We start from the raw sequence: 57,671 nt of genomic DNA on the forward strand, positions 1-57,671 counted from the left end.
CCTCGTTTGGAGAATTATCCCCTTTAGAGGTGTCCATAGTCATTGGACCACTACAGTGCCGCCCCGCACAGGGGCAACGCTAATAGACCACTAACAAATCAAGGAAAGGCCAAAGCCCCAAGAACACTGAAAAAAGCGCCGCAAAGGCAAAAAACCCCAAGTCACATTAACCCACAAACCACAGCGGCAACCACCGAGCCGCCAACCAACAAAACCCCGACAATCCGCCGCTTATTCAACTCAGTCCACAACAAGACCCCGGTCAGGGACAGCAAAATCATCCCACCAGCAATCGTATCGATCAACAAAACCCACCCAACACTCAACCCCACACCACGATGCAAATTATTCATCGTAGTAAGAAACGAATTCTGCGTGCGTTTCACCGCCACAAACCCATTCCCAACCCAATACTCGGCCTGCACATTCTGACCAGGCCCAAAAATCCCGACTTGCCAGAACTCCGGCTGCATCGTGCTGCGATCACCCCATGCCACCGCATGCGCCGGTTCGCGTTTCACCTTCCCCGGCTTGCCGTCGATCTTTAATTCGCCCTTGAGCCACTTCGCCATCTCCATCGGCGAACCCAGCTTCTTCTGCGGCACAGGAATCTGCATCTCCTCGACCTGCGGCTCACCCGACGACACCTTCAACGGTCCGCCGCGATGATTCAGCAAAAACCCCGTCGCGCCAAACATCAGCCCCAACACCGCGCCCCACAGCCCAACCCAGCCGTGTACCTTGCGCAACCACTTGATGAAATTCGCCCGCCGCGAACGCTGGCGCCGCGCCGCCTGCTCGGCGTCGCCCATCAGATGATGACCGCGCTCCGGCCTATGGGCCGTGTATTGCGTGCTGGCACCAGCAGCAGGTTTCATATCGATCGATTCAGGCGCGTTCACATCCATGCTCCAGGCACAGCAAGTTAACCTCCCGCCGTCAGGCAGCGCCAAAGCGCTCGCTCTCACCAGCGGTAAAGGAAAGTTCGAAAGGAAGGGCCGGACAGACCCGGCTTGCGGTCCAGGCCGTCCGGCTGAGAGGCTGGCTGGCAGTCACAGAGGAGGAGAAATGTGACAGAAAGCTGGCGATGCCTTTCAATTGAGAATGGCTATCATTACACAATTGGAGCATTTGCTCAATTGCAATGCTCGGTATCCGCTTGACATCCGGGCGGCGCAAACCGACTCTAACTGGCGATCCCGTCAACGTTGCCGTTCCGGATACCTGCCCGCCATGCGCCTCACCTCTTTGGTCTGTCTTGCCTCTCTCGGCTGGCTTGCCGGTGTCCATAGCGCGAGCGCGAGCATTGCGGCCAAGCTGGACGATCCCTATACCAACGAAGGTGAAACGCAGACTTTCACCGTCAATGCCGACGGCTCCTTCTCCAAGCTCGATTCGATGACGCTGCACGTGAACAACGAAGCAGGCGTCGCGCGAGTGGCGCAGCAATACGTGTGGTTCAACCGCAATATGGCGGACGTGCAGATCATCGAGGCCTACACGACCACCGCCGACGGCGTGCGTCACGACGTGCAGCCCGATCAGATCCGCGACGTGCAGGAAGCCCGTTCGTTCGACGCGCCGATGTTCCAGGACATCCAGGAAAAGGTGATCGTGTTCCCCGCCGTCGAACCCGGCTCGCGCGTGCATCTCACCTATCGCAAGACGCAAAAGCAGCCGATCGAGTTGGGCGAATTCAGCGACTTCACTCCGCCCGATCTCGCGCCGACCCACAACTTTCACCTCATCTACGATCTGCCCGCCGGCAAGCCGCTTTATGCCGATGCACGCGGCTTCACCGCGCTTCAACCGGTCACGCGCGACGGCCGCACTCGCTACGAATACCGTTACGACAAGGCGCATTTCAGCCGTCTGGAGCGCGGCTCGATCGCGTATGTGTCGTACGGCGACCGGCTCATGGTCTCGACCTTTCCGGACTACGCCGCTTTCGCAGCCAGTTACAGGGCGTCCGCCGCCGACCCGAGCGCGCGCGACACCGCCGTCACACGTCTCGCGCAAAACCTCACCGCACGCGACCACACCCCGCACGACAAAGCCAAAACGCTGTACGACTGGGTACGCCGCAACGTCCGCTATGTGGCGATCTATGTTGGGCGCGGTTCGGTGGTGCCGCACAGTGCAAGCGCGATCCTCGCGAACCGCTATGGCGACTGCAAGGATCACGTGGCGTTGTACGGCGCAATGCTCGACGCCGTCGGCGTTCGCAATGAGCCGGCCTTGATCAGCAGCGGCTCGATTTACACGTTGCCCAGCGTGCCGGGCTACGGCGTCATTAATCACGTGATCACCTGGCTGCCGGATTTGCAGCAATATGCGGACTCGACCGCATCGAATGTCGAATTCGGTTTTTTGCCGTCGTCCGATATGAACCGCCCTACCGTCCTCGTCAATCAGGGGGTGGTCGCGCAAACGCCGGCCACCGCGTTGATGACGCGCAGCACCGACCTGTCGATCAAGGTCGAACCGGACGGCTCGGCGAGCTTCACCTATCGTCTGGAAGCATCGGGCGCCACGGCCGAACAGGCGCGCGCGATGTTGCGCACGCAAACGCCCGCGCAACGTGAGGAGTCGATCCAGGCGGAACTGCGCAGCGCCAACCTGCGCGGCACCGCCACGCTGACCACCAGCGACCTCACCGTTGCAGACGGCCCGCTGACCATTACGATGAAAGGCACGCTCGAAAGTCTGGTGGTACCGGGCGCCGCGGCATCGATTCCGGCGCTGACGAGTATGGCCGGCGGCTTCGAGGCGGACACCCGCTACTGGCTCGGCGAACGGCAGCGCACGCAGCCATTCGTCTGCCACAACCTGACGTTGCATGAACGCGCGCGCATTGAATTGCCCGCGAATTTTCACGTGCTGGAAATGCCGGAAGCGAAGCGAACTCAAGACCGCTTCGTCGATTTCCAGTCGCAGTACACGTTCGATCCGCTCAGCAACGTGGTGACGATGACGCGCGACGGCACCACCCATTTCGATAGCGAGGTCTGCACGCCCGACGACTTCGCGAAAATGCGTCCCGCGATCGAAGCGATCGGGCGCGACGTGCGCGCCGAAGTGATCGTCAAATCGACGCTGGTGGAATCGTCGAGCGTGGCGTCGCAGGCGCCGTAGAACCGCGACCGCTCAAACCGGCCAGAGCGGTCCTTCCTCCATCGCGCCGAGCTGCTCGCGCAGTTCGAGGATGCGGTCTTCCCAGTAGCGCTGCGTGTTGAACCACGGAAACGCCGCCGGAAACGCCGGGTCGTCCCAACGGCGCGCGAGCCACGCCTGGTAGTGAATCAGCCGCAGCGTGCGCAACGCCTCGACGAGATACAGTTCGCGCGGCTCGAAGTCGCAGAAGTCTTCGTAGCCGGCGAGCAGATCCGCCAGCGCACGCGAAGCCTCGACGCGATCGCCGGGCAGCAGCAGCCATAAATCCTGCACGGCCGGACCCATGCGGCTATCGTCGAAGTCGACGAAATGCGGACCCGCGTCGGTCCACAACACATTGCTCGGATGACAATCGCCGTGCATTCGCAACATGCGAATATCGCCGGCCCGCTCGAAGGCGCGCTCGACGGCTTCCAGTGCGAGATTCACCACGGTCTGCCAGGCGGTGCGCACATCGTCGGGCACGAAGTTGTGCGCCAGCAAGAAATCCCGCGGCTCGTAGCCGAACGTGTTGATGTCGAGCGTCGGGCGTTCGGTGTAGTTCTGCGTCTGTCCAACTGCATGGATGCGGCCGATGAAACGCCCCAGCCATTCGAGCGTATCGCGCCGGTCCAGATCGGGCGCACGGCCCCCGCGGCGTTCGAAGATCGAGAAACGGAAACCGTCGAAGGTATGCAGCGTGCGGCCTTCGAAAACACGCGCGGGCACGGCCGGAATCTCACGCGCGGCGAGATCGGCGACAAAGGCGTGTTCTTCGAGAATGGCGGCGTCGGTCCAACGCTCGGGACGATAGAACTTGGCGACCACGGGCGGACCGTCTTCCACGCCCACCTGGTACACGCGGTTCTCGTAGCTGTTGAGCGGCAGCATGCGGCCGTCGGTGTACACACCGACGCTGCTGAGCACGCTGTCGAGCGCGTCGAGCACGATTTCCGGCTTGAGCCGGGCGAAAGGTACGGCGCTATCGGCGCCGTCCTGTGGGTCGAAATTGTCGTCGTTCATGTCCGCATTGTGCGCCGCGCCGCCGTCAAAGACGAGGGCGTCGGCTCACCGTGCGGCTAACAGCCACCTGCAACCACCACGAATCGGACTCAAACCAGCTTCAATGCACCTGTGCGCTCGACGGGCGAACCTGCTCGCCCGTATCGATCAGATCTTCAAGGAAAAAGGGTTCAGTATTGAGATGCTCCGATGTGCCGGGTTCGCCGGCATACCAGGCCACCATAGCCATGTCGCCGAGAATGCGCATGACAATCCCGCGTGCGCCCTGCGGCACCGCGATATGCACCGATCGGACAATGGAACCGATTTGCATGATGTTTCCCCGTTTCTCCCATAGCCGGCTTTATGGTTTCCGCGCCGGTCAAGGTGATGATAAAAGCGCCGCTTCGCCGATAACGTTGCGTACGCACCCAATCTGCTGCGCGTAAGACGCGTGAGAGGTTCGAGTCATTGTTCCCGTTTTGCGGGGCCATGGAAAGCGCGAACTCAGGGCTCTTCACCCGTCGTTTCGCCCTATTCCCATTACAGCGCGCCGGGCCGATGATCTGGGCGTAAAGCGTCGTAACGAGACCATCATAAACCCAGCCGGGGCGATATATCAAAATCATGCACCGCCAGAACGATCCGCTTAATCCGCCCGTTGCGACCGCCGGCCGCCGTCGCGGCATGCCTCATGGCCGCTGTGTGCGCCACACTGGCGCCGCCGCCTTTCATCCCCTTAACTAGCCATGTGGATCGTTCGCCTGGCGCTGCGGCGCCCCTATACCTTCGTCGTGCTGGCCCTGCTTTTGCTGATCGTCGGCCCGCTGACGATCCTGCGCACGCCGACCGACATTTTCCCAAATATCGACATTCCGGTGCTGTCGGTGATCTGGTCGTACAACGGCCTGCCCGCCGATGAAATGGAAAAACGCATCGTGCTCAACTACGAGCGCGGGCTCTCGACCGCGGTCAACGACATCGAGCATACGGAGTCGACGTCGCTGAACGGGATTGCGGTGGTGAAGATCTTTTTCCAGCCGCACGCGAATATCGATGAAGCGCTCGCCGAAGTCACGGCGCTGTCACAGACGCAACTGCGTTCGCTGCCGCCGGGCATCACGCCGCCGAATATCCTGCGCTACAACGCCTCGACGGTGCCGATCCTGCGCCTCGCGCTGTCGTCCCCTTCACTCACCGAGCAGGAGCTGTTCGACTTCGGCAATAACTTCCTGAAGACGCAGCTCGCCACCGTGCCGGGCGCTTCGGCTCCATTGCCGTATGGCGGCAAGCAGCGACAGATCATGGTCGATATCGATTCGCGCAAGCTGCAGGAGCGCAATCTGTCGCCGATGGACGTGGTCAACGCCGTCACCGCGCAGAATCTGATCCTGCCCTCGGGCACTGCGAAAATCGGCTCGACGGAATATTCGGTGGAGATGAACGGCAGTCCGGATTCGCTCGCCGGCCTCAATAACATTCCGATCAAATCCACGGCTAACGGCACCGTCTATATCCGCGACGTCGCTCATGTGCGCGACGGCTTCCAGCCGCAAACCAACATCGTGCGCGTGAACGGCCAGCGCGCCGCCTTGCTGACCATCAACAAAAGCGGCAATACGTCCACGCTCGAAATCGTCGACCGTATCAAGAAGATGATGCCGACGCTACGCAACCTCGTGCCGGCTTCGTTGAACATCGATCCGGTCGCCGATCAGTCGCTGTTCGTGCGCGCCTCGGTGCAGGGCGTGCTGCGTGAAGCGCTGATCGCCGCGTGCCTCACCGGTCTGATGATTCTGCTATTCCTCGGCAACTGGCGCGCGACGCTGATCATCGCGGTATCGATTCCGCTGTCGATGATCACCTCGATCATCGCGCTGTCGATGCTCGGCGAAACCATCAACATCATGACGTTAGGCGGGCTCGCGCTCGCGGTCGGTATTCTGGTCGACGACGCGACAGTGGCGATCGAAAACATCAGCCATCAACTCGAGCAAGGCAAAACGCTGGAGCAGGCGATTCTCGACGGCGCGCATCAGATCGCGATTCCGACGCTGGTCTCAACCTTATCGATCTGCATCGTGTTCGTGCCGATGTTTCTGCTAACGGGCGTCGCGCACTACCTGTTCATTCCGCTCGCCGAAGCGGTGGTGTTCGCGATGCTCGCCTCGTACTTCTTCTCGCGTACGCTCGTGCCGACCATGGCGAAGTACCTGCTGCGCCATCACCACAAGCCGGTGGACCTGCATCACGTGCCAGAGCAAACGCGCAATCCGTTCATGCGCGTGCACTACGCATTCGAGCGCGGCTTCGCACGTTTTCGCGATCGCTATCGCGTGTTTCTCGAGGCGCGGGTTGCACGACCGGGTCTGTTCGTGACGCTGTTTCTCGTTTGCTGTGGCGCGTCGATGTTGCTGATGCCGTTTCTCGGCCGCGACTTTTTCCCGCAAGTCGATGCGGGCACCATCGCGCTGCATCTGCGCGCGAAAACCGGCATGCGGGTCGAGGAAACCGCAGTGGTGACCGATCGGGTCGATACGCGGATTCGTCAGTTGATACCGCCCAGCGAGTTGCATTCACTCATCGACAATATCGGCTTGCCGGTCTCAGGCATCAACCTCTCATACAGCAACACCGGCACGATCGGCACCTCGGATTCGGACATACTCATCACGCTGAATCCCGATCATCATCCGAGCGCCGACTATGTGCGCACGCTACGCCGCACGCTCACCGACGAATTTCCCGGCGTGCAGTTCGCCTTCCTGCCCGCAGATATCGTCAGTCAGACACTCAACTTCGGCATGCCTTCGCCGATCGACATTCAGATCGTCGGGCGCGACGTCGCCGGTAATCGCGTGTTCGCCGCGCAGTTGCTGAACCGGCTGCGCACCGTGCCGGGTCTCGCCGATGCGCGCATCCAGCAGCCCGCCGATTTGCCGCGCATCTTTATCGACGTGGACCGTACACGCGCACAGCAAGCCGGTTTCTCGCAACGCGACATCGCAAGCGATCTGCTGATTACACTGTCCGGTAGCCAGCAGACCACGCCGACGTTCTGGCTCAATCCGCGCAACGGCGTCAGCTACAACGTGATCACGGAAGCGCCGCAATACACGATCGATTCGTTGCAATCGCTCGCGAACATTCCGCTGAATGCCAACGGCCGCAGCAATATTCTCGGCTCGCTCGCCACGATGAAACGCGAAGCGGGCAACGCAGTGCTCACGCACTACAACGCGCAGACCACCATCGACATTTTCGGCACCGCCGACGGCCGCGATCTCGGCGGCGTCTCCGACGACATCAGCAAGATCATCGACAGCGCCAAAGCCGATCTCCCCAAAACCTCGAGCATCGAAGTACGCGGCCAGGTGCAGACCATGAACGATTCGTTCTCGGGCCTGTTCGCCGGTTTGGTATTTGCGATCCTGCTGGTGTATCTGCTGATCGTGGTGAATTTCCAGTCGTGGCTCGATCCCTTCATCATCATTACGGCGCTGCCGGGCGCGCTCGCGGGCATCGTGTGGATGCTGTTTCTCACGCACACCACGCTGTCGATTCCGGCGCTGACGGGCGCGATCATGTGTATTGGCATCGCCACCGCGAACTCAATTCTTGTGATCAGCTTTGCACGCGAACAACTGCTCGAACACGGCGACGCGACGCGTGCAGCGATCGAGGCGGGCTTCACGCGTTTCCGTCCGGTGCTGATGACGGCGCTCGCAATGGTGATCGGCATGGTGCCGATGGCGACCGGTCTTGGCGAAGGCGGCGAGCAGAATGCGCCGCTCGGGCGCGCGGTGATCGGCGGTTTGACGGTCGGCACTTTAGCTACGCTGATCTTCGTGCCCGTTGTCTTTTCGATGATTTACCGACGGCTCGCGGCACGGCGTCAGCGTGCGGCCGAGCATGTGGTGCAAAAACCATGACGACTCGCACGACACACGCAACGCGAAGCACAAGAGGCAGCTTCGACTGCCCATGCATTCTGATAGGGGAAGCTTGATGGAAGGAAAACGTCCAGGCGAATCCAACGCCGCGCCCGATCCAGCGAAAGGGAAACGCGCGCGCTGGGTAATCGTGGCGGTGGTCGTGGTGATCGTTCTGCTCGCGGCGCAAGGTATCTGGTCGCGCCATGACGCGCATGCGGCACTCGAGCGCGATGCCGAGCACGCCAGCCAGACGAGCGTCGAAGTCGTGCGTCCGCAGAAGTCGAACGCGGGACTCGACCTCGTGCTGCCCGGCAACGTGCAGGCGTTTCTCGACACGCCGATTTACGCACGCACTAACGGCTACCTGAAGAAGTGGTACGCGGACATCGGCGCGCACGTCAAGAACGGCCAGTTGCTCGCGGAAATCGACACACCGGAAGTGGACGATCAACTGCGCGCCGCCCGCGCCGACCTCGCGAATGCCAACGCCAACTACGCGCTCGCGAAAAGCACCGCCGACCGCTGGACCGACATGTTGAAAAGCAAATCGGTTTCGAAGCAGGAAACCGACGAGAAGGTCGGCGACATGCTCGCGAAGAAAGGCACGCTGACGCCGCGCGCTTCAACGTGGCGCGCCTTGAAAAAACGCAGTCGTTCCAGAAGGTCTACGCGCCCTTCGACGGCATCGTGACGGCACGCAATGTCGATGTCGGCGCATTGATCGACGCGGGCAGTTCCGGTGGCCCGGCGAAGGAACTGTTCCATGTCGCGCAGGCGGACAGATTGCGTGTGTATGTGAACGTGCCGCAGGCCTATGCACAACAGGTCCGCGCGCAACAGACGGCGTTTCTGACGCTGACCGAGACGCCGTCCAAACATTATCCGGGGACCGTGGCGCGCACCTCGGGCGCCGTCGATCCGCAACAGCGAACCATGCTCGTCGAAGTCGATGTCGACAATCGCAATGGCGATCTGCTGCAGGGCGCATACGCGCAGGTGCATTTCGCTTTGGGCGCTGGCGCCGCGCCGTTTACGTTGCCTGGCAACGCGCTGCTGTTTCGCCCGGACGGCGTGAAAGTGGCCACTGTGGATACACAGCACAAAGTGAAGCTGCTGCCGGTTTCGCTCGGGACGGACTTCGGCACGCGCGTGGCAATCGCATCCGGTTTGCAAGGCGATGAACAGGTGATTCTGAATCCGCAAGATTCGATCATCGATGGGGCGCCGGTGCGGATCGTGCCGGCAAAAGCGGGGGCTGGTGCGGGTAGCGCAGCGGGTGCTTCGGGTGCGGAGGGCGCGAGTGCCTCTGGCGCAGCAGCCGCAAGCGCGCCCATTGCGCACGTCGCCAGCCTGCAATCAGCGAGGATGTCCTTGTGAGCGCGCCAGTATCACGTCGCCATGTCGGGCCATCGCTTGCACACGGCTCGCTGCTTGCCGTAGCGTCCGTCTTTGTCTTCACGCTCACCGCCTGCACCGTGGGTCCCGACTACGTCAAACCATCGGCCACCACCGCCGCCACCTACAAGGAACTCGAAGGCACCGGCTGGAAGCCTGCGCAACCCGCCGACACCGTCACACGAGGTGCATGGTGGAGTGTCTACGCAGACCCATCGCTCGATGCGCTCGAGCAGCAGGTGGCGAGCGCGAACCAGAACGTGCAGGCTGCCGAGGCGCGTTTTCGCGCCGCTCGTGCGACAGTTGCGCAATACCGCTCGAACTTCTTCCCTGTCGTCAGCGCGAATGGCGACTATTCACGCGCGCGGAGCTCCGCGAATGTGCTGCACAAATCGACTGCCGGTCTCACGCTGAACGATTACCTCGTGCAAGCCGACGCGTCGTGGGAACCGGACTTATGGGGCCGCGTGTCGCGTAGCGTCGAAGGCGCGAAAGCGGAAGCGCAGGCGAGCGCCGCCGATGCGCAAGCGGCGCTCCTCTCGATGCAGGCCGAACTGGCAACGGACTACTTCGAACTCCGTGGTCTCGATCAGGAGCGCAAACTTCTCGACGACACGATCAAGGCCTACAAGGAAGCACTCGATCTGACACAACACCGCTACGCAGGCGGCATCGCCACCGATGCCGACGTCGCGCAGGCGCAGACGCAGTTGCAAACCACTCAGGCGCAAGCGCTCGACCTCGGCGTGCAACGCGCGCAACTCGAACATGCGATCGCGATCCTGATCGGGCAGACGCCCTCGACCTTTTCCCTGCCGGTTGCACCGCTCACTGCCGTGCCGGTGGTCGCGGCGGCCGGCGTGCCATCCGCGTTGCTCGAACGACGGCCCGACATCGCGTCGGCAGAACGGCACGTCGCCGATATGAACGCGCAGATCGGCGTGGCGACGGCGGCATTTTTTCCGAACCTGATTTTGTCGGTGACAGGCGGGCTCGAAGCGACCAACTACAGCCAATGGCTGATGGCGCCGAGCCGTCTGTGGTCGCTCGGGCCGACACTGGCCGGTACGCTGCTCGACTTCGGCGGACGTGCATCGGTAAAAGAGCAGGCTCGTGCGCACTACGACGAAAGCGTCGCGCAGTACCGCCAAACGGTGCTGACGGCGTTCGGCCAGGTCGAAGACAACCTCGCCGCCTTACGCGTGCTGGAACAGGAAGCCGCCGCACAGGACGACGCCGTGGCCGCCGCGCAGCGTTCGCTGGCGGTCGTGTCGAATCGCTATAAAAACGGCGCGATCACGTATCTCGACGTCGTGGTCGCGCAAACCACGGCGCTCACTAATGAGCGGACGGCGGTGTCGATCGCGCGCCGCCGCATGGCCGCGAGCGTCGCGTTGATCAAGGCGCTAGGCGGCGGTTGGGACACGTCCGCCTTGCCGACCGACGAACAGATCGTGCATCCCGCAGCACCCGCGAGCGATGCTGCGGCGCACGGTTAAGTTTTTCAGCGTATCCTTAACTTCTTTGAGTACTCTGCGCTGCCCAAGGAGATTTTTTCGTGACCGCATCGCCGGATTCCCACCGGACTGCTGCTTCGGCTGTTCCCCTTTCGTCTGCTTCTCTCACCTCCGCTTCTGTGTCTGGCGTCTCTGACCTTCCCTATCTCGAACGTGGCACGCGCGCCTATTGGCGCGCCAGCATGGCACTGCTGTTCGCGGGTTACGCCACCTTCTCATTGCTGTATTGCGTACAGCCATTGCTGCCTGCGTTCTCTACGGCGTTCAACGTGACGCCGGCACAAAGCAGCTTGTCGCTCTCACTGACAACCGCCGCGCTCGCGCTCGCCATCTTCATAGCCGGTTTCGTATCGGAAGGCTGGAGTCGTCACAAGCTGATGACGGCATCGCTCACGCTGTCGGCGCTGCTGACGATCGGCGTGTCGATCGCACCGCACTGGCATCAACTGCTCGTGTTGCGCACGCTCGAAGGGCTCGCCCTCGGTGGCGTGCCCGCCGTCGCGATGGCGTACCTCGCGGAAGAGGTCCACCCGGATGGACTCGGTCTGGCGATGGGGCTGTATGTCGGCGGCACGGCGATCGGCGGGATGGCCGGGCGTGTGATCACCGGCGTGGTCGCGGATCTGTTTTCGTGGCGCGTGGCAATCGGAACGATCGGCGTGCTCGGCATTCTCTCGATGCTCGCGTTTCGCGCCTTGCTGCCGCCGTCGCGCCATTTCGTACCGCGTCGCGGGCTCGGCTTTTCCCATCACCGCACTGCGCTGCTCAAGCAATTCACGCGGCCCGGTTTGCCTTTGTTGTTTCTGCTCGGCTTCGTGCTGATGGGCAGCTTCGTTACGCTGTACAACTACATCGGCTACCGGCTACTCGCGCCGCCGTACCTGCTGAGCCAGACGGAGATCGGCGCGATTTTCGTCGTCTATCTGACGGGCGTGGTTGCCTCGCCGTGGTCGGGCCGCATGGCCGACACCTTCGGCCGGGCGCGCGTGCTGACCGCCAGCTTGCTGCTGATGGCATTTGGACTCGCACTCACGATGCTGCATCCGCTGGCAACCATTGCAACCGGCATTGCTTTCGTGACGTTCGGCTTTTTCGCCGGACACTCGGTGGCAAGCGGCTGGGTTGGACGCCTCGCCAAAGAAGCCAAAGGCTAGGCGGCCGCTCTGTATCTGCTCGCGTATTACATCGGTTCGAGCGTGATCGGTTCTTATGGTGGGCGCGTATGGGCGGGTTATGGCTGGAACGGTGTCGCCGGCCTGGTCGGCGTGCTGCTTGTCGCAGGCCTCGTTGCGGCCATGCGTTTGCGGCAGCGCGAACGGATCACGGCTTGAGGGAACACTGCTGATCGGCTTTGAGGAAACCTGGCCTCGACTCAGCGTGAATCAGGGCCTGCGTGTAGTGCGCCCCGATTACGCAAGAACCATCCGCCGCGCATCAAACAAGCTCTAGAAGTAAGGCCTGTGTAAGCAAACACTTCATTTTTTACGGGCTTTTTGCTGCATCGCGCCAATCGCGGCTGCCCTTGCGGTATTGGGTTCAGCAGCCTGCGAAGACGCGCTGCAGCGCCGCAATACGTTGTTATGTTGATCTAAGCGTCGCCTATACTCGAATCGACCGCTGGCAGTGCATGACTCCAGAAATCGAGCCGCTGCCCGCGTTGGTATTACATAAGGAGACGGGTATGACGACCTACTTTACGATCGGCGATTTCATCCTGGTCATTCCGATGGCACTGGCCGGCGCCCTGTTTGTCGGCGCGCTACCCTGCAAGACGGAATTTCGGCACAACGCGTTACGCGTGCTTGGCGCGCTCATCGGCGTAGTGTTCGCGGTCGTGCTGGTCGAGGGCTTGCCTGCGCTAGTGTAGCGGGGTCCGGCGAAGGCAGTCTGTGCGCTTCGCCGATGGTTCGGTCGACTGAACGCAGTCGCTTCGGCCATTGCGCGGGAAGCGTGTGTGCTTGAACTGAGTTGAAAAAAAGCCGCCTCACGGGCGGCTTTCTTCGTTTCTACGGCGTGTCTCTACGACATGAAACTCTACGGGATCAGATCGCCTGATCCGTCGACGGTTTTTCCCACAGGTTGATGCCGCCTTCGGTCGCGTAGTGATCGATCTCCGCCAGCTCTTCCTTCGAGAACGCGAGATTTTTCAGCGCACCGACGTTCTCACGCACCTGTTCCGCGCGGCTTGCGCCGATCAATACCGACGTGACACGCGGATCGCGCAGCGCCCAGGCGAGCGCCATCTGCGCGAGGCTTTGTCCGCGACGCTGTGCGATGTCGTTGAGCTTGCGCACGTGCTCGATGTTTTGCGGGCTCAGATGCTCCTGCTTCAACGAACCGCCGCCCGGCTTGTTGACGCGCGCGTCTTCCGGCACGCCGTTCAGATACTTGCCGGTGAGCAAACCCTGCGCGAGCGGCGTGAACGCGATGGCGCCCGCGCCGACTTTCTCGAGCGTGTCCAGCAATTCCTGTTCGATCCAGCGGTTGAGCATGTTGTACGCCGGCTGATGGATCAGCAGCGGCACCTTGTACTCGGCGAGCAGCTTCGCCATTTCGAGCGTCTTGGTGGCCGAGTACGACGAAATACCGATATACAGCGCCTTGCCCTGTTGCACAGCGGTCGCCAATGCACCGGCGGTTTCTTCGAGCGGCGTATCGGCATCGAAACGATGCGAATAGAAGATATCGACGTAGTCGAGGCCCATACGCTGCAGGCTCTGATCGAGACTCGCGAGTACGTATTTACGCGAGCCGCCGCCCTGACCGTACGGACCCGGCCACATGTCCCAACCCGCCTTCGACGAAATCAGCAGTTCGTCGCGATACGGCTTGAAGTCGTCCTTGAAGAGCCGGCCGAAATTGGTTTCGGCGCTGCCGTACGGAGGGCCGTAGTTGTTGGCGAGGTCGAAGTGCGTGATGCCCAGATCGAAGGCCGTGCGCAGAATATCGCGCTGCGTGGAGATCGGCGTGGTGTCGCCGAAGTTGTGCCACAGGCCCAGCGACAGCGCCGGCAGTTTGAGACCCGACTTGCCGCAGACGCGGTACTTCATGTCCGAATAGCGTTCTGAAGCTGCTTCGTAAGCCATTGCTAGTGTCCTTGATGTTGAAGTCGCCCGGCGATCACGGGCGTGAGGAAATCACATGCTGCGGGAGGCGTGCAGGTTTTATATTCAGGTATGGGTGAGGCCAGACCGCTATGGTAGCCAATCGCCGTGATGTGTGCAGGCGCCCAGTATGCGGGATGGACGACAGCTTGCGGCTCCCCTACACTTTGGCCGATCAAAGCTTAGCGGAGGGATGGGTTCATGACGAAGGCGATTTCAATCGCGCTGATTGTCGGCGGTATCGTGCTGTTGTATTTCGGCGGGCAGGCGTTCAACTCGGTCAGCAGCGAGGTGTCCCGCGTGTTCACCGGATCTCCGACCAACAAGGCGATCATGCTGATTGTGGGCGGCGTTATCGCGACGATTGCAGGCCTGACCGGGATGGCTGTTTCCGGGCGCAAGCGATAGAGCGTGAATTGCCTGTGCGGCGCGGAACCGAAGGGCCTCCGCGCCGCGCAAGGCAAAAAACTAAAAGGCAATTTCGGGCTTGGCCGCCGAGCGGGATCCCGGCAGGGGCACATTGCTCGCCCCGTGATAAGTGAACACCAGAGAAAATTTCACCTGATCGCTGAGATTCTTGCCGGCCGAATGCAGCGTGTTGCAATGAAAGAACACCACGTCGCCGGCCTCGAGTTCGGGCGAAACCGCAGTGCGAATCAACGCCTGATTCTCTTCCAGATCGGAGCGGAAAAACTTGGCCTCGTCGAAGCGGTCGGACGTGAAGGCTGCGCTATGAGACTTCGGCACCAGCCACAACGCACCGTTATCAATCGTTTCCGACCCGACCGCGAGCCACACCGACACCAGGTCGTCGCGCTCGAACGACCAATACCTCACGTCACGATGCCAGCCGGTCAAACTGCCGTAGGCAGGGTGCTTGGTCATCATGCAATTGTGATGCGCCCGCGATAAGCGCGGCTCCTCGCCGAAGTACAACTCCATCCAGCCGCGAATTTCCGGCGCGGTGGCCCATTGCGCGAAATGCGGATGGCGCCCGTACGCATCCAGCAGGCGGCGAACCGTATGCCCACCCGGCGCGTGTTTGGATTCCGGTGCGCCCGGATACCGCAGATCCGCTTCGAATTCGATTGGTGCGGCCGCTTCCTGCAGCTGGCGCTCCGCAATCTGCTTCAGTTCAGCGCAACGCTCGGGCGAAACCAGTCCCGGCACGACGACAAATCCCTGCTCCCGCAACGTTTGAATCTGCTCTTTCTTCGAGTGAAGTGACATGGTGTTCCGTTACTTTCGACTGACTGATGCTCGATTGTAAAACGGGCGCGATCGGACTGCGCGCTGTTTCACCTGCCGGGGAGCCGGGCCTTACGCACTACTTTCACGCGAATGGGCGGTATGCATGGCACGCTGTCTGGGCACGCGCGCACGAAAATCGACCGCAAAGGGCGCGACCCCGCAAACTCGCGCAGCGCGTTTACCCCGTAAAAACCCGTATTCGCAGGGTAAAAACCGACTTTCTGACGTCATGAATCGCGTGTAGCCTGCACACATGTTGATTGTTCTTCCCGCACTTTTACGGCACGCACAGGCCGCCATGGCCGACTCCGCCGTCCTCCGTGTCCTTTCCAGTCGAATTCCGGGCTTTCGCGCCGTCCATCGCGACACCGCCGTTGGCACATTTGGTGCTCCTTCTGGCGCACACTCCGTCGCGCGACACGTTGCCTACTTGTGAAGCCATGCATACTCTCCTGAGCACCCGTCTTACCCGCGCCGCATTGAAGGCGGCGCGTCCGGCACGCCGCCATATCGTGCGTGCACTGCGTCACCATGCCACCCGCACACGCGCATTAGGCGAGCAATGGCGTGAAGCCAAAGCGGTCGACGGCATTCGCACGTGGTTCCACACCTTCTTCTCCGCACTGCGCCTGCAAGGCAGCTCACGCCGTTTTTCGCTGCGTACGCTGCTGCGCAAACCGACGCCGCTGCGCCTCACCGCGACGCGCAATGCACCGGTCGTCGCTCCGCAAAGTACGAGCCGCCGCCCGCGCCGGATGTCGACGAGTGGTAGCAGCGGCTGGTTTGCGTTCGCGTTTGCGAGCCGCTGAGTGCGCGGCTAAGCGAGTGGCTGAATAGGCGGCTAAGTGAGCCGCCGAACGCGTCGCGGTGCACTGCAAAGGCAATAAAAAACCCCGCTCGGCTTACGCCGGCGGGGTTTTTTGCTGAAACGGACTGTGTGCGCTTATTCGGCGAGCGCGACAACCGGTTCGGTGCCTGCAGCTTCGGCGAGCACCAGGGCCTTGTCCGTGGCTTCCCACGTGAATTCCGGCTCTTCGCGGCCGAAGTGACCGTAGGCCGCGCTCTTCTCGTAGATCGGACGCAGCAGGTCAAGCATCTGGATGATGCCCTTCGGACGCAGATCGAAATGCTCCAGCACCAGCTTCGTGATGACTGCATCCGACACGCGGCCCGTGCCGAACGTGTTGACCATGACCGACGTCGGCTGGGCAACGCCGATCGCGTACGACACCTGAATCAGGCAGCGCGACGCCAAACCAGCCGCCACGATATTCTTCGCGACATAACGGCCGGCATAAGCCGCCGAACGGTCGACCTTCGACGGATCCTTGCCCGAGAACGCGCCGCCGCCGTGCGGCGCCGCGCCGCCGTACGTATCGACGATGATCTTGCGGCCCGTCAGACCGCAATCGCCTTGCGGACCGCCGATCACGAATCGGCCGGTCGGGTTCACCAGGAACTTGATGTCGCCCTTGATCAGGTCAGCCGGCAGCGTCGGCTTGATGACTTCTTCGATCACGGCTTCGCGCAGCGTGGCCAGATCGATGTCCGGCGAATGCTGCGTGGACAGCACGACCGTGTCGATTGCATGCGGCTTGCCGTCGACATAACGCACGGTGACCTGCGACTTCGCATCCGGACGCAGCCAGGGCAGGCGGCCGTCGCGGCGCAGATTCGCCTGACGTTCCACCAGACGGTGCGACAGGTGGATCGGCAGCGGCATCAGTTCCGGCGTTTCTTCGCACGCATAACCGAACATCAGGCCCTGATCGCCGGCACCTTGATCGAGGTTATTGTCGTGCGCACGGTCCACGCCCTGGGCGATGTCCGGCGATTGCTTGTCGTACGCCACCAGCACCGCGCAGCCGCGGTAGTCGATACCGTAATCGGTGTTGTCGTAGCCGATGCGCTTGATCGTGTTGCGCGCGACCTGGATGTAATCGACGTTCGCGGTGGTGGTGATTTCACCGGCCAGCACGACGAGACCCGTGTTGCACAGCGTTTCGGCTGCGACACGCGAGTACTTGTCCTGGGTCAGGATGGCGTCGAGGATGGCGTCCGAGATCTGATCCGCGACTTTGTCGGGATGGCCTTCGGACACGGATTCGGAGGTGAAGAGATAATCGTTTGCCACGTTGCAGACTCCTGTTTTGTGGTTACGGTTGAGTTTCACGTAGCCAGCTTCGGGAGCCTTGAAGCGGCGACGCTTTAGCGGATTACCTTACCGGCAGGGGCCTATCCCATGGATAGCACCCGCCAGCTTCGCCCCGCAAGTTGTCTATTAACTCGGCGAAGCCCTTATTATAGCGACTTCCTTTGATTGTCACAGAGTGATCACCCGTGCTGTATTTCGACCCGTCTTCAGGTTTCTTGAGCAAAGCGTCGCTCGACGCCCTAAACGGAGGGGCGGCATGCTGAGTCGTCTTGGCGCCCACCTGGCCATTGGACTGCTGAAATTTCTGGCGTTGCTGCCATACGGTTTCGTTGCGCGACTGGGCGACGGGCTGGGCTGGCTGCTCTACCAGATACCCAGCAACCGTAAACGCATCGTCCACATCAATCTGAGCCTGTGCTTCCCGGAGTGGAGCGCTGAGCATCGCGAAGAGATCGCGCAGAAACACTTCCGCCACGCGATCCGCAGCTATGTCGAGCGCAGCGTCCAGTGGTTCGGGTCCGCAAAGAAGCTGGAAAAGCTCGTGCAGGTGGACAGCGAGATCGATCTACTGGATCCCGACATGCCGCCCACCCTGTTGCTCGGCGCGCATTTCGTCGGTATTGAGGCGGGCTCCGTGTTCATCAATCACGCGCTGCGCCGGCAGTGCGGCGCGCTCTACCAGCCGATGTCCAACAAGGTGCTCGACGACGTGGCGATCGCCGCGCGCGGCCGCTTCGGCGCGGACATGGCAAGCCGCGCCGACAGTGCTCGCATCGTGCTGCGCTGGTTGCGCGACCGCAAGCCGGTCATGCTCGGCGCCGATATGGACTACGGCATGCGCAACTCGACGTTCGTGCCGTTCTTCGGCGTACAAACGTGCACACTGACGGCGGTCGGGCGGCTCGCCGGGGTCGGCCACGCGCAAGTGGTGCCGTTCATCGGCGAGGTGCTGCCGAACTATAAGGGCTACCGGCTGAAGGTCTTCAAGCCGTGGGACAACTACCCCACCGGCGACGACGAAGCCGACGCACGCCGCATGAACGCCTTCCTCGAAGAGCAGATTCCGTTGATCCCCGAGCAGTACTACTGGGTGCACAAGCGCTTCAAGACCCGGCCGCCGGGCGAGCCGAGCGTCTATGACCGGCCTTCGAAAAAAGGCGCCTGAACGCTTAAATAAAACGGCGTTCGGCGCACCTGCGAGCGCGTCACTTACAATAGCGTGATGAAACTGAAATTCACCAAAATGCACGGCGCGGGTAACGACTTCGTCGTGCTCGACGGCTACACCCAACCGGTCAACCTGACGCCGGCGCAGGTGCGCGCGCTCGCGGACCGGCATTTCGGCGTCGGCGCCGACCAGTTGCTGCTCGTCGAAAAGCCCACTGTGGGCGGTGTCGATTTCAGATATCGCATCTTCAATTGCGACGGCGGCGAGGTCGAGCACTGCGGCAATGGCGCGCGCTGCTTCGTCAAGTTCGTGCGCGACAACGGCCTGACCGACAAGCGCAGCGTGCGCGTGCAAGTGCAGAACGGCACCATCCAGCTGACCATGCAGGAGAACGGCGAAGTGCTGGTCGACATGGGTGCGCCCGTGTTCGAACCGGAGCGCGTACCGTTCGCCACCAAAGGCCTCGAAGGCCGCCGCGAGGGAGCGGACACGCTCTGGCCGCTCGACATGAACGGCGTGACGCGCTGGATTTCAGTGGTGTCGATGGGCAATCCGCACGCGGTGCAAGTGGTCGACGACGTCGAAGATTTTCCGGTGCTCGTCGAAGGTCCGGTGATCGAGCGGCATGCACGTTTCCCGCAGCGAGTGAACGCGGGCTTCATGCAGATCGTTGGACGTAGCGAGGTTAAGCTGCGGGTCTACGAACGCGGCGTCGGCGAGACGCTGGCGTGCGGTACGGGCGCGTGCGCTGCCGTCGCCGCCGGCATTCGGCGAGGACTGCTGGATGCGCCGGTGCGCGTGCACACGCACGGCGGCCAGTTGACCATCACATGGGACGGCACGCAAGACGCGCCGCTGCTGATGGCCGGCCCCGCGACAACCGTCTTCGAAGGCGAGATCGAACTGGCCGACTGACCCGCGCCAGCGCACTACCCGATTCAGCGGCCGAGCGATCGGCCCAGGAAGTACCAGACAAGCGGCCTCGAACAGGCCGACTAAGAAGCCAACGACAGCCGATGAAAAGCCGGACGAAACAGCGCTTTCACCGGCTGACCGAACTCATGACCGATGCGCCGCCCGAGGGCGTCGTCCCGTAGTCCTTTAGCCGAAACCATGAACGATCGCGAAGTCGCCGAATATCTGCTCGCCAACCCCGAATTCTTCGCCGAACACGCGGAAATGCTCGCGACGATCCGGCTTGCGAACCCGCACGGCAAAGCCGCGGTATCGCTGCAGGAACGGCAGATGGAAATGCTGCGCGACAAGAACAAGCATCTCGAACGGCGTCTGGCCGAGCTGCTGCGCTATGGTCACGAAAACGACAGCATTGCCTCGAAATTCAATCGCTGGACCATCCGTGTGATGGCCGAGCGCGATCCGTACGCGCTGCCGCGCACCATCTCCAACGGCTTGCGCGATATTTTCGACGTGCCGCAAGCCGCGCTGCGCGTGTGGGACGTTTCCGAGCCGTATGCACAGGCCGAGTTCGCGCGCCATGTCGGCGAGGAAGTGCGAATCTTCGCGAATAGCCTCACCACGCCGTACTGTGGCGCCAACACGGGCTTCGAAGCGGCGCAGTGGCTGGTGCCGGCAGTGTCGGCGGTGAGTGAGGACGGGGCCGCAGGCGGCGCCGGCGAGTCCGCGCATGCCACCGAGTCGATTGCACTGCTCGCACTGCGCGACCCCGAAGGCAAGGAAGAAGCACCGACCTTCGGCCTGCTGGTGATGGGTTCCGCCGACGCCCGCCGCTTCCACGACGGCATGGCGACCGATTTTCTGACGCAGATCGGCGCGTTGGCGAGCGCGGCGCTGAGCCGTCTGCTGCCGCGCTAAAGCCGTGCTGAAACCGCTAAGCCGCCGATCCTGCCAAAGGCCATCGTGACCGAAGCCGATCCGATCGCGGCCTATCTGTCGAATCTCGAACATGAGCGGCGACTGTCGGCGCACACGCTGCGCGGCTACACCCACGAACTCGAAGAGCTCAAGCTGCTGGCCAAAGGCCGGCCGCTCGAAAGCCTCACCGCTGTCGATATTCGCGGCGCGGTTTCACGCGCGCATGCCGGCGGCCTGACGGCGCGCTCCATCAGCCATCGGCTGTCGTGCTGGCGAGCGTTTTACCGCTGGTTCGCGGGCCGCGTCGATTTGCCGGCCAACCCGGTCGCCACCGTGCGGGCGCCGAAGCAGGCCAAATCACTGCCGAAGGCACTTTCCGTCGACGACGCCACGCGACTGATGGAAAGCCCGCCCGCCGCGACGCCCGAAGGCCTGCGCGACCACGCGATGCTCGAACTGTTCTACTCGTCGGGCCTGCGTTTGTCCGAACTGGTCGGCCTCGACGCCCGTTTTGCCGACGCCGACGGTTACCGCTCCGCGGGCTGGCTCAAGCTCGATTCCGCCGAAGTCGAAGTACTCGGCAAGGGCAACCGGCGCCGCATCGTGCCAGTCGGCAGCAAGGCGCTCGACGCCCTGAACGCGTGGCTCGCGGTGCGTGATCAGATGGTGAAACACGATCCACATCCGCTGTTTCTGTCGGCGCGCGGCAACCGTCTGTCGCCGAATGTCGTGCGTGATCGCGTGAAGCGCGCGGCGCTGGTCGCCGGCATTCCCGCCAATGTGCATCCGCACGTGCTGCGGCATTCGTTCGCCACGCACGTGCTGCAATCGAGCGGCGATCTGCGGGCCGTGCAGGAACTGCTCGGGCACGCCAGTATCACCGCCACGCAGGTCTACACCGCGCTCGATTTCCAGCATCTCGCGCACGTCTACGATCAGGCGCATCCGCGCGCCAAAAAACGCGACTGATTCCGCTCTTTGCTTTTTTGCGGGTTGCGGTCTCCGCCTTCGCTTCACCTGCCGTGTGCCTCTTTGTCCACGCGGCCTACTGCTCCTGCTGACACCCAGATGAATACCGTTACGCTCAAACCGTCGAAAGAAAAATCGCTGCTGCGCCGCCATCCGTGGGTCTACGCCAACGTGATCGATCGCGTCGACGGCAATCCCGCGCCCGGCGCGACCGTGCTGGTGCGCGCGCACGACGGCCGCTTCCTCGCCCGCGCGGCCTACAGCCCGCATTCGCAGATTCGCGCCCGCGTGTGGAGCTTCGACGAAATGGAGCCGATCGATCATGCGTTCTTCAAGCGCCGCGTGCAGCGCGCGCTCGCGCATCGTCAAACGATGGTGCACAACACCGGCGCGGTGCGGCTGATCTTCGGCGAAGCGGACGGCCTGCCTGGCCTGATCGTCGATCACTACGTCGCTGAGGACGCGGGCCAGCGCAGCCAGCTGGTGTGCCAGTTCATGGCGACGGGCGTCGAAGCATGGAAGGAAGCGATCGTCGCGGCGCTGACCGACGCGACCGGCTGCCCGAACGTCTACGAGCGCTCGGACGTGTCGATTCGCCAGAAAGAAGGGCTCGAGCAGATCACCGGCGTACTGGCGGGCGAGGCGCCGTCGGAAGCGCTGATCGCGAGCGAAAACGGCGTGCGCTATCACGTCGACGTGCGCAACGGCCACAAAACCGGCTTCTACGTCGACCAGCGCGACAACCGCTTGCTGGTGCAGCAGCTGGCGAAAGATCGCGACGTATTGAATTGCTTCTGCTACACCGGCGGCTTTTCGCTGGCGGCATTGAAAGGCGGGGCAAAGCGCGTAGTGTCGATCGATTCGTCGGGCGACGCGCTCGCGATCGCACAGCAGAACGTGGACGCCAACGGTTTCGACGCCGAACGCGCCACCTGGCTCGACGCCGACGCGTTCAAAACTCTGCGCCGTCTGTACGACGAAGGCGAACGCTTCGACCTGATCGTGCTCGATCCGCCGAAATTCGCGCCGTCGCGTGAACACGTGGACCGCGCCTCGCGCGCCTATAAGGACATCAACCTGACCGGCCTGAAGCTGCTGCGCCCGGGCGGCCTGCTGTTCACCTACTCCTGCTCCGGCGCAATCGACTCCGAACTGTTCCAGAAGATCGTGTCCGGCGCGGCGGCAGATGCGCGTGTCGACGCGCGGATTCTCAAGCGCCTTGGCGCCGGGGTTGACCATCCGCTGCTCACCGCCTTCCCGGAAGGCGAATATCTGAAAGGCCTGCTGTTGCAAATTGCCTGATCGCCCATAGCTTCAGGGCTATTTCCCGCGTGCCGCGGAGGGGTTCGCCCCCGCTGCCAGCGCCGGCTTGACAGATATGTTTCAATATCCGGCTAGATCGGGTCGCGCGCCGTCAGGCTGCCGCGCCCGGCAAACCGGATTCGCAGACGCATTCGCTGCACATTCGATTCCGCACAGATTCACGTACATACAGGCGACCAACATGATCCCAGTCACCATCCTGACCGGCTTTCTCGGCAGCGGCAAAACCACCCTGCTCAAGCGCATCCTGAACGAAAAGCACGGTATGAAGATCGCCGTGATCGAGAACGAGTTCGGCGAAGAGAACATCGACAACGAAATCCTCGTGCAGGACACGAGCGAGCAGATCATCCAGATGAGCAACGGCTGCATCTGCTGCACGATCCGTGGCGACCTGTCGCGCGTGCTGGGCGATCTGGCGGCGAAGAAGCAGTCCGGCGAACTGGATTTCGACCGCGTCGTGATCGAAACCACCGGCCTCGCCAATCCGGGCCCGGTCGCGCAGACGTTCTTCATGGACGACCAGATCGCCAACGAATTCCTGCTCGACGCGATCATCACGCTGGTCGACGCGAAGCACGCGAACCACCAACTGGACGAGCATGAAGTGGTGCAGCGCCAGGTCGGTTTCGCCGATCGCCTGTTCATCACCAAGTCCGACCTGGTCGACGAAAAGCATCTGGACGATCTGCGCCATCGCCTGCTGCACATGAACCCGCGGGCGGCAATCAAGGTCGTCAATTTCGGCGAAGCGGACATCAAGGAAATCTTCGACCTGCGCGGCTTCAACCTCAATTCGAAGCTCGAAATCGACCCGGACTTCCTCGCTGAAGACGAACATGCGCACAGCCACGCTCACGCGCACGACGAGCACGGCCACACCCATGCCGATCACGACGATCACGAAAACTGCGATCACGACCACGGCAAGTGCGACCACGAAGGCCACGACCACGCGCATCACCATCACGCGCACCACGACGACAAGATCAAATCGTTCGTCTACCGCAGCGACCGTCCGTTCGATCCGAACAAGCTCGAGGACTTCCTCGGCGGCATCCTGCAGATCTACGGCGAACGCCTGCTGCGCTACAAGGGCGTGCTGTATATGAAGGGCGTCGACCGCAAGGTGGTGTTCCAGGGCGTGCACCAGATGATGGGCAGCGATCTGGCCGCGAAATGGCAGCCGATCGAGAAGAAGACCAACAAGATGGTGTTCATCGGCATCGAGCTGCCGCAAGACCTGATCACCGACGGTCTGGACGCCTGCCTGGCCTAAGCGCCACAAGTCGTCGCAAATGCCGGCTCGTGCCGTGCCGGGCAAATGGCGCGGCACGCGGCATGCTGGAGCGCGCTTATCACGGGCGCATGTCCGGCGGGCACCGCGGTAATCGTCTGCAGAATACGGTGCGGAGGAGCGCCCCGAAAGCCTGCTGAAATGTCGGCCGTGTGAAAAGCACGTGAAAACCCTGCTGTATTAAAGCGTGCACGACCATCGCTTTTTGACCGTGCGCGCGTTATATTTTCGGGATATCAGTGCGCCGCCGGGGTATTTCCACCAGTTGCGGTGCCGGATTGTGATTCAGTTACAATACGTGCCCACTGGAGAATGACAACGAATTGCCCGGTCAGCGCGTATCCCGCGCCGGGCTAAAACGGCGCCGGAAAATCTTATCCGGAACTCACGCCGACAATGCCGGCTGGCACAGCAGACAATGCTCGCTGCCGGCAAGCAATGCCTCAGGAGCATTTGAGAAACGGTTTCCAGAGGAGTTCGGCCCCGCATTGGCGTAGCGACGCCCGGCGCGTGGGCGCAAGGCGCTTCGGCGTCACCGACAGCCCATCGTCCGTGCCCGCCCAGCGCTCAGCGTCCTCGTGGCGCCTTTGCGGGCAATACGAAAGTGCGGGCACTATGTAAGAGTTTTGCCTCACATTGAAGAAGCAAGCCAGATGACGACGAAACGACTCTTGACTGAAGCCGAAATCCTGAAGATGAGCGACAAGGATTACATGAATGAGGATCAGCTCGCTTTCTTCAAGAACAAGCTCGAACAGCTGCAGGCGGACATTCTCCGCAATGCCGGCCAGACGACCGAGAACCTGCGCGAAACAGTAATCGTGCCGGACCCGGCCGACCGTGCAACGATCGAAGAAGAGCATGCGCTGGAACTGCGCACGCGCGACCGCGAGCGCAAGCTGCTGAAGAAGGTGCAGCAATCGATCGCACGCATCGATTCGGGTGATTACGGCTGGTGCGAAGAAACCGGCGAGCCGATTGGTGTTCCGCGTCTGCTCGCACGGCCCACGGCAACCCTGTCGCTCGAAGCGCAGGAACGCCGCGAACTGCGCCAGAAGCTGTTCGGCGACTGAACGCCAACGGCGCGGCTTCGGCTCCGCGCCCTTTTAAGCTGCTTCGTCGAGAGGCGCACGGTGATCTGTGCGCCTTTTTTCTTTTGTGTGCCCCTGCGCACAGTCCTCCGCTCCGAATCCCGTGTTTTTGTCTTATGCCGTTTGCCGGCTCTTGATATGACCGCGCACGCCCTAAAATAAGCCGGACATGCGTTGCACGAGCGCGCGCCGGCCGGTTGATCGTTTCAGCGTTGCGCGCCGTCCGCTTTCAGGATTCACGCGGTGGTGCATTACATTGTGCTGCCGTGTCCTACCCGTTTTGCAAAGAGGAACGCATATGGAGCAATTTCACGGCACAACGATCGTTTCCGTGCGCCGCGGCGACAAGGTCGCGCTTGGCGGCGACGGCCAGGTGACACTGGGCAACATCGTCATGAAAGGCGGTGCGAAGAAAGTCCGGCGCATCTATAACGGCAAGGTGATGGTCGGCTTCGCCGGCGGCACGGCCGACGCCTTCTCGCTGCTCGACCGCTTCGAAGCGAAGCTGGAAAAACATCAGGGCAATCTGACCCGCGCCGCCGTCGAACTCGCCAAAGACTGGCGCACCGACCGCATGCTGCGTCGCCTCGAAGCCATGCTGATCGCGGCGGACGCCACCACTACCCTCGTGATTACCGGTAACGGCGACGTGCTCGATCCGGAAGGCGGCATCTGCGCGATCGGTTCGGGCGGCGCTTACGCGCAAGCCGCCGCGAAAGCGCTCGTTGACAACACCGAGCTGTCGCCGCGCGAGATCGTGGAGAAGTCGCTGGAGATTGCCGGCGACATGTGCATCTATACGAACCATAACCGCGTCATCGAGACGATCGAGTAAGGACCCACGATGAGCACCATGACCCCTGCCGAGATCGTCTCGGAACTCGACAAACACATCATCGGCCAAGGCCGCGCGAAGAAAGCGGTTGCCGTGGCGCTGCGCAACCGCTGGCGCCGCCAGCAGGTTGAAGATCCGCTGCGTCAGGAAATCACGCCAAAAAACATTCTGATGATTGGACCGACCGGCGTCGGCAAAACCGAAATCGCGCGGCGTCTGGCGAAACTGGCCGATGCACCGTTCATCAAGATCGAAGCCACCAAGTTCACCGAAGTCGGTTACGTGGGCCGCGACGTCGACAGCATCGTGCGCGATCTGATCGAAATCTCGGTCAAGCAGACGCGCGAAACGGAAATGCGCAAAGTGCGGACCAAGGCTGAAGATCAAGCTGAAGATCGCATTCTCGACATCCTGCTGCCGAGCGCACGCCCCGTTGGTTTCGGTGCGAGCTCAAGCGCCGCGGATACTGCCGACGAAGGCAGCACCACGCGCCAGACCTTCCGCAAGCGCCTGCGCGAAGGCCTGCTCGACGACAAGGAAATCGAACTCGACGTCGAACAGCCGCAAGTGGGTATGGACATCATGGGGCCGCCGGGCATGGAAGACATGACCGAGCAGATCCGTTCGATGTTCGCGAACATCGGCGGCGGCAAGAAAACGCGCCGCAAGCTGAAGGTGAAGGAAGCGCTGAAGGTCCTCACCGACGAAGAAGCCGGCAAGATGCTCAACGACGAAGAGGTGAAAGCCAAGGCGGTGCAGAACGTCGAGCAGAACGGTATCGTGTTCCTCGACGAAATCGACAAGATCGCGTCGCGCAATGAAGCTGGCGGCGGCGAAGTGTCGCGTCAGGGCGTGCAGCGCGATCTGCTGCCGCTCGTCGAAGGCACCACGATCAACACCAAGTACGGCATGGTGAAGACCGACCACATTCTGTTCATCGCAAGCGGCGCGTTTCATCTGTCCAAGCCGAGCGATCTGATTCCGGAACTGCAAGGCCGCTTCCCGATTCGGGTCGAACTGGATTCGCTGTCGGTGGGCGATTTCGAATCGATCCTGGTTTCGACCGACGCGAGTCTCGTGAAGCAATACCAGGCATTGCTGGCCACCGAAGACGTGCACCTCGAATTCGCCGACGACGGCATTCGCCGTATGGCCGAAATCGCGTACTCGGTCAACGAGAAGACTGAAAACATCGGCGCGCGCCGTCTGTACACGGTGATTGAAAAACTGCTCGAAGATGTCTCGTTCGCAGCAGGCAATCACTCGGGCAAGACGGTGCAGATCGATGCGGCGTATGTCGATCGCGCGCTGAACGAAGTGGCGGAAGATGAGGATCTGTCGCGCTACGTGCTGTGATGTTGATATGTTGATGCTGGCGTCGACACTGACGCCGCATTAAAGCCGCGCGCCTTGCATGCAGTCGATCACGTGTGAGGCGTAAAAAAACGGGCTGTCTCGTGAAAGACAGCCCGTTTTGCTTTCCGGCCCGCGAGTGCGGGCAGGTCCCAGCGCTTACTGCTTCACCGGCCGCTTCGCCAACTTCCGCTGCAGCGTTCGACGATGCATGTTCAACGCGCGCGCAGTAGCCGAAATATTGCCGCCGTGCTCCGCGAGCACGCGTTGAATATGCTCCCACTCCAGGCGCGCAACCGACAACGGCGTGGGATGCTCAATCGCCTCTTCAGCTTGCAGCGCGCTCGCTTCGCTTTGCAGCGCCGACAAGATCGTCTCCACGTTCGCGGGCTTCGCCAGGTAGTTATCGGCACCGTCTTTCACCGCCTGTACCGCCGTGGCAATGCTGGCGTAACCGGTCAACACCAGCATGCGCGCGTCAGGCTGCAAATCACGCAAGGGAGCAACGAGCGTGAGACCGGAATCGTTGCCGAGATGCAGGTCAACCGTGATCTGGCTGAACTTCTGCTGGTTCGCCAACTTGATCGCTTCATCCGCGTTGTGCGCTTCGGCCACCGTATAACCGCGCCGCGTCAAACCGCGCGCGAGGATGCCGGAGAACACCTCATCGTCGTCGATCACCAGAAAATTCATATCGCTCATGCCTGCTTCTCCGTGTTGGATGGCGTAGTGCCTTGACGGCCCGCACCTGATAATTTGCGCGCCGCAAGCGGCAGTCTCAACACTGCGCGCGTGCCACGCGGCTTGATCTCGCTGACATCGGCCAGCTCGATCGATCCCTTCAGACGTGCCGCCGCTGAAAACGCCAGATACAGGCCCACGCCGTGCCCACCCTGCGTGCTGTCGACCGGCATCGCGCCGAGCGACCCGCGCAACGCGGCGGGAATGCCAGGGCCCGCATCGCATACCTCGAATGCGATCTGGTCGCCGCGAGCGGTGAGCGTGCACGATAGCATGACGTGATCGCGACTCGCACGCGCGGCGTTGTCGAGCAGAATCGTGAGAATCTGACTGACGGCAACCGTATCGTCAAGACTAACGTCCGCAGGCGGCACGCCGATCCGTTCGAACTTCACATGCGGGTGACGCAAGCGCCATTGTTCTCCAAACGACTCGAGCCATTCGCTGACCGTTTGCCGGTTAGTCGCGGTCGATGCACGACTGCGCAGCCGTGCAAGCGCCGAAGTACAAAGCGCCATTTGCTGTTCGAGCAGCTCCAGATCGGCACTGTATGGCGCGAGCCCCTTGTCGGTTCGCGCGGCATCGCGTAACTCTTCGGACAACATCGCAATTGTAGACAGCGGCGTGCCGATTTCGTGCGCGACAGTGGCGGCCTGGACGCCGAGCGCGACGGCGCGTTCATCGTGAAGCAAGCGCTGCTGCGCCTCTCCGAGCGCTGCGTCACGTAGTCGCAGAGCGCGTGACATACGCGCGACGAACCACGCAATCAGGCCAACGCTGACCATGAAGTTTACCCACATGCCGGCGCGAAAATAGTCGAACAGGTTCGCGGGGTTGTCGAGATTGAGCGGGACGGAATCAAAACCGAGCACGGCGTAGCAGGCCACGGCGAACGCGGCGAGCCACGCCATCAGATGCCATGGCAACACAGCGGCAGCAATGGCGAGCGATGGCAGGTACAGCGAAACGAATGGATTGGTGGTGCCACCGGAGAGGAACAGCAGCGCCGACAACGCGCCGAGATCGACCCAGATCTGGCCGAACAGTTCGAGATTGGACTCGGGCCGCTGCTGCGAGACCCGCCACCATGTCAGCGCGTTGAAGATCACTTCAAGAGCGATCACGAGCAACATCGCGGGCAACGGCAGGTGCACGCCGAAGAAGGTCTGCACAAACGCAATCGTCACCAGTTGGCCGATGATGGCGAGGCTGCGCAACCAGAACAGATGGCCGAGGTTGACGCGGCCGGTGTTAGTTATACGATGCATGACTTTAGTTTAACTGTTCGGACCGGTCTGACTTACCTCACCGCCTTGCGCCGGTAACATGGAATTTTGCGACAACGTTGCGCGAACCGGTTGTCCAACATCGGTTCTCGCGCCATCCAAACTCAACCATGCTGCCAATCTCTGATAGCGAAACCGCTGCCTCTTCAGCTTTCCTGACTTTCCTGCGACATGCCGCCGCAGCCCGGCAAAACGGCACTGCGGAAGCAGAGGCCAGATGGCTCGATGCCGCTGCACAACGCCATCCGCTCGACGACGAGTCCATCGATTCGCTCGTCATCAATTTGCTCGAAAAACATCGTCACGACGACGCGCTCGAACTCGCCGCCATTATTGCTCAACTCGATCCGCATCGGGCGCTTGCGCACTTCCGCTTCGGCTACGCACTGCAGATGGCAAATCGGCATAGTGAGGCAATCGCGCCATATCGTCGCGCACTCGCCATCGAACCGACATTGCCGCAGTTACGCAACAATCTCGCTGGCGCCCTCGCGTTCACTGGTGGTGACCTGAACGAGCAAATCGCCCTGCTGGAAAGTGCCGTTCATCAGGATCCCAGCCACGCCGACGCCTGGACCAATCTCACTCAGGCGAGCCGCGCCAATTTGAATCTGCCACGCGCGCTCGAAGCCGGCGCAAGAGCCGTTCAATGCGCGCCGAATAGCCCGCTTGCGCATAACAACTATGCGCTGGCGCTACGTGAAGCGCAACGCTGGGACGAAGCGGAGCGCGCCGAAAGAACGGCCTGTACATTCGCACCCAACGACGCGAGCATGCGCTCCAATCTCGGCATGCTGCAACTCATGCGCGGCGATTACACGCACGGCTGGGAAGCCCACGAAGCGCGCTGGGACGGCTCGTTGGAATTGGGCGGCAACCGCCCCGCGATGCCGGCTCCGACCTGGCGCGGCGAACCGCTGGCCGGCAAAACACTGCTGGTCTGGGGCGAACAGGGCATGGGCGATGTCTTGCAGTTCAGCCGCTATATCCCGCTGCTGGCCGAGCGTGTTCATCGCGAGGGCGGCCGTCTCGTCTGGAATTCATTTCCGCAGATGGGGGCATTGCTCGCGCGCAGCCTCGGCGATCATGTGGACGATTTCTCAGTTGGCGGTGGCGTCGAATCTTTGCCGCCGTTCGACTACGAAATCCCGTTGCTCAGTCTGCCTTTGATATTCGACACGCGCGAGGAGACGATCCCCGCTGCGACTCCATATTTGTGTGCGGACGCTGCAGCGCGTGCGTCGTGGCGACAGAGGCTTGCCGGCGAAACAAGGCTCAAAGTCGGGTTGGCATGGACCGGCAGCCTTGGCCATCAGCGCAACCCATTCCGACGGGCAGGTTGGGAGCGCTATGCAAAACACTTCGGCGGCATGCAAAACGTGGCGTTCTATTCGCTGCAACCGGGCGCCGGGGCGGATGTCGCGGCGGCCCGGGCAGCGGGCCTGTCAATGTCGGACCTCACCGCCGAATTCACCACCTTCGACGACACGGCGGCATTTGTCAGCGCGCTCGATCTCGTCATTACGGTTTGCACATCCGTGGCGCACCTGAGCGGCGCACTCGGCCAGCGTACATGGGTGCTGCTCGACGTCAATCCGCATTGGGTCTGGCTGCTCGACCGACCCGACAGCCCTTGGTATCCAAGCGCGACGCTGTACCGGCAGCCGCAGTTCGGCCAATGGGATCCGGCGCTGGCGGCTGTTGCACGTGATCTGAGTGCACTTGCAACCCGGCACCACGCGGCATAGGCCGCCATTGACCGGCAACGCGGCCACCAAGGCCGCGCCGCGTTCAAAGTGACCCGGCTCCCGGCCCCGGTTGCACGGCTCGCGCAATCTCCGCCGCAAGACATTCAGGACACAAACAGCGGCCAGACGGATCGAGCCGGTCTGCTGGCAGAGCCGGCATCTCACGGCACCAGCAGTCGAATGGCACCCCATGCATGGCGCAATCGAATGCATGGCCGCAGCGCGGGCAAAGCGCGCTTGCAGAGCGGGAAGCTGACGGTTTCATGAGGGGCCGGATGACCTCGCTTCAGCCTGGATCAGGAAATGATGCCACGACTGGCGCGCCGCCGTGAGCCGGCCATTCGGCCAATTCACAGGCAGCTCTGAACGGCGCTAAGCTTCATTGTCACCCGCCGCTTCGGCCCGCTCGTTGCGCAGTGCGCAAAGCCGGTGCCGCCCGTCACCGGCGCCGCTATCGAAAACCCTGTTGCAGCGCGCCAGTCCTGTACAATTCGCCCTGTTTTAACTGTTCCGTGCCTGAGCCTGCCGCCATGTCCGAGATCCCTGACCTTTCGCAGATCGCGCCCACCCTGAAGGCTGAAATCCTGGCCGAGGCGCTGCCTTACATTCGCCAGTATCACGGTAAGACCGTGGTCATCAAATACGGCGGCAACGCCATGACCGAGGAGCGGCTCAAGCAAGGCTTCGCGCGCGACGTCATTCTGCTGAAACTGGTCGGTATCAATCCGGTCATCGTGCACGGCGGCGGTCCGCAAATCGACCAGGCGCTGAAGAAAATCGGCAAGCAGGGCACATTCATTCAGGGCATGCGCGTCACCGACGAAGAGACGATGGAAGTCGTCGAATGGGTGCTCGGCGGCGAAGTGCAGCAGGACATCGTCACGCTGATCAACCATTTCGGCGGCCACGCGGTCGGTCTGACGGGTAAAGACGGCGGCCTGATCCACGCGCGCAAGATGCAGATGCCGGATCGCGACAATCCTGGCCAATACCTGGATATCGGCCAGGTGGGCGAAGTCGAGGCGATCAATCCCGCGGTTGTGAAAGCGCTGCAGGACGACGCCTTCATTCCGGTGATCTCGCCCATCGGCTTCGGCGAAGACGGTCTGTCGTACAACATCAACGCGGATCTGGTCGCGGGCAAACTGGCGGTTGTGCTAAACGCCGAAAAGCTCGTGATCATGACCAACATCCCGGGCGTGATGGATAAGGAAGGCAATCTGCTGACCGATCTGTCGGCGCGCGAAATCGACGGCCTGTTCGCAGACGGCACGATCTCCGGCGGCATGCTGCCGAAAATCTCGTCGGCGCTGGATGCTGCGAAGAGCGGCGTGCGTTCGGTACACATCATCGACGGCCGCATCGAGCACTCGGTGCTGCTGGAAATTCTCACCGAACAGCCGTTCGGCACGATGATCCGCTCGCATTGATTCCTGCCTCAAACCCGGCCCACACGGTACGCCAGCGAGGCGTGTCATGTGGGCCGTGCAGTTGCTCTGCCGCTGCGCCCAGCGGCGCACCACGCGCCACCCTCTGGCGCAAAAGCACTCCCCCTTCTTTTATCGCCTTCCGCATCGCGAAGCGTCATCCGCGTTCGCTGCGTGAAGCGACTGCCCACGCCTGAACGGCGTCCTCCATCATGCGCACCCCCACTTCCCGACGCCGTCGTCCGCACATTGCAGGCGGCAGTCCGGTCTGGCTGTTCGATCTCGACAACACGCTGCATCACGCCTCGCACGCGATCTTTCCGGCGATCAATCAGGGCATGACGCAGTACATCATCGACTCGCTGGGAGTCGACATCGACGAAGCCAACCGTCTGCGCACCGGCTACACGCAACGCTACGGCGCAACGCTGCTCGGCCTGGCACGCCACCATCCACTCGACCCGAACGACTTTCTGAAAGTCGTTCACACGTTCTCCGATCTCGGCTCGATGATCCGTCACGAACGCGGCGTTGCGCGCCTCGTCGCCTCGCTGCCCGGCCGCAAGATCGTGCTGACCAACGCGCCCGAGACCTACGCGCGCGCGGTACTTCAAAAGTTGCGCATCGAGCGTCTGTTCGAGCAGGTGATTGCGATCGAACATATGCGCGATCGCCGCAGCTGGCGCGCCAAACCCGATCATTCGATGCTGCGCAAGGCGATGCGCGACGCGCACGTTTCGCTCAAAGACGTGATCCTCGTGGAAGACACGCGCTCGCATCTGAAGAACTACCGGCGGCTCGGCATCCGCACCGTGTGGATTACCGGCCATCTGCCGCGCAAACCGCACGCGGACGGCGTGCCGACGCGTCTGCCGGGCACCGGTCGGCCGCACTATGTCGACCGATGCATTCGTTCGTTAAAATCGCTACGACTGGGCAACCGCTCGGTTCGTTTGAAGAGATAGCAGACGGGGCGACAGCCATGCAGCCGATCGACAAGCCGGACGAAGCCGTAGCCGAACACGAACCCGCCCCGTCGGGCGCCCCGCGCGCGCCGCGCCTGAAGCCGGGCGAGCGCCGCGTGCATATCCTGCAGACGCTTGCCGCGATGCTGGAGGCGCCGAAGAGCGAAAAGATCACCACGGCGGCGCTCGCCGCCCGGCTCGGCGTCTCGGAAGCGGCGCTGTACCGCCATTTCGCCAGCAAGGCGCAAATGTTCGAAGGACTCATCGAGTTCATCGAGCAGACCATCTTCGGCCTGATCAACCAGATCGCCGACAAGGAAAGCAATGGCGTGCTGCAAGCCCGCGCGATTGCGCTGATGCTGCTCAACTTCCCCGCGAAGAATCCCGGCATGACGCGCGTGCTGACCTGCGAGGCGCTGGTCGGCGAGCACGAACGGCTGACCGAGCGGGTCAATCAGATGCTGGAGCGAGTCGAGGCGTCGTTGAAGCAGTGTTTGCGGCTGGCTCAGACGGAAGCAAACGCAAGCGCGGGCGAAAACACAAACGCCAACGCGCAGACCGCCGCCCCGCTGCCCGCCGGCTACGATCCTGCGATCCGCGCGAGCCTGCTGCTGAGCTACATCATCGGCCGCTGGCATCGGTATGTACGCAGCGGCTTCGCGCGGCCGCCCGCCGAACACGCCGACGCGCAACTGCTGCTGATTCTTCAGTAGTCCGCGCGGCAGGCGCAGTGGCGCGGTAGCGTCCGCGACGCTGCCGCATGAAATTTTCCGCTATACTTTGCGCCTGACTGCGGCTCGCCGAATTACCTGAGACCGCTGTCCGGAGCACCCTGAACACCTATCACGCGCCGATTTGCTGACTCGATTGCGGGCGCGCGAACCAGCGGGAATATACGATCCCGCGGTTCACTATAAATGCGGCTAAAGAGGTCGTCAGCCGCGCACACCGCTTCTCCTACGTGCTTCGCCGACGCCAATCTAGCCGCCCTGTATTTGTTAAATGGCGGAATGAATGGAATCGATCGGTATCGTCGCTCCCCAAAAAATGCATTTCACCGAGCCGCTGCTGCTGCAGAACGGCAGCTCGCTGGCCGGTTACGACCTGATGGTCGAAACCTACGGCACGCTCAACGCCGCGCGCAGCAATGCCGTGCTGGTGTGCCACGCGCTCAACGCCTCGCACCACGTGGCGGGCGTCTACGCCGACGATCCGAAGGACATCGGCTGGTGGGACAACATGGTCGGCCCAGGCAAGCCGCTCGACACCAACCGGTTCTTCGTGATCGGCGTGAACAACCTGGGTTCGTGCTTCGGCTCGACCGGGCCGATGAGCATCGATCCGGCGACCGGCAAACCGTATGGCGCGGCCTTTCCTGTCGTCACGGTTGAAGACTGGGTGAACGCGCAGGCGCGCGTCGCCGACGAGTTCGGCATCACGCGTTTCGCGGCGGTGATGGGCGGCAGCCTCGGCGGCATGCAGGCGCTCGCGTGGAGCATGATGTATCCGGAGCGCGTGGGTCACTGCATCGTGGTCGCGTCCACGCCGAAGCTCTCCGCGCAGAACATCGCGTTCAACGAGGTGGCGCGTTCGGCGATCCTGTCGGACCCGGATTTTCACGGCGGCAACTACTACGCGCACAACGTGAAGCCGAAACGCGGCTTACGCGTCGCGCGCATGATCGGGCACATCACCTATCTGTCGGACGACGACATGGCCGAGAAATTCGGCCGGTCGTTGCGCCGCGCGGAAGGCGCGGTGGACGCGTACAACTTCAACTTCGACGTGGAATTCGAGGTGGAGTCGTATCTGCGCTATCAGGGCGACAAATTCGCCGACTACTTCGACGCGAACACGTACCTGCTGATCACCCGCGCGCTCGACTATTTCGATCCGGCCAAGGCCTTCGACGGCGATCTGACCGCCGCCGTCGCCCACACCACGGCGAAATACCTGATCGCCAGTTTCTCGACCGACTGGCGTTTCGCGCCGGCCCGCTCGCGCGAACTGGTGAAGGCGCTGCTCGACCATAAGCGCACCGTGACCTACGCGGAAATCGACGCGCCTCATGGCCACGACGCCTTCCTGCTCGACGACGCGCGTTATCACAACCTGATGCGCGCCTATTACGAACGTATTGCGAACGAGGTGAACGCATGAACCAGCGAGCACTCGATTACCTGGCGCTGCGCCCGGACTTCCGCGCGATCGCCCGTTGGGTCGAACCGCGCGCCACCGTGCTCGATCTCGGTTGCGGCGACGGCTCGCTACTGTCGCTCCTGACCGAGGAGTTGGACGTGCAGGGCTACGGCATTGAAATCAACGACGCCGGCGTGCTGGCGTCGACGCAGAACGGCGTCAACGTAATCCAGCAGAATCTGGAAGACGGCCTGCGCCTATTCGAAGACGGCAGCTTCGACTTTGCGGTTCTGTCGCAGACGCTGCAAACCATTCATCAGACCGCCGCGATCCTGCGCGAGACGGTGCGGGTGGGCAAGGAATGCATCGTGTCGTTCCCGAATTTCGGCTACTGGGCGCATCGGCTGTCCGTGCTGCAAGGCCGCATGCCGGTGTCGAAGTCGCTACCTTTCCAGTGGCACAACACGCCGAACGTGCGGGTGCTGACAATCAAGGATTTCGAGGCGCTGGCGCCGGAAGTCGGCATCGAAATCCTCGACCGTGTGGTGCTTCACGAAGGCCAGGTGGTGCGATGGGGCGTGAACTGGCGTGGTAGTCTTGCGGTCTATCGCGTCAAGAAAAGCTAACGCCACTTATCCACATGTCGAACCCGCCGCACGAGGCGCCTGCACTTACCGCTCACGAAGAACATCCCGGCTGGCGCGCGTTCCTGAATACGCGCATGCTGATCTGCGTCTTTCTCGGCTTTACGTCGGGACTGCCGCTGTTCACGCTCGTCTATCTGGTGCAGGCGTGGCTACGCTCCGAAGGTGTCAATCTGAAGGAAATCGGCCTTTTTGCGCTGATTCAGTTCCCGTACACCTGGAAATTCATCTGGGCGCCGCTGATGGACCGCTACGTGCCGCGTTTTCCGGGCTGGCGTCCGGGCAGACGGCGCGGCTGGATGCTGGTCACGCAGATTCTGGTGGCGGGCGCGATTGGCACGCTCGGTTTCGTGTCACCGAAGGATTCGATCTGGACGGTAGCGGCTTTGACGGCGCTGGTCGCCTTGTTCGGCGCGAGCCAGGACATTGTGATCGACGCCTACCGGCGTGAGTTGCTGAGCGACACGCAGCAGGGTCTCGGCAATGCGGTGCATGTAAATGCCTACAAGATCGCGGCGCTGGTGCCGGGTTCGCTGGCGCTGATTCTGTCAGACCATTTGCCGTGGACCACCGTTTTCATCGTCACCGCCGCCTTCATGCTGCCCGGCATGATCATGACGCTGGTGGTGCGCGAGCCCCAGGTGCACGGCACGCCGCCGAAGAATCTGCGCGAAGCGATCGTGCAGCCGTTCAGTGAATTTATTCAACGCGACGGCTGGCGCGGCGCGCTGTTCGTGCTCGGCTTCATCTTCCTCTACAAGCTCGGCGACACGATGGCGACTACGCTGTCCACGTCGTTCTTTCTCGACATCGGTTTTTCGCGCACGCAGATTGGCGTGATCGCCAAGACCACCGCGTTTGGCGCGAGTCTGGCGGGCGGGATCGTCGGCGGGATCTGGCTGATGAAGGTCGGCATCGGCCGCGGACTCTGGATCTTCGGCGTCCTGCAGATGGTATCGACGCTCGGCTTTGCATGGCTGGCGCATCTCGGCCCGGCATCGCCCGGTTTGACCGTGATTTACGACATCGCCGTCTGGTTGAGCGAGGGCACCTCAAAGCTGCTCGCGCTAGTCGGCGTCGACTGGACCGTGCAGCTCGATCCACGCTCGGTCGCGCTGGCGCTGGTCTATGGCCTCGAAACCTTCGCGACCGGTCTGACGATGGCGGCCTTTACCGCTTACATCGCCAGCACCACCGATCCGCGTTACACCGCCACGCAGTTCGCGCTCTTCACGAGCCTGGCTTCGGTGCCGCGCACGTTGGCATCGGCGGCAAGCGGCTATGTGGTCGCAAAGATCGGCTGGTTCGACTATTTCATCGTGTGTACCGCGCTGGGGCTGCCCGGCATGCTGCTTCTGCTGCGCATCGCGCCCTGGAGAACCCGGTCGTGACGATGCGCCAGTCAAAGCGCGGGGCGCGCCCGGTTTCGGATGCCTCCGGGATGTCTTCGCTCAAGGCCGGACGCGCAGTTCGGCGTGCGGTGTTGGCGCTCGGTTGCGCGAGCCTGGTGTTGGCGGCGCCGTTGAGCGCCTACGCGACCGCGATGCCTGCGGCCGGCTCCAGTGCAGCAGCGGCGGCCACCACCACGCCGGCTCCGGCAGCAGCACCAACGCCGGCACCGACGGCAAAATCGGCACCGAACACCTCAAGCCCCGAAAACGCGACATCGGCGGCGACCGGCGCGACCAGCGCCACGAACGCCGGCAGCGCACCTGCGGCCGCCACGCCGCCTGCTTCAACGCAACCGCCACCGGCACCCGTAACGGCTAAAACGCCGGCCGCCACTTCGAGCCCGGCTGCGGCCGCAAAAGCGCCTGCCGCGACATCGACGCCCGCAGCCGCCAACAGTCCCACGCCGCCGACCTACAGTGCGCCGAATACGCAATTGCGCTACGGCGGCTACCTCGTGTTCCGCAACCTGATCCCATCGCCAATGCTCGAGGCGCAAGCGGCCGAAGAGTTCAATCAGATCACGTACGGCGCAGAGCACGCAAACCGCCTGTACGGCGACACCGACGCCCACGTCACGCGGGTGCGGTCGATCGTCGACAAGATGATTCCCTACTCGCTAAAGTGGAACGAGCGGGCCAAGGGCTGGAAGTGGGATGTAGCGGTGGTGCGCTCGCCCGACATCCGAATGTACTGCCTGCCGGGCGGCAAGATCGTGGTGTATAGCGGCCTGCTCGACCGCACGCATCTGAACGACAACGAACTCGGCATGCTGATCGGTCACGAGATCGCACATGCACTGCGCGAACATGCACGTGAGCGGCTCGGCGAACTGCAGTCGAGCCAGCTCGACTCGTCCGGCACGATCCCGCAGCTCTTCGGGCTCGCCGATCTGGGCGCAGCGCCGCTCGGCATCGGTTCGCGCTTGCTCGAGATGAAGTACGAGGGCACCGACGAAACCGAGGCCGACGTGATCGGCAGCGATATCGCCTCTCGCGCCGGCTTCGATCCGCGCGCGGCCGTCACGCTGTGGGACAAGCTGGCCACGGCGACGCGCAGCAATCGCGATCAGGGCTATATCTACGTGCACCCGTACACGCCGGCGCGGCGTCAGGACATCATCAAGCGTTTGCCGGATATGTTGCCGCTCTATGCAAAGGCAATCGGCAAGACCGTCGATGCGCTACCGGACTATGCCGGCATGGGCCGCCCGCGCCGCAAACCCATCAGTAGCGAGTGAGGCGCGCAAGCCGCGGCGCTTGCGGCTTGCACGGTTCCTTGCGGCTCGGGCTAGCCGTGCTTACTTCTTGACCTTGTGGTCGTAATCGACCGTCAGCGGCGCATGGTCGCTGAACTTGATATCGCGGAACACGTCGGTGCGTTTCGCCTTGCCGGCGATGCCCTGCGTCGCAATCTGGTAATCGATCCGCCACCCTACGTTCTTCGCGTACGCCTGACCGCGATTGCTCCACCACGTGTATTGCTCGGGTCGCTGATCGAGCGTGCGAAATACGTCGACGTAACCCACTTCGTCAAACAGCTTGGTGAGCCACTCGCGCTCTTCCGGCAGGCACCCTGAATTCTTCTGGTTGCTCTTCCAGTTCTTGATGTCGATCTCTTTGTGGACGATGTTCACGTCGCCGCACACGATCACTTCGCGCTCCTTGGCCAGTTCCGCGAGATGCGGCATGAACTCGTCCATGAAGCGGAACTTGGCCTGCTGGCGATCTTCACCGCTCGACCCCGACGGCACATACACCGAAATCACTGAAAGTTTGCCGAAGCGCAGTTCGACATAGCGCCCTTCCGGATCGAACTCTTCGCTGCCGAAGCCGATCACCACTTCATCCGGCTCGTGGCGCGTGTACACGCCCGCGCCGCTATACCCCTTCTTCACCGCATGCTGGAAATAGCCGGTGAAACCGTGCGGCGACATAAACTCCGGCGTCAGATCGTCCTGTGAGCATTTGATTTCCTGCACACACACCACGTCGGCTTTCTGTTCGCCGAACCAGTCGAAAAAACCCTTCTTTGCCGCTGAGCGGATGCCGTTCAGGTTAGCGGTAATCACACGCAACATGTCGTTTCCCTTATGTTCAATTCGTTTCTGGAGCACACGACCGAAGGCGCAGGGTCATTCGACCTTGACGCCCTTCAGCGATTCTTTGGCAGGCGGATATTCGAGCTTTAACGCTTCGAACGTACGTAGCAACAACTCGGCGACCATTACATTGCGATGGGTTTTCGAATCGGCCGGGACCACGTACCACGGTGCGTAGTCGGTCGACGTCACGGCCAGCATATCGCGGTACGCCGCCTGATATTGGTCCCACTGCTTGCGGGCTTCGAGATCGGCGACGTCGAATTTCCAGTGTTTGTTCGGATCGTCGATGCGAGCCTGCAGACGCTCGCGCTGCTCGTCTTTCGAAATATGCAGCATGCACTTGACGATGGCCGTACCGCTGTCGGCCAGCAGCTTTTCGAACTGGCGAATGTGGCCACAGCGCTGTTCAAATGCTTCGGCATCCAGATTGCCGAGCACGGTCGGCACCAGCAGATCTTCGTAGTGGCTGCGGTTGAAGATGGTCAACTCACCGGCAGCGGGCGCCTGCGCATGCACGCGCCAGAGAAAATCGTGCGCCAGCTCCACAGGCGTAGGCGCCTTGAACGGCACGATGCGCAAACCAAGCGGGTCGACCTCATGAAACACCGCACGGATCGTGCCGTCTTTGCCGCTCGTGTCCATGCCTTGCAACACCAGCAATACCCGGCGTTTCTGCTGCGCGTGCAGGCACTCCTGCTTCGTGTCGAGGATCGCGCCGATCTCCGACAAGCGCGCCCGGTCAGCATCTTTCGAACCGCTCGAAAAAGGCTTCGCGGACGGGTCGAAAGCGTCGAGTGAGAATTTGCTGCTCTTCTTGCCGTCGTCGAAATACGGCACGCGGAAATCGTCGAGTTCGGGTTGCTTCGCCATTCACACTCCGTGATCTGCGTTAAAACATTGCCCGCAAAATGAAACGGGCCGTTGCCCCACTTTCGTTTCCGGCAACAGCCCGCGATGACCGGCGCACTCGCGCCGGTCACATGACTTCAACTCAGGACAGCTTCTTCTTCAGCAGTTCGTTCACCTGCGCCGGATTGGCTTTGCCCTTGGTCGCTTTCATCGCCTGACCGATCAGTGCGTTGAACGCCTTTTCCTTGCCCGCGCGGAATTCCTCAACCGACTTCGGGTTCGCGGCGAGCACTTCGTCGATGATCGCTTCCAGTGCGCCCGTGTCCGAAATCTGCTTCAAACCCTTCGCTTCGATGATGCGATCGGCAGCGGCTTCGTCCGTGGCTTTCTCTTCCCAGATCGCGAGGAAAATTTCCTTGGCGATCTTGTTCGAGATCGTGCCGTCGGCGATACGCTGCAGCAACAACGAAAGTTGTGCGGACGAAACCGGGCTGTCAGCGATGTCCAGGCCTTCGCGATTCAGTTGCGACGACACCTCGCCCATCAGCCAGTTGGCCGCGACCTTCGCGTTCGACGGACCGACCTTGAGGACGACCGCTTCGTAGTAGGCAGCCATGGCCTTGCTCGACGTCAGCACGTTCGCGTCGTACGGCGTCAGGCCGTATTGCGTGACGAAGCGCTGTTGAATCGCGACCGGCAGTTCCGGCATTTCACCCTTCACGCGCTCGACCCACGCCGCGTCGATCACGAGCGGCATCAGATCAGGATCGGGGAAATAGCGGTAATCGTGCGCGTCTTCCTTGCTGCGCATCGACCGCGTTTCGCGCTTGTCCGGATCGTACAGACGCGTTTCCTGCACCACCGTGCCGCCGTCTTCGATCAATTCGATCTGACGACGCACTTCGTACTGGATCGCTTCTTCGAGGAAGCGGAACGAGTTCAGGTTCTTGATCTCGGCACGCGTGCCGAATTCAGCCTGACCGACCGGACGCACCGACACGTTCGCGTCGCAACGGAACGAGCCTTCCTGCATGTTGCCGTCGCAGATGCCGAGCCATGTGACCAGCGTATGCAGCGTCTTGGCATACGCGACCGCTTCGGCCGCGCTGCGCATTTCCGGCTCGGTGACGATTTCGAGCAGCGGCGTGCCGGCGCGATTCAGGTCGATGCCGGTCATGCCCGCGAAGTCTTCGTGCAACGACTTGCCCGCGTCTTCTTCGAGGTGAGCGCGCGTCAGGTTGACGACCTTCTCGTACGCTTCCTTACCCGCCTTTTCGTTAGACGGAACCTGAATCGTCACCTGGCCGCCCTGCACGACGGGGATTTCGTACTGGCTGATCTGATAGCCCTTCGGCAGATCGGGGTAAAAGTAATTCTTGCGCGCGAAGATGCTGCGCGGCGCGATCGTCGAGCCAATCGCAAGGCCGAACTGAATCGCACGTTCCACGGCGCCGCGGTTCATCACCGGCAGCGTGCCCGGCAATGCCAGATCAACGGGGCTGGCCTGCGTGTTCGGTGCAGCGCCGAATTGCGTGGCAGTGCCCGAGAAAATCTTCGATTGGGTCGACAGTTGCGCGTGGGTCTCCAGACCGATCACGACTTCCCATTGCTTGGCCATGGTGCTCACACTCCTGCCGGTGCTTTGCGATGCCAGTCGGTCGCGCGCTGGAACGCGTCGGCCACTTGCAGCATCCGGGCTTCATTGAAATAGTTGCCGATGATCTGCAGACCCACCGGGCGCTGCGCATTCGCGCCCGCGCCGAAGCCGCACGGCACGCTCATACCCGGCAGACCGGCGAGGCTCACCGACAGCGTGTAGATGTCGGCCAGATACATCTGCACCGGATCGTCGCCCTTCGCGCCGAGGTCCCACGCCACCGAGGGCGCCACCGGGCCCATGATCACGTCACACTGCTTGAACGCTTCCTGGAAGTCCTGCGCGATGATGCGGCGGATCTTTTGCGCCTGCAGGTAGTACGCGTCGTAATAACCGTGCGACAGCACATAGGCGCCCACCAGAATACGGCGCTTCACTTCCGGACCGAAGCCTTCGGCACGCGACTTCTTGTACATGTCGAGCAGATCGCGGTATTCCGCGGCGCGATGGCCGAAGCGCACGCCGTCGAAACGCGACAGGTTCGACGAGGCTTCCGCCGGTGCGATCACGTAGTACACCGGGATCGACAGCTCGGTTTTCGGCAGCGAGACTTCCACCAGCGTGGCGCCCAACGCTTCGTATTGCTTCAATGCTGCGTCGATCGAAGCGCGCACGTCATCGGCAAGGCCTGCGCCGAAATACTCTTTCGGCAGGCCGATGCGCAGGCCGGCGAGCGGTTTGTCCGCGCCGTCTTCCTTCCACGTTTTGCCGATGTAGCGCGTGAAGTCTTCGTCTTCGCGCGTGAGGCTGGTCGAATCGCGCTCGTCGAAACCGGCCATGGCATTGAGCAGCGTGGCGCAATCCGCGGCTGTTTGGGCCAACGGACCGCCTTGATCCAGCGACGATGCGAACGCGATCATCCCGTAACGCGACACGCGGCCATACGTCGGTTTGATACCGGTGATGCCGGAGAACGACGCCGGCTGACGAATCGAGCCGCCGGTATCCGTGCCGGTGGCAGCGGGCGCGAGACGCGCCGCCACTGCAGCAGCCGAACCGCCGGATGAGCCGCCCGGCACAGCCAGACGATCCCACGGATTCTGCACGGGGCCAAAGTACGAATTCTCGTTGGACGAGCCCATCGCGAACTCGTCCATATTGGTTTTGCCCACGCACACCATGCCGGCGTGCTGCAGCCGCGCGACCACGGTGGCGTCGAACGGGCTTTCGTAGTTCGACAGCATCTTCGAGCCGGCCGTGGAGCGCCAGCCCTTGGTGACGAACACGTCTTTATGCGCGATCGGCAGGCCGACCAGCGGGCCGGCGTGGCCGGTGTGAAGCAGCGCGTCGGCCGCTTTCGCCTGCGCGAGCGTCAGGTCGGCGTCGACCTGAATGAAGGCGTTCAGGCTGTTGGCCGCGTCGATCCGCTTCAGATAGAGCTGCGCCAGCTCGACTGCGGAGCATTCCTTGGCTGCCAGTGCGGCGCGCAGTTCGGTCAAGCTTTTTTCATGCATTGCGTTTTATCCTGGGCTTGATTCGCGAGTCTTGGTCGATCACTTACTCGATCACCTTCGGCACGAGGTACAGGCCGTCCTGAACGGCCGGCGCCGGGCGCTGGAAGGCTTCACGGTCGACCGTTTCGGTCACCGCGTCGTTGCGCAGACGCAGCGCGACGTCTTCGATCTGCTCGATCGGATGGGCAAGCGGGGCGATGCCGGTGGTATCGACCGCCTGCATTTGCTCGACTAAGCCGAAGAAATCGTTGAGCTGGGTAAGCGTGTGCTCAGCTTCGGCGTCAGCCAGTTCGAGCCGCGCGAGGTGCGCGATGCGTTTAACATCGGTCAGGGTCAGAGCCATGCAGTCACCGGAAAATGTGGTGGACCGCCGCAGCGCGGGAAAAACGATGCTGCGACAGCGGGTTACGACACTGGAGGAAGACCTCGAAAAAGGGGCCAGCGGCGGCAAAAAGTGCCGTCCGTTTCCTTCAAAACATCCAAAATTATAAGGTATCATTACGCGTTCGACCCAAACCCGGACCGACTTACCAAGGCCTTTCTGAACAATTCCCAAAGATAGTTCGGATTTTTCTGACTAGGCCTTGCACCGGCCTCCGGTAGACTCCCTCGCAGCTTCAAGTTCCAGTGGCGCCGCTTCCGCCCGGTTGAAGCTGTTATTTTTTCCGCTGCCGCCCTGCGCATACGTTGCGAGGGCTGGCCCCAAGCGAGACAGGATTTTGAATGTTCGGTTTTCTGCGCAGCTACTTCTCCAACGACCTGGCGATTGACCTCGGCACTGCCAACACGCTCATTTACATGCGTGGCAAGGGTATCGTTCTTGATGAACCGTCGGTGGTCTCGATCCGCCAGGAAGGCGGTCCCAACGGTAAGAAAACCATTCAGGCAGTCGGCAAGGAAGCCAAGCAGATGCTTGGCAAGGTGCCGGGCAACATCGAGGCGATCCGCCCGATGAAAGACGGCGTGATCGCCGACTTCACCGTCACCGAACAGATGATCAAGCAGTTCATCAAAACTGCTCACGAATCGCGCATGTTCTCGCCGTCGCCGCGCATCATCATCTGCGTGCCGTGCGGTTCGACCCAGGTCGAGCGTCGCGCGATCAAAGAAGCCGCTCACGGTGCGGGCGCTTCGCAGGTTTACCTCATCGAAGAGCCCATGGCAGCGGCAATCGGCGCAGGCCTGCCGGTGTCAGAAGCAACCGGCTCGATGGTCGTCGATATCGGCGGCGGCACGACCGAAGTCGGCGTGATCTCGCTCGGCGGTATCGTGTACAAGGGTTCGGTCCGCGTAGGCGGCGACAAGTTCGACGAAGCCATCGTCAACTACATCCGCCGCAACTACGGCATGCTGATCGGCGAACAAACCGCCGAGGCCATCAAGAAAGAAATCGGCTCCGCGTTCCCGGGTTCCGAAGTCAAGGAAATGGAAGTGAAGGGCCGCAATCTGTCGGAAGGCATTCCGCGCAGCTTCACGATCTCCAGCAACGAAATCCTCGAAGCCCTCACCGATCCGCTGAACCAGATCGTCTCGTCGGTGAAGATCGCGCTCGAACAAACGCCGCCGGAACTGGGCGCCGACATCGCCGAGCGCGGCATGATGCTCACCGGCGGTGGCGCACTGCTGCGCGATCTGGACCGCCTGCTCGCCGAAGAAACCGGCCTGCCGGTGCTCGTCGCCGAAGACCCGCTGACCTGTGTTGTACGCGGCTCGGGCATGGCGCTCGAACGCATGGACAAGCTCGGCAGCATCTTCTCGTACGAGTAAGCGAGCCCGTCTCCATGTCAGTAGCGCGGATCTGGCAAACGGCCCCTTGCGGGCCGGTTTGCCGTTGGCTGGGCCTGCCAGCCTCCGCGCGCTGAACGCGCACCCCTCGCGCGCCGCCGTCTCACCCAACCGCTCACGCCCCCGGCGCCGACCATGGAATACAGTCCGCCGCCCCTGTTCAAGCAAGGCCCGTCCGCCCTCGCACGGCTGGTGTTTTTCGTCGTGCTGGCGCTCGCCCTGCTGATCTCCGATGCACGCTTCAGAACGCTCGAAATCGTTCGCGGCGTGCTCGGCGCGGGTCTTTATCCGTTGCAACGCGCAGCCCTCGTGCCGCGCGACGTTTTCATGGGCGCGGCCGACCTGGCCGTGACCAGCGCCACCTTGCGCAGCGAGAACGACAAACTGCGCACCAAAGATCTCCAGCTCTCGCAGCAAGCCAATACAGCTGCCGAACTGGCTGCCGAAAACACCCATTTGCGCGCGCTGCTGCAACTCTCGCAGCGCTCCACCACGCAATCGCTGCCGGCTGAAATCCAGTACGACACGCGCGACCCGTTCACGCAGAAGGTCGTGATCGGCCGCGGCGCCCAGCAAGGCGTCCAGGACGGATCGCCGGTCGTCAATGAAGACGGCGTGATCGGTCAGGTGACGCGCGTGTTCCCGCTGCAAGCCGAAGTGACGCTGCTCACCGACAAGGATCAGGCGGTGCCCGTGCAGATCGTGCGCACCGGCTTGCGCAGCGTGATCTACGGCACGCCGAAGGGCGATACGCTCGATCTGCGCTTCGTGCCGATCAGCGCTGATGTGCAAACCGGCGACGAACTCGTCACGAGCGGGCTCGACGGCGTTTATCCGCCGGGGCTGCCAGTCGCGAAGGTCGTGCGGGTCGACAAACAGGCCGATACGGCGTTCGCGCGCGTGATCTGCTTGCCGGTTGCGCCCGTGCGCGGCGCGCGTCAGTTGCTCGTGCTGCACTATCTGAACAACGTGCCGCCGCGTCCGGCGGAAGAGCCCGACGCGGCTACGACCGCCAAGGACGCGAAAGCGAAGAAGGGCGGCAAGCCCGCGGACAACAAGGCCGCAGCGGATAAATCCGCTGCCAAGCCTGCAGAAAAACCCGCCGCCGCTGCTGCCAAGCCTACTGAGAAGCCGTCGGCCAAGGCCACGGGCGCGGCCGCAGAGAAGAAAGCTACCACCGAAAAGAAACCGGCCGCTGACAAGAGCGCGAAGCCGCAAGCCACGCCGGGGGCCCAGCCATGAACCGTCCGCAATACATCCTGCAGCCGGTCAATCCCTACTTCATCTCGTTCAGCCTCGCTGCGGCGTTCCTGCTGAACCTGATGCCGTGGGGGCGCCTCGCCGGCGTGCCGGACTTCGTGGCGCTCGTGCTGCTGTTCTGGAACGTGCACCAGCCGCGCAAAGTCGGCATGGGTATCGCGTTCTTTCTTGGCCTGTTGATGGACGTACACAACGCCAGCCTGCTCGGTGAGCACGCGCTGGCGTATACGTTGTTGTCGTATGGCGCGATTACGATCCACCGCCGGGTGCTGTGGATGTCGCTCGGCGTGCAGACTTTCGCGGTGATGCCGCTGCTGGTCGTCGCGCAACTGGTGCCGTTCGTGATCCGTCTGCTGACGGGCGCAGCGTTTCCGGGCTGGAGTTACCTGATCGACGGCTTCGTCGAAGCCGCGCTGTGGCCGGTCGCCAGCATGCTGCTGCTGATGCCGCAGCGTCGTCCGGCCGATCCGGACGATACGCGGCCGATTTAATCCCGCATCGAGCCCGCCGGCCGTTCCGATGGAATCCACGCTCCCGGCCCGCTCGACGCGCATCGCTGTTCATGCCTCCCGGTTCCGGCCGGTTTGGGCGCACACTCATGATGGCCGTCACGCGGCCTTTTGCAGAATCGCATGACCGAATTCAAGGACACTCAGCAACAGCTCTCGAAGTTCCGCCTGCGCGTAGCGGCGGCGGGCGTGTTCGTGTTCGTCTGCTTCGGGCTGATCGGTTTCCGTTTCCTGGTCCTGCAGGTCTGGCATTACAGCAAGTACTCGCTGCAAGCCGACGAAAACCGCATCTCGGTCGCGCCGATCGTGCCGAACCGGGGCATCATCACCGACCGTAACGGCGTGGTGCTGGCCAAGAACTACTCGGCGTACACGCTGGAAATCACTCCGTCGAAGCTGAACGACACGCTCGAAAACGTGATCGACAATCTGGCCACCGTGGTCTCGATCGACGCACGCGACCGGCGCCGCTTCAAGAAGCTGCAGGAAGACTCGAAGAACTTCGAGAGCCTGCCGGTCCGCACCCGCCTCACCGACGACGAAGTCGCGCGCTTCACCGCACAGCGCTTCCGCTTTCCGGGCGTGGAAGTGCGCGCGCGCCTGTTCCGCCAATATCCGCTCGGCCCCACTGCGGCACACGTGATCGGCTATATCGGGCGGATTTCGCAGCGCGATCAGGACCGCATCGACGACGCCAGCGATCAGAACGACAGCGATCCGGATCACTACGATCCGCGCCTCGACGCGAACAACTACAAGGGCACCGACTACATCGGCAAGATCGGCGTCGAGCAGAGCTACGAGACGGAACTGCACGGCCAGACCGGTTTTGAGGAAGTCGAGGTCACGGCCGGTGGCCGGCCTGTACGCACGTTGTCGCGCACCCAGGCAACGCCAGGCAACAACCTCGAGCTGTCGATCGACATCGGCCTGCAGCAGGTCGCCGAGCAAGCCTTCGCGGGCCGCCGTGGGGCACTGGTCGCGATCGAACCGGCAACGGGCGACGTGCTCGCGTTCGTGTCGGCGCCGAGTTTCGATCCGAATTCGTTTGTCGACGGCATCGATCAGCAGACCTGGGACGAGCTCAACAACTCGCCCGACCATCCGCTGCTGAACCGTCCGCTGCACGGCACCTATCCGCCGGGCTCCACCTACAAGCCGTTCATGGCGCTCGCCGCGCTGACGCTGCATAAGCGCACGCCGGGCTGGGGCTTCCAGGATCCGGGCTCGTACACGTTCGGCGGCCACACGTTCCGCAACGACGTGCGCTCGGGCCAGGGCTGGGTCGACATGAACCGCGCGATCGTGGTGTCGAACGACACGTATTTCTACATGCTCGCGCACGATCTCGGCGTCAACGCGATCGCCGGCTTCATGAAGCCGTGGGGCTTCGGCCAGATCACCGGCATCGACATTTCGGGCGAAGCGCGCGGCATCCTGCCGTCGACGGACTGGAAGCGCAAGGCGTACCGCAAACCCGAGCAGCAGCGCTGGTATGAAGGCGAAACGATCAGTCTGGGCATCGGCCAAGGCTATAACTCGTTCACCATTCTGCAACTCGCCCACGCCACGGCCACGCTCGCGAATAACGGCGTCGTGATGAAGCCGCACCTCGTGCGCGACATCGAAAATCCGATCACCAAAGATACGCGCCCGGTCGTGCGCGATCCGAGCGACAAGATCGCCGTGAAGCAATCGGACATCGACATCATCAAGCGCGCGATGGAAGGCGTCGTGACCAACGGTACGGCGTCGAAGCTGTTCATCGGCGCGCCCTATCTGGCCGCCGGCAAGACCGGTACGGCGCAGGTCTACTCGCTGCAAGGCGCGAACTATAAGGGCCATGCGATCGCCGAGCATCTGCGTGACCACGCGCTCTTCATCGCGTTCGCGCCGGCCGAGCAACCGAAGATCGCGCTCGCGCTGATCGTCGAAAACGGCGGCTGGGGCGCGGAAGCGGCCGGTCCGATCGCGCGGCGCGTGCTCGATTACTACCTGGTCGGCAAGAACAAGCCCGGCGCTGAAGCGGCGGCCGTCGCGGCAGCGGCCTCGGCGACGGAGGATGCGTCCGCGCCCGAAGTGGGCAGCGCTCCGACACCGCAGGACGCGGCGCAGCCGGTGAAGGTTGCAGCGGGCTTCACGGCATTGCCGATGCCGGGTGCTGCTTCGGCCGCGGCGGCAGCTTCCGCTGTGGCGGCTGCTTCGGCTTCGGCTGCTGCATCGGCGGCCACGGCTGCGACATCGCCGGCTGCTGCGGCTGCTTCGGCATCCGGCGCGTCGGCGGCCGTCGCTGCCTCCGCATCCGCCACCGCAAAGATTCCAACGCCGCGTAAATCCGGCGTCCCGCGCAAACCCCGCTCGAGCAGCGAGTCGGTACCGACTGCCGCCGCTCCGTCGCGGGATGACAGCATTCAGCCTACGTCGCCACGCCAGCCGGTTTCCGGCGGCATCGACGAGTAAGGAGAAAGGCATGCAATTCGACAAGCGCGCCTGGCTCGACCGCATCAAGCGGATGTTCGTGGGCTTCGACCGGCCGCTCGCCCTGATCGTGTTTCTGCTGCTGTGCGTCGGCATCATCACGCTTTACAGCGCGACGCTGGACATGCCCGGCCGCGTGGAAGACCAACTGCGCAACATCATGCTGACGTTCGTGCTGATGTGGGCGCTGGCCAATGTGCCACCCACCACGCTGATGCGCTTCGCGGTCCCGCTCTATACGTTCGGGATCGCGTTACTGGTGGCCGTAGCGCTGTTCGGCCTCACACGCAAGGGCGCGAAGCGCTGGATCAACGTCGGCGTGGTGATCCAGCCATCGGAAATTCTGAAGATCGCCACCCCGCTGATGCTCGCCTGGTACTACCAGCGCCGCGAAGGCGTGATGCGTTGGTACGACTTTCTGGTCGGCTTCCTGATCCTGATCGTGCCGGTCGGTTTGATCGCCAAGCAGCCTGACCTCGGCACGGCTGTGCTGGTGTTCGCGGCCGGCCTCTTCGTGATTTACTTCGCGGGGCTGAGTTTCAAGCTGATCGTGCCCGTGCTGATTGCCGGCGTGATCGCGGTCGGCTCGATCGCGGCGTTCCAGGACAAGATCTGTCAGCCGGAAGTGCAGTGGCCGCTGATGCACGATTATCAGAAGCACCGTATCTGTACGCTGCTGGACCCGACTTCCGATCCGCTCGGCAAGGGTTTCCATACGATCCAGGCGGTGATTGCCATCGGCTCGGGCGGCCCGCTCGGCAAGGGTTGGCTGAAGGGTACCCAGGCGCACCTGGAGTTCATCCCCGAGAAGCACACCGACTTCATCTTTGCCGTGTTCTCTGAGGAGTTCGGGCTGGCGGGCGGGGTCGTACTGCTTACGCTTTATATGCTGCTGATCGCGCGCGGTTTGTATATCGCCGCCAATGGGGCGACGCTGTTTGGACGGCTTCTGGCCGGATCGCTGACGATGGCGTTCTTCACCTATGCGTTCGTCAACATCGGTATGGTGAGCGGGATCTTGCCGGTGGTGGGCGTGCCCTTGCCGTTCATGAGCTACGGGGGCACTGCGCTGACTACGCTGGGGGTCGCGATCGGCCTCATCATGAGCGTCGCGCGGCAGAAGCGGCTGATGCAGAGTTAGAGTGGGGCTGGGCGTAGGTCTCAGACTGCGGAGCCGATTGCAGCAAAGTCGCAGCAGACCGTAGCAGGCCCGATAAAGAAAAGGGGCGCACCGTCAGGAGCGCCCCTTTTCATTTAATACGGTCTCGTCTACTGCGGCTTCACTTCCTTCTGATCCCGCAACTGCGCGCTGAGTTGCTGATACTTGAGCTTCGCCGCCGGATCGCCCTGTGCCGCCGCAGCAGCGTAGTACGCGCGCGCCACGTTCAGATTCTTGTCCACGCCGTCACCGCCACGTTCGTAGAACGAGCCGGTCACATACTGCGCAGTCATGTCGCCGCCTTGCGCGGCCTTCTTGTACCAGACGAACGCCTGCTGGTTGTCGCGAGTCGTGCCACGGCCATCGAGAAACTGGTTGGCCAACGCGAGCTCTGCCTGCACGTGCCCCTGCTGCGCGGCCTTCAGGAACCACCGGTGCGCTTCGACCGGATCACGCCCGACGAACTCGCCATCGTCGTACATCTTGCCGTACACATACTGCGCGTGCGACATGTTGGCGTCGGCGGCTTTGCGCAGCCACTTCTTGCCTTCATCGACATTGGCTGTGGTGCCTTCACCGTTGAGCAACATCATTGCGTAGTTGAACTCGGCCAGCCGGCTGCCGCGCTGCGCGGCTTTGCGGAACTCGGCGAGCGCCGCGGCCAGATTGCCGGCGTTGTAGTCGGCGACCGCGGTTTGCGTCTCCGGATCGTTCGACTTCGCGACGCGGTTGTCCTGCGCATACGCCGTCACATTCGCCATCAAGGCCGCTGTAACCGCCAGACGCACCACGACGCACTGCACCATCCCCTTCATGTCCTCACCTCCTGCAACGCCTGGCGGGTCGCGCGCAACATCCACATGACGTCGGCGGCCAGGGCGATAAAACGAAAACCCTCATCGCGATGCTGCTTGGCGCTCGCGACATCCATAGCAAAAATTCCTGCGGCGATACCAGCCTTGTCGGCAGCGCTGACTATGCGCGCCATCGCCGCCTGCACGTCGGCGTGCTTCGAATCGCCGAGGTGGCCGAGGCTCGCGGCCAGATCGGCCGGTCCGACGAACAGGCAATCGACGCCTGGCGTCGCCGCAATCTTCTCCACCTCCTGCAAACCGCGCGCCGACTCAATCTGCACAATGGTCGCAATCTGCGCGTTGGCGGATTGCACGTAGTCGCGCCGCATGCCGTACGCGGCCGCACGCACCGCGCCGGCCACACCGCGCTGACCGTCGAGTGCATCGGCGGTCGGGTACTGCGTCAAACGCACGGCCTGTGCCGCCTCGTCCGCGGTTTCGATATTCGGGAACATCAGCGTACGGGCGCCGGCGTCGAGCACGCGCTTGACGAGCCACGCCTCGCTGGCAGGCACGCGTACGACCGGTTCGCTCGGCAAATGCGCGGCGGCGATCGCGCGCAATTGCGACGTGACGTCGCCGCTATCGTTCGGCGCATGCTCCATGTCGATCAGCAGCCAGTCGAAACCGGCGTGCGCGAGCGCCTCGGCTGCGGAATCGCTGCCGAGCGAAAGCCACAGGCCGAACAATGTATCGGCTTCTTTCAGACGTTGCTTGAGGGGATTTGTGAAGGTGCTCATTGCCGCGCTCCCTGGCGATGGAATACATCGCCTGAAACGCGGGTGAGGATGGCGCAGCCGAACAGGCCAACGCCCGGGCCGTGACGGCCTGAATGCCTGCTGCGACGCAATGCGGTGACCGGCATGTCTCGCTCCATGTGGTTATCGGAGCGATCATACCGTGACAATAACGCGGGGGTTGGGCCGCGGGCTCGAGTCGCGCGGCCCTGAACTTAATCGCGGACTACGTCGGCCCAGCAGTTCGGTGTCTCGAACAGACGCACCTTATGCAGACGCAGATTCACGCCGTAATGCGCGTCGTAGACGTTCGCGAGGATATCGAACGCGACGGCAGCGAGATTTTCAACGGTCGGGATGCGATCGAGCACGACCGTCTTGTGCCCCGCCATGGTTTCCAGAAAACCCCGCACCTGCGTGTCGCCTTCGTAGACGAGGAACGCATGGTCCCACTTGTCGACCAGATGCTCGACCGCGAGCGACTTCACGTCGGCGAAGTCCATCACCATGCCGCGATCCGGCGCGCCTTCGGTATCGACCAGGTCGCCTTGCAGCGTGATTTCGAGCACATAGCGATGGCCGTGCAGATTACGGCACTGGCTGCGGTGATCGGGGATGCGGTGGCCCGCGTCGAATTCGAGTTTTCGTGTAATCGTCAGCACGGCAAATCAGGGAATGTTCAGATACTTGTGGGTCTGCATCGACAGGCGCCATTGCGGATGGCGTTTGCACCAGTCGATCGCGAGCTTGGTGTTGAGATCGCGCGACGGGCCGTCCATCGGCTGGACGAGGAAATACTCGAAGTCGAGCTTCGCATACTCGGACAATCGCTGGTTGTCCTGCGGAATCACGACCTTCAGTTCGTTGCCCTTGGTGACGACGAGCGGCGCGTCGGCCTTCGGGCTCACGCAGATCCAGTCGATCGTCTCGAGCACCGGCAGCGAGCCGTTGGTTTCAATGGCGATTTCGAAACCGGCGGCATGCAGCGCATCGACGAACGGCTGATCGATCTGCAACATCGGTTCACCGCCCGTGCAGACCACGAAGCGTTCGCCCTCGCCTTCCGGCCATTGCGACGCGATCATCTGCACCAACTCTTCGGCAGTACGGTACTTGCCGCCGTTCTCGCCGTCAGTGCCGACGAAGTCTGTATCGCAGAAACGGCAGACCGCATCCGCACGATCTTCTTCGCGGCCCGACCACAGATTGCAGCCGGCGAACCGGCAGAACACGGCCGGACGCCCGGCATTCGCGCCCTCGCCCTGCAATGTGTAGAAGATTTCCTTGACCGCGTAAGTCATGCTGCTTTCTGCCTTGTGTTCCTGAAAATAATTGCCTGCGCGGCGCCCGTTCGCACGGTGCGCCAGCGTAAAACTTCGGTGAGCGTCAGACCGGCTCAGTCACCTTCTCACCGGCCAGATACGCTTCGTAACCGCGCTTGCGCAAGCGGCACGCGGGGCATTCGCCGCAACCGAAACCCCATGCATGCAACTCGGCGCGCTCGCCGACATAGCAGGTATGCGTCTCGACGCGCACCAGTTCGACCAGTTCGTCGCCGCCCAACTCGTGAGCGAGACGCCACGTATCGGCCTTATCGAGCCACATCAGCGGCGTTTCGAGCAGGAAGCGCGTATCCATGCCGAGGTTCAGCGCGACCTGCAATGCCTTCATCGTGTCGTCGCGGCAATCGGGGTAGCCCGAGAAGTCCGTCTCGCACATGCCGCCGACCAGCACCTGCAAACCGCGCCGATACGCGATGGCCGCGGCGATCGTCATGAACATCAGATTGCGGCCCGGCACGAACGTATTCGGCAAACCGTTGGCCGTGGCGTGAATCTCGATCTCGCGCGTCATCGCGGTATCGCTGATCGAGCCGAGCACCGACAGATCGATCATGTGATCTTCGCCGAGGCGGTCGGCCCAAGCTGGAAATGCCCGCGTCACCGCGTTGCGAAACCCTTCGCGGCATTCGAGTTCGACTCGGTGCCGCTGACCATAATCGAAGCCCAGCGTCTCGACTGTTTCATAACGTTCGAGGGCCCAGGCGAGGCACGTGGCGGAATCCTGGCCGCCGGAAAACAGCACCAGAGCGCTACGTTTAGCGTCTTTGCGGATCACCGTGAAACTCCGTGAATGATGAGTGCCACGTCGCGCTGCGCGAGGTGCGCCATGCAAGCAACGCGGCGCGACGCGTGCCGGCACTGCTGCCGGCCCAAAGCAGTATAGGCCGCGCCTTCCGCATGCAGAGTCGCTGGGCGCTTATACCGTTAATCGTCGGGCGAAGGGTTCGGCACCTGTTGCGGCCTTGCCGTGTTGCGGCAGAGTGCGCAAAAGGCGCCGCTTCAGGATACGAAAAGACGCGTTTGGCGCGGTGGCGCGCAAGTGGAACGCCGACAGCACCCTCGCATGCAAGTCCTTGAACTGGCGCGATTTTATCACGCGACGCCCAATGCCGCCGAACACACCCGCCGTGGGGCAAGCTGCCCATACCGCCGCACATGCCCATCAGAAAAGGAAAAGCCCCAGGAATCTTGCGATTTCCTGGGGCTGAATCCTGGTGGCCTGGGACGGAATCGAACCATCGACACGCGGATTTTCAATCCGCTGCTCTACCAACTGAGCTACCGGGCCAACGAAGAACGAAATGATATCAAAGGGTCAGCTGCTCGGCAAGCCCCCTCTCGAAAAAATCTGCCGCGCCCGAGCCTGCACGCATTGCTCAGGCCGTTCACTCCCCTTTGTTCTTACCGAGATCGACACCGAGCTGCTTGAGCTTGCGATACAAGTGCGTGCGCTCGAGACCCGTCTTTTCCGCGACACGCGTCATGCTGCCATTCTCACGCGCGAGGTGATATTCGAAGTAAGCACGCTCGAACGCATCGCGCGCATCGCGCAACGGGATGTCGAACGAGATCGACGCCGTTTGCGCAGCCAACGCGCCGCTGCCCATGCCATCCGACGACAGCATCGGCAACGCAGCCGCCGAAGCCACGGCCGAGGCGCTGACCGGCAACACCGGCTTGGCGACCGCGCCGCCCGGTGCTCCGACCGCATTGCCGCGGGCGAGGCCCTGCTCGACGGCCTTCAGCAGCTTCTGCAACGCAATCGGCTTCTCAAGGAAATTGAGTGCGCCGATCTTGGTCGCTTCAACCGCTGTATCGATCGTTGCGTGACCGGACATCATGATCACCGGCATGGTCAGTTGCCCCTGCGCGGCCCATTCTTTGAGCAAGGTCACGCCGTCCGTATCGGGCATCCAGATGTCGAGCAGCACCAGGTCCGGCGCCTGGCGCAAGCGGAATTCGCGCGCTTCCTGCGCGTTTTCCGCGGCCTCCACGACATGCCCCTCGTCGCTCAGGATCTCCGAGAGCAATTCCCGGATGCCCATTTCATCATCTACCACCAGGATGGTTGCCATTTACGCTGCCCTTGTCTGCACTGTTGCTTTAGTCGTTCCCTGCGGCGCATTGCCATGCGCCGGCCGCGACCCTGCTCCAGGTGCCGCGGCATCGTCTGCCAGTTGAAGGAAGAGGATCGATATCTGCGCGCCCTCGATCACATCGCCCGCTTTCATGCGGTTGCGAATGTCGATGCGCGCGCCGTGTTCGTCGACGATCTTCTTGACCATCGCAAGACCGAGGCCCGTACCTTTGGCCTTGGTCGTCACGTAAGGTTCGAATGCACGTGTCAGGATACGCGCGGGGAAGCCCGGTCCGTTATCCGACACTGTCAGACGCACCGCGACGTGTACTTTGCCTTCCGCGTCGGGGTCTCCGTATTCTACTGTCCTCGTCTCGAGCAACACACGCGGTTGTTCGACGTCGGCCACGGCATCCTGTGCATTCTGCAGCAGGTTGTGAATCACCTGTCGCAATTGTGTCGCGTCGCCGCGAATCGCCGGCAAATCCGCGAGCTCTACCTGAATCGCGCCCTTGCCTTCTTCGATACCGTACAGCGTGAGCACTTCGCTGACCAGTTCGTTCAGTTGCAGATGCGCGAGCACCGCCGGCGGCGTGCGCGCATAGTCGCGGAAATTGTCGACCATCTGCTTCATCGCCGCGACCTGATTGACGATGGTGGTCGCGCCGCGCTTCAGCACATCGGCATCCGATGGCGACAGCTTGTCCGCGAGTTTCATCTGCAAACGCTCGGCGGACAACTGGATCGGCGTGAGCGGGTTCTTGATCTCGTGCGCGAGACGCCGCGCGACTTCGCCCCAGGCGATCGAACGCTGCGCGGAGATCACATCCGAAATATCGTCGAACACGACGACGTAGCCGGAGGTCTGCATGTCTTCCGCGTCGCGGTCGGTGGCGGACACAAGACGCGCGCCGCGCACGAGCAAGGTGAGCGGCTCGGTTTCGCCCGGCACCTGCACCGAGAACTGCTGCTGCCAGTGGCCACGGTCGTCGTGACCGTCGCCGCTTGCAGCCTCGCGATCGGCAAACGCCTTGCGCACCATGCCGCCGAATTCGCTCAACACGCCGATCTGCTCAAGCGCCGAACCCAGCACCTCCTGGAACTGCTGACGGAAAATCCGTTCGGCGCCGCGGTTTGCGGTGGTGAGACGGAACTGCCGGTCGAACACGAACACGCCCGCGGTCAGGTTCGCGAGAATGCTTTCCAGATAGGCCTTCGAATGTTCGAGCGCGATCCGGTTGTTCTCGACCGCCGCGCGCGCTTCGGAGAGCTGCCGCGTCATTGCGTTGAACGACTGCGTGAGGAAGCCCAGTTCGTCGCGCGATTTGATTTCGCGCTTTGGCGTGTAGTCGCCCTCGGTCACTTCCTTGGTGCCCTGCGCGAGCAGGAACAACGGCCGCGCAAGCTGATTACCGAGCGCGAGCGCCAGCATCATCGCGATGAAGGTGGCGAGGAACAGCGCAAGCGTCAGCGTGCCGATGTACATCTTGCGCAAGCCGGTACGGCCCAGCGCCTTTTCCTGATATTCGCGATAGGCCCGCTGCACTGCATCGGCGTTTCGCGCGAGCGACGGCGACACCGGCTGCGTGAGCTGCAGGAAGCGTTCGGTCGGCTGCAACAGCGCC

At 62.4% G+C, this 57,671-nt stretch carries 50 protein-coding genes, 1 tRNA gene and 2 pseudogenes (1 of these 53 running past the window's edge); 30 read left to right on the forward strand and 23 right to left on the reverse strand.

Annotated features, from left to right (window positions below; translation table 11 throughout):
* Positions 1 to 161: 161 nt before the first annotated feature.
* Positions 162 to 902: a PepSY-associated TM helix domain-containing protein gene (locus M0D66_RS19215; protein WP_266211165.1), complete on the reverse strand. Its 741-nt coding sequence runs from the start codon at positions 900 to 902 to the stop codon at positions 162 to 164.
* A gap of 331 nt (positions 903 to 1,233) precedes the next feature.
* Between M0D66_RS19215 and M0D66_RS19220 the strand changes: the two genes are divergently transcribed.
* Positions 1,234 to 3,135 carry a DUF3857 and transglutaminase domain-containing protein gene (locus M0D66_RS19220; RefSeq protein ID WP_266211166.1) on the forward strand — a complete coding sequence of 634 codons (1,902 nt, stop codon included), beginning with the start codon at positions 1,234 to 1,236 and terminating at the stop codon, positions 3,133 to 3,135.
* Positions 3,136 to 3,147: 12 nt separating this feature from the next.
* On the opposite strand, the gene M0D66_RS19225 is transcribed toward M0D66_RS19220, so the two are convergent.
* Both M0D66_RS19225 and M0D66_RS19230 read right to left on the reverse strand, forming a co-directional pair.
* Positions 3,148 to 4,176 (reverse strand): serine/threonine protein kinase, encoded by a 1,029-nt coding sequence (locus M0D66_RS19225; RefSeq protein ID WP_266211167.1) that lies wholly within the window; start codon positions 4,174 to 4,176, stop codon positions 3,148 to 3,150.
* Between the two features lie 100 nt (positions 4,177 to 4,276).
* Entirely contained in the window at positions 4,277 to 4,489 is a 213-nt protein-coding gene (locus M0D66_RS19230; protein WP_035554043.1) for a hypothetical protein, read from the reverse strand.
* Positions 4,490 to 4,904: 415 nt separating this feature from the next.
* Here M0D66_RS19230 and M0D66_RS19235 point away from each other — a divergent pair, with 415 nt between their 5' ends.
* The 5 genes and pseudogenes from M0D66_RS19235 (at position 4,905) to M0D66_RS19255 (ending at position 12,869) form a co-directional block, all read left to right on the forward strand.
* Positions 4,905 to 8,087, forward strand: a complete 3,183-nt coding sequence (locus tag M0D66_RS19235; RefSeq protein WP_266211168.1) for an efflux RND transporter permease subunit — start codon at positions 4,905 to 4,907, stop codon at positions 8,085 to 8,087.
* 76 nt (positions 8,088 to 8,163) lie between these two features.
* Positions 8,164 to 9,467: pseudogene (locus M0D66_RS19240) on the forward strand (efflux RND transporter periplasmic adaptor subunit).
* Positions 9,468 to 9,517: 50 nt separating this feature from the next.
* Positions 9,518 to 10,984 (forward strand): efflux transporter outer membrane subunit, encoded by a 1,467-nt coding sequence (locus M0D66_RS19245; protein WP_266211411.1) that lies wholly within the window; start codon positions 9,518 to 9,520, stop codon positions 10,982 to 10,984.
* 200 nt (positions 10,985 to 11,184) lie between these two features.
* Positions 11,185 to 12,333, forward strand: a pseudogene (locus M0D66_RS19250) (MFS transporter).
* A 350-nt stretch (positions 12,334 to 12,683) separates the two neighbouring features.
* Positions 12,684 to 12,869 (forward strand): hypothetical protein, encoded by a 186-nt coding sequence (locus M0D66_RS19255; RefSeq protein WP_007179669.1) that lies wholly within the window; start codon positions 12,684 to 12,686, stop codon positions 12,867 to 12,869.
* A gap of 175 nt (positions 12,870 to 13,044) precedes the next feature.
* Here M0D66_RS19255 and mgrA read toward each other — a convergent pair whose 3' ends face one another.
* Complete coding sequence (mgrA, locus tag M0D66_RS19260; RefSeq protein ID WP_054037171.1) at positions 13,045 to 14,088, reverse strand: L-glyceraldehyde 3-phosphate reductase; 1,044 nt, start codon at positions 14,086 to 14,088, stop codon at positions 13,045 to 13,047.
* Between the two features lie 219 nt (positions 14,089 to 14,307).
* Between mgrA and M0D66_RS19265 the strand changes: the two genes are divergently transcribed.
* Entirely contained in the window at positions 14,308 to 14,514 is a 207-nt protein-coding gene (locus tag M0D66_RS19265; RefSeq protein WP_093634657.1) for a DUF3185 family protein, read from the forward strand.
* A 60-nt stretch (positions 14,515 to 14,574) separates the two neighbouring features.
* On the opposite strand, the gene M0D66_RS19270 is transcribed toward M0D66_RS19265, so the two are convergent.
* Together M0D66_RS19270 and M0D66_RS19275 are read right to left on the reverse strand one after the other, a co-directional pair.
* Positions 14,575 to 15,336, reverse strand: a complete 762-nt coding sequence (locus M0D66_RS19270; protein WP_093634656.1) for a phytanoyl-CoA dioxygenase family protein — start codon at positions 15,334 to 15,336, stop codon at positions 14,575 to 14,577.
* 298 nt (positions 15,337 to 15,634) lie between these two features.
* Positions 15,635 to 15,799: a hypothetical protein gene (locus M0D66_RS19275; protein ID WP_167378383.1), complete on the reverse strand. Its 165-nt coding sequence runs from the start codon at positions 15,797 to 15,799 to the stop codon at positions 15,635 to 15,637.
* Here M0D66_RS19275 and M0D66_RS19280 point away from each other — a divergent pair.
* Positions 15,798 to 16,166 carry a hypothetical protein gene (locus M0D66_RS19280; RefSeq protein ID WP_093634684.1) on the forward strand — a complete coding sequence of 123 codons (369 nt, stop codon included), beginning with the start codon at positions 15,798 to 15,800 and terminating at the stop codon, positions 16,164 to 16,166. The two genes, M0D66_RS19275 and M0D66_RS19280, sit on opposite strands and share 2 nt — an antisense overlap.
* Positions 16,167 to 16,300: 134 nt before the next feature.
* Here M0D66_RS19280 and metK read toward each other — a convergent pair whose 3' ends face one another.
* Positions 16,301 to 17,491 carry a methionine adenosyltransferase gene (metK, locus tag M0D66_RS19285; protein ID WP_093634655.1) on the reverse strand — a complete coding sequence of 397 codons (1,191 nt, stop codon included), beginning with the start codon at positions 17,489 to 17,491 and terminating at the stop codon, positions 16,301 to 16,303.
* A gap of 277 nt (positions 17,492 to 17,768) precedes the next feature.
* Between metK and M0D66_RS19290 the strand changes: the two genes are divergently transcribed.
* The 9 genes from M0D66_RS19290 (at position 17,769) to hslU (ending at position 27,384) form a co-directional block, all read left to right on the forward strand.
* Positions 17,769 to 18,677, forward strand: a complete 909-nt coding sequence (locus M0D66_RS19290) for a lipid A biosynthesis lauroyl acyltransferase (protein ID WP_266211169.1) — start codon at positions 17,769 to 17,771, stop codon at positions 18,675 to 18,677.
* Positions 18,678 to 18,734: 57 nt separating this feature from the next.
* Entirely contained in the window at positions 18,735 to 19,595 is an 861-nt protein-coding gene (gene dapF, locus M0D66_RS19295) for a diaminopimelate epimerase (protein ID WP_266211170.1), read from the forward strand.
* A 198-nt stretch (positions 19,596 to 19,793) separates the two neighbouring features.
* Positions 19,794 to 20,513, forward strand: a complete 720-nt coding sequence (locus M0D66_RS19300; RefSeq protein ID WP_266211171.1) for a DUF484 family protein — start codon at positions 19,794 to 19,796, stop codon at positions 20,511 to 20,513.
* A gap of 45 nt (positions 20,514 to 20,558) precedes the next feature.
* Positions 20,559 to 21,482 (forward strand): tyrosine recombinase XerC, encoded by a 924-nt coding sequence (gene xerC / locus M0D66_RS19305; RefSeq protein ID WP_093634651.1) that lies wholly within the window; start codon positions 20,559 to 20,561, stop codon positions 21,480 to 21,482.
* Positions 21,483 to 21,581: 99 nt separating this feature from the next.
* Complete coding sequence (locus tag M0D66_RS19310; RefSeq protein WP_093634650.1) at positions 21,582 to 22,784, forward strand: class I SAM-dependent rRNA methyltransferase; 1,203 nt, start codon at positions 21,582 to 21,584, stop codon at positions 22,782 to 22,784.
* A 202-nt stretch (positions 22,785 to 22,986) separates the two neighbouring features.
* Entirely contained in the window at positions 22,987 to 24,084 is a 1,098-nt protein-coding gene (locus tag M0D66_RS19315) for a GTP-binding protein (protein ID WP_093634649.1), read from the forward strand.
* Positions 24,085 to 24,755: 671 nt separating this feature from the next.
* A complete protein-coding gene (gene dksA / locus M0D66_RS19320) occupies positions 24,756 to 25,175 on the forward strand; it encodes an RNA polymerase-binding protein DksA (protein WP_054037155.1) in 420 nt (139 codons plus the stop codon).
* Between the two features lie 316 nt (positions 25,176 to 25,491).
* Positions 25,492 to 26,028 carry an ATP-dependent protease subunit HslV gene (gene hslV, locus M0D66_RS19325; RefSeq protein ID WP_028197737.1) on the forward strand — a complete coding sequence of 179 codons (537 nt, stop codon included), beginning with the start codon at positions 25,492 to 25,494 and terminating at the stop codon, positions 26,026 to 26,028.
* A 9-nt stretch (positions 26,029 to 26,037) separates the two neighbouring features.
* Positions 26,038 to 27,384 carry an ATP-dependent protease ATPase subunit HslU gene (hslU, locus tag M0D66_RS19330; protein ID WP_093634648.1) on the forward strand — a complete coding sequence of 449 codons (1,347 nt, stop codon included), beginning with the start codon at positions 26,038 to 26,040 and terminating at the stop codon, positions 27,382 to 27,384.
* A 156-nt stretch (positions 27,385 to 27,540) separates the two neighbouring features.
* Here the strand turns inward: hslU and M0D66_RS19335 are convergent, their stop codons facing one another.
* Positions 27,541 to 28,083 (reverse strand): response regulator transcription factor, encoded by a 543-nt coding sequence (locus tag M0D66_RS19335; RefSeq protein ID WP_028197735.1) that lies wholly within the window; start codon positions 28,081 to 28,083, stop codon positions 27,541 to 27,543.
* The gene (locus M0D66_RS19340; RefSeq protein WP_266211172.1) at positions 28,080 to 29,390 is read right to left on the reverse strand and encodes an ATP-binding protein; all 1,311 of its coding nucleotides are present in this window, start codon (positions 29,388 to 29,390) and stop codon (positions 28,080 to 28,082) included. Before M0D66_RS19340 ends, M0D66_RS19335 begins: the two co-directional genes overlap by 4 nt.
* Before the next feature lie 128 nt (positions 29,391 to 29,518).
* Between M0D66_RS19340 and M0D66_RS19345 the strand changes: the two genes are divergently transcribed.
* Positions 29,519 to 31,156 (forward strand): tetratricopeptide repeat protein, encoded by a 1,638-nt coding sequence (locus tag M0D66_RS19345; RefSeq protein ID WP_266211173.1) that lies wholly within the window; start codon positions 29,519 to 29,521, stop codon positions 31,154 to 31,156.
* A gap of 43 nt (positions 31,157 to 31,199) precedes the next feature.
* On the opposite strand, the gene M0D66_RS19350 is transcribed toward M0D66_RS19345, so the two are convergent.
* A complete protein-coding gene (locus M0D66_RS19350; RefSeq protein ID WP_093634644.1) occupies positions 31,200 to 31,421 on the reverse strand; it encodes a cysteine-rich CWC family protein in 222 nt (73 codons plus the stop codon).
* A 265-nt stretch (positions 31,422 to 31,686) separates the two neighbouring features.
* Between M0D66_RS19350 and argB the strand changes: the two genes are divergently transcribed.
* The 7 genes from argB (at position 31,687) to M0D66_RS19385 (ending at position 39,020) form a co-directional block, all read left to right on the forward strand.
* On the forward strand, positions 31,687 to 32,586 hold the full coding sequence (argB, locus tag M0D66_RS19355) for an acetylglutamate kinase (RefSeq protein WP_054037147.1): 900 nt from the start codon (positions 31,687 to 31,689) through the stop codon (positions 32,584 to 32,586).
* A gap of 209 nt (positions 32,587 to 32,795) precedes the next feature.
* The gene (locus M0D66_RS19360) at positions 32,796 to 33,548 is read left to right on the forward strand and encodes a pyrimidine 5'-nucleotidase (protein WP_054037146.1); all 753 of its coding nucleotides are present in this window, start codon (positions 32,796 to 32,798) and stop codon (positions 33,546 to 33,548) included.
* Positions 33,549 to 33,565: 17 nt separating this feature from the next.
* Entirely contained in the window at positions 33,566 to 34,261 is a 696-nt protein-coding gene (gene slmA / locus M0D66_RS19365; RefSeq protein ID WP_266211174.1) for a nucleoid occlusion factor SlmA, read from the forward strand.
* 301 nt (positions 34,262 to 34,562) lie between these two features.
* On the forward strand, positions 34,563 to 35,708 hold the full coding sequence (locus tag M0D66_RS19370; protein ID WP_266211175.1) for a homoserine O-acetyltransferase: 1,146 nt from the start codon (positions 34,563 to 34,565) through the stop codon (positions 35,706 to 35,708).
* Entirely contained in the window at positions 35,705 to 36,313 is a 609-nt protein-coding gene (gene metW, locus M0D66_RS19375) for a methionine biosynthesis protein MetW (RefSeq protein WP_054037137.1), read from the forward strand. The genes M0D66_RS19370 and metW overlap by 4 nt, the downstream gene beginning before the upstream one ends.
* Positions 36,314 to 36,327: 14 nt before the next feature.
* Entirely contained in the window at positions 36,328 to 37,722 is a 1,395-nt protein-coding gene (locus tag M0D66_RS19380) for an AmpG family muropeptide MFS transporter (protein WP_266211176.1), read from the forward strand.
* A gap of 50 nt (positions 37,723 to 37,772) precedes the next feature.
* A complete protein-coding gene (locus tag M0D66_RS19385; protein ID WP_266211177.1) occupies positions 37,773 to 39,020 on the forward strand; it encodes a M48 family metallopeptidase in 1,248 nt (415 codons plus the stop codon).
* 60 nt (positions 39,021 to 39,080) lie between these two features.
* On the opposite strand, the gene M0D66_RS19390 is transcribed toward M0D66_RS19385, so the two are convergent.
* The 5 genes from M0D66_RS19390 to gatC all read right to left on the reverse strand — a co-directional run bounded on the left by M0D66_RS19390 (position 39,081) and on the right by gatC (position 44,187).
* Positions 39,081 to 39,860 (reverse strand): exodeoxyribonuclease III, encoded by a 780-nt coding sequence (locus M0D66_RS19390; RefSeq protein WP_054037130.1) that lies wholly within the window; start codon positions 39,858 to 39,860, stop codon positions 39,081 to 39,083.
* A 54-nt stretch (positions 39,861 to 39,914) separates the two neighbouring features.
* Positions 39,915 to 40,754: a PPK2 family polyphosphate kinase gene (locus M0D66_RS19395; RefSeq protein WP_266211178.1), complete on the reverse strand. Its 840-nt coding sequence runs from the start codon at positions 40,752 to 40,754 to the stop codon at positions 39,915 to 39,917.
* 121 nt (positions 40,755 to 40,875) lie between these two features.
* Entirely contained in the window at positions 40,876 to 42,351 is a 1,476-nt protein-coding gene (gene gatB, locus M0D66_RS19400) for an Asp-tRNA(Asn)/Glu-tRNA(Gln) amidotransferase subunit GatB (RefSeq protein ID WP_266211179.1), read from the reverse strand.
* A 5-nt stretch (positions 42,352 to 42,356) separates the two neighbouring features.
* Complete coding sequence (gatA, locus tag M0D66_RS19405; protein ID WP_211703199.1) at positions 42,357 to 43,844, reverse strand: Asp-tRNA(Asn)/Glu-tRNA(Gln) amidotransferase subunit GatA; 1,488 nt, start codon at positions 43,842 to 43,844, stop codon at positions 42,357 to 42,359.
* A 43-nt stretch (positions 43,845 to 43,887) separates the two neighbouring features.
* Positions 43,888 to 44,187 carry an Asp-tRNA(Asn)/Glu-tRNA(Gln) amidotransferase subunit GatC gene (gatC, locus tag M0D66_RS19410; protein WP_093634635.1) on the reverse strand — a complete coding sequence of 100 codons (300 nt, stop codon included), beginning with the start codon at positions 44,185 to 44,187 and terminating at the stop codon, positions 43,888 to 43,890.
* A gap of 380 nt (positions 44,188 to 44,567) precedes the next feature.
* On the opposite strand from gatC, the gene M0D66_RS19415 reads away from it, so the two are divergent.
* The 5 genes from M0D66_RS19415 to rodA all read left to right on the forward strand — a co-directional run bounded on the left by M0D66_RS19415 (position 44,568) and on the right by rodA (position 51,017).
* Complete coding sequence (locus M0D66_RS19415; protein ID WP_004189550.1) at positions 44,568 to 45,611, forward strand: rod shape-determining protein; 1,044 nt, start codon at positions 44,568 to 44,570, stop codon at positions 45,609 to 45,611.
* A gap of 153 nt (positions 45,612 to 45,764) precedes the next feature.
* Positions 45,765 to 46,871, forward strand: coding sequence for a rod shape-determining protein MreC (gene mreC, locus M0D66_RS19420; protein ID WP_266211265.1), 1,107 nt, complete (start codon positions 45,765 to 45,767; stop codon positions 46,869 to 46,871).
* A complete protein-coding gene (gene mreD, locus M0D66_RS19425) occupies positions 46,868 to 47,380 on the forward strand; it encodes a rod shape-determining protein MreD (protein ID WP_054037125.1) in 513 nt (170 codons plus the stop codon). Before mreC ends, mreD begins: the two co-directional genes overlap by 4 nt.
* A 141-nt stretch (positions 47,381 to 47,521) precedes the next feature.
* On the forward strand, positions 47,522 to 49,858 hold the full coding sequence (mrdA, locus tag M0D66_RS19430; protein ID WP_266211268.1) for a penicillin-binding protein 2: 2,337 nt from the start codon (positions 47,522 to 47,524) through the stop codon (positions 49,856 to 49,858).
* Positions 49,859 to 49,868: 10 nt separating this feature from the next.
* Positions 49,869 to 51,017, forward strand: a complete 1,149-nt coding sequence (rodA, locus tag M0D66_RS19435) for a rod shape-determining protein RodA (protein ID WP_266211270.1) — start codon at positions 49,869 to 49,871, stop codon at positions 51,015 to 51,017.
* Positions 51,018 to 51,145: 128 nt separating this feature from the next.
* Here the strand turns inward: rodA and M0D66_RS19440 are convergent, their stop codons facing one another.
* From M0D66_RS19440 to M0D66_RS19475, 8 genes are all read right to left on the reverse strand, one after another.
* Positions 51,146 to 51,796 (reverse strand): tetratricopeptide repeat protein, encoded by a 651-nt coding sequence (locus tag M0D66_RS19440; RefSeq protein ID WP_266211412.1) that lies wholly within the window; start codon positions 51,794 to 51,796, stop codon positions 51,146 to 51,148.
* 50 nt (positions 51,797 to 51,846) lie between these two features.
* Positions 51,847 to 52,629, reverse strand: a complete 783-nt coding sequence (locus M0D66_RS19445) for an HpcH/HpaI aldolase/citrate lyase family protein (protein ID WP_266211272.1) — start codon at positions 52,627 to 52,629, stop codon at positions 51,847 to 51,849.
* Positions 52,630 to 52,841: 212 nt separating this feature from the next.
* A complete protein-coding gene (queD, locus tag M0D66_RS19450) occupies positions 52,842 to 53,285 on the reverse strand; it encodes a 6-carboxytetrahydropterin synthase QueD (RefSeq protein ID WP_093634683.1) in 444 nt (147 codons plus the stop codon).
* 9 nt (positions 53,286 to 53,294) lie between these two features.
* Complete coding sequence (gene queE / locus M0D66_RS19455; protein WP_054037112.1) at positions 53,295 to 53,927, reverse strand: 7-carboxy-7-deazaguanine synthase; 633 nt, start codon at positions 53,925 to 53,927, stop codon at positions 53,295 to 53,297.
* An 85-nt stretch (positions 53,928 to 54,012) separates the two neighbouring features.
* Positions 54,013 to 54,744, reverse strand: coding sequence for a 7-cyano-7-deazaguanine synthase QueC (queC, locus tag M0D66_RS19460; protein ID WP_063494462.1), 732 nt, complete (start codon positions 54,742 to 54,744; stop codon positions 54,013 to 54,015).
* Between the two features lie 437 nt (positions 54,745 to 55,181).
* Positions 55,182 to 55,257 (reverse strand) — tRNA-Phe (locus M0D66_RS19465).
* Positions 55,258 to 55,354: 97 nt separating this feature from the next.
* Positions 55,355 to 56,044 (reverse strand): response regulator transcription factor EsaR, encoded by a 690-nt coding sequence (gene esaR, locus M0D66_RS19470; RefSeq protein ID WP_093634629.1) that lies wholly within the window; start codon positions 56,042 to 56,044, stop codon positions 55,355 to 55,357.
* Positions 56,045 to 57,671 carry the 3' portion of a PAS domain-containing sensor histidine kinase gene (locus tag M0D66_RS19475; protein WP_211607419.1) on the reverse strand. The gene runs 788 nt beyond the window's last position, so only the last 1,627 of its 2,415 coding nucleotides appear in the window; its start codon lies off the right edge, out of view; its stop codon occupies positions 56,045 to 56,047. It abuts the gene before it with no gap.

Source organism: Paraburkholderia sp. SECH2, assembly GCF_030464795.1.
In the GTDB taxonomy this organism is placed as follows: Bacteria; Pseudomonadota; Gammaproteobacteria; order Burkholderiales; family Burkholderiaceae; genus Paraburkholderia; species Paraburkholderia aspalathi.

Bases quoted from the DNA above. Each gene is read 5' to 3' on its own strand.
- M0D66_RS19315 (WP_093634649.1), top strand. From the start codon at position 22,987: ATGATCCCAGTCACCATCCTGACCGGCTTTCTCGGCAGCGGCAAAACC.
- M0D66_RS19445 (WP_266211272.1), bottom strand. From the start codon at position 52,629: ATGAGCACCTTCACAAATCCCCTCAAGCAACGTCTGAAAGAAGCCGAT.
- M0D66_RS19255 (WP_007179669.1), top strand. From the start codon at position 12,684: ATGACGACCTACTTTACGATCGGCGATTTCATCCTGGTCATTCCGATG.
- gatA (WP_211703199.1), bottom strand. From the start codon at position 43,844: ATGCATGAAAAAAGCTTGACCGAACTGCGCGCCGCACTGGCAGCCAAG.
- M0D66_RS19225 (WP_266211167.1), bottom strand. From the start codon at position 4,176: ATGAACGACGACAATTTCGACCCACAGGACGGCGCCGATAGCGCCGTA.
- M0D66_RS19265 (WP_093634657.1), top strand. From the start codon at position 14,308: ATGACGAAGGCGATTTCAATCGCGCTGATTGTCGGCGGTATCGTGCTG.
- M0D66_RS19415 (WP_004189550.1), top strand. From the start codon at position 44,568: ATGTTCGGTTTTCTGCGCAGCTACTTCTCCAACGACCTGGCGATTGAC.
- M0D66_RS19440 (WP_266211412.1), bottom strand. From the start codon at position 51,796: ATGGCGAATGTGACGGCGTATGCGCAGGACAACCGCGTCGCGAAGTCG.
- M0D66_RS19335 (WP_028197735.1), bottom strand. From the start codon at position 28,083: ATGAGCGATATGAATTTTCTGGTGATCGACGACGATGAGGTGTTCTCC.
- dapF (WP_266211170.1), top strand. From the start codon at position 18,735: ATGAAACTGAAATTCACCAAAATGCACGGCGCGGGTAACGACTTCGTC.
- dksA (WP_054037155.1), top strand. From the start codon at position 24,756: ATGACGACGAAACGACTCTTGACTGAAGCCGAAATCCTGAAGATGAGC.
- M0D66_RS19350 (WP_093634644.1), bottom strand. From the start codon at position 31,421: ATGAAACCGTCAGCTTCCCGCTCTGCAAGCGCGCTTTGCCCGCGCTGC.
- M0D66_RS19345 (WP_266211173.1), top strand. From the start codon at position 29,519: ATGCTGCCAATCTCTGATAGCGAAACCGCTGCCTCTTCAGCTTTCCTG.
- gatC (WP_093634635.1), bottom strand. From the start codon at position 44,187: ATGGCTCTGACCCTGACCGATGTTAAACGCATCGCGCACCTCGCGCGG.
- M0D66_RS19290 (WP_266211169.1), top strand. From the start codon at position 17,769: ATGCTGAGTCGTCTTGGCGCCCACCTGGCCATTGGACTGCTGAAATTT.
- rodA (WP_266211270.1), top strand. From the start codon at position 49,869: ATGCAATTCGACAAGCGCGCCTGGCTCGACCGCATCAAGCGGATGTTC.
- M0D66_RS19395 (WP_266211178.1), bottom strand. From the start codon at position 40,754: ATGGCGAAGCAACCCGAACTCGACGATTTCCGCGTGCCGTATTTCGAC.
- esaR (WP_093634629.1), bottom strand. From the start codon at position 56,044: ATGGCAACCATCCTGGTGGTAGATGATGAAATGGGCATCCGGGAATTG.
- mreD (WP_054037125.1), top strand. From the start codon at position 46,868: ATGAACCGTCCGCAATACATCCTGCAGCCGGTCAATCCCTACTTCATC.
- argB (WP_054037147.1), top strand. From the start codon at position 31,687: ATGTCCGAGATCCCTGACCTTTCGCAGATCGCGCCCACCCTGAAGGCT.
- M0D66_RS19370 (WP_266211175.1), top strand. From the start codon at position 34,563: ATGGAATCGATCGGTATCGTCGCTCCCCAAAAAATGCATTTCACCGAG.
- M0D66_RS19390 (WP_054037130.1), bottom strand. From the start codon at position 39,860: ATGTTGCGTGTGATTACCGCTAACCTGAACGGCATCCGCTCAGCGGCA.
- M0D66_RS19360 (WP_054037146.1), top strand. From the start codon at position 32,796: ATGCGCACCCCCACTTCCCGACGCCGTCGTCCGCACATTGCAGGCGGC.
- M0D66_RS19385 (WP_266211177.1), top strand. From the start codon at position 37,773: ATGTCTTCGCTCAAGGCCGGACGCGCAGTTCGGCGTGCGGTGTTGGCG.
- M0D66_RS19220 (WP_266211166.1), top strand. From the start codon at position 1,234: ATGCGCCTCACCTCTTTGGTCTGTCTTGCCTCTCTCGGCTGGCTTGCC.
- M0D66_RS19270 (WP_093634656.1), bottom strand. From the start codon at position 15,336: ATGTCACTTCACTCGAAGAAAGAGCAGATTCAAACGTTGCGGGAGCAG.
- M0D66_RS19280 (WP_093634684.1), top strand. From the start codon at position 15,798: ATGCATACTCTCCTGAGCACCCGTCTTACCCGCGCCGCATTGAAGGCG.
- mreC (WP_266211265.1), top strand. From the start codon at position 45,765: ATGGAATACAGTCCGCCGCCCCTGTTCAAGCAAGGCCCGTCCGCCCTC.
- M0D66_RS19235 (WP_266211168.1), top strand. From the start codon at position 4,905: ATGTGGATCGTTCGCCTGGCGCTGCGGCGCCCCTATACCTTCGTCGTG.
- hslU (WP_093634648.1), top strand. From the start codon at position 26,038: ATGAGCACCATGACCCCTGCCGAGATCGTCTCGGAACTCGACAAACAC.
- mrdA (WP_266211268.1), top strand. From the start codon at position 47,522: ATGACCGAATTCAAGGACACTCAGCAACAGCTCTCGAAGTTCCGCCTG.
- hslV (WP_028197737.1), top strand. From the start codon at position 25,492: ATGGAGCAATTTCACGGCACAACGATCGTTTCCGTGCGCCGCGGCGAC.
- M0D66_RS19275 (WP_167378383.1), bottom strand. From the start codon at position 15,799: ATGGCTTCACAAGTAGGCAACGTGTCGCGCGACGGAGTGTGCGCCAGA.
- metW (WP_054037137.1), top strand. From the start codon at position 35,705: ATGAACCAGCGAGCACTCGATTACCTGGCGCTGCGCCCGGACTTCCGC.
- slmA (WP_266211174.1), top strand. From the start codon at position 33,566: ATGCAGCCGATCGACAAGCCGGACGAAGCCGTAGCCGAACACGAACCC.
- gatB (WP_266211179.1), bottom strand. From the start codon at position 42,351: ATGGCCAAGCAATGGGAAGTCGTGATCGGTCTGGAGACCCACGCGCAA.
- queE (WP_054037112.1), bottom strand. From the start codon at position 53,927: ATGACTTACGCGGTCAAGGAAATCTTCTACACATTGCAGGGCGAGGGC.
- M0D66_RS19230 (WP_035554043.1), bottom strand. From the start codon at position 4,489: ATGCAAATCGGTTCCATTGTCCGATCGGTGCATATCGCGGTGCCGCAG.
- M0D66_RS19340 (WP_266211172.1), bottom strand. From the start codon at position 29,390: ATGCATCGTATAACTAACACCGGCCGCGTCAACCTCGGCCATCTGTTC.
- M0D66_RS19300 (WP_266211171.1), top strand. From the start codon at position 19,794: ATGAACGATCGCGAAGTCGCCGAATATCTGCTCGCCAACCCCGAATTC.
- M0D66_RS19380 (WP_266211176.1), top strand. From the start codon at position 36,328: ATGTCGAACCCGCCGCACGAGGCGCCTGCACTTACCGCTCACGAAGAA.
- mgrA (WP_054037171.1), bottom strand. From the start codon at position 14,088: ATGGCTTACGAAGCAGCTTCAGAACGCTATTCGGACATGAAGTACCGC.
- M0D66_RS19310 (WP_093634650.1), top strand. From the start codon at position 21,582: ATGAATACCGTTACGCTCAAACCGTCGAAAGAAAAATCGCTGCTGCGC.